Annotated in this window: 47 protein-coding genes and 1 tRNA gene (1 of these 48 cut by a window edge); 18 read left to right on the top strand and 30 right to left on the bottom strand. The window is 35.4% G+C overall.

Features of this window, described 5'->3' with window-relative positions; genetic code table 11:
- Positions 1-24: 24 nt before the first annotated feature.
- The 3 genes from rnc to ACIDC4_RS09390 all read right to left on the bottom strand — a co-directional run bounded on the left by rnc (position 25) and on the right by ACIDC4_RS09390 (position 2,504).
- Positions 25-765, bottom strand: a complete 741-nt coding sequence (rnc, locus tag ACIDC4_RS09400) for a ribonuclease III (protein ID WP_412042747.1) — start codon at positions 763-765, stop codon at positions 25-27.
- Positions 766-774: 9 nt separating this feature from the next.
- Positions 775-2,028, bottom strand: a complete 1,254-nt coding sequence (fabF, locus tag ACIDC4_RS09395; RefSeq protein ID WP_230034293.1) for a beta-ketoacyl-ACP synthase II — start codon at positions 2,026-2,028, stop codon at positions 775-777.
- Between the two features lie 239 nt (positions 2,029-2,267).
- Positions 2,268-2,504: an acyl carrier protein gene (locus tag ACIDC4_RS09390; protein ID WP_007137004.1), complete on the bottom strand. Its 237-nt coding sequence runs from the start codon at positions 2,502-2,504 to the stop codon at positions 2,268-2,270.
- A gap of 175 nt (positions 2,505-2,679) precedes the next feature.
- On the opposite strand from ACIDC4_RS09390, the gene purN reads away from it, so the two are divergent.
- Complete coding sequence (purN, locus tag ACIDC4_RS09385; RefSeq protein WP_230034291.1) at positions 2,680-3,243, top strand: phosphoribosylglycinamide formyltransferase; 564 nt, start codon at positions 2,680-2,682, stop codon at positions 3,241-3,243.
- 140 nt (positions 3,244-3,383) lie between these two features.
- Positions 3,384-3,860 (top strand): ribonuclease HI, encoded by a 477-nt coding sequence (gene rnhA / locus ACIDC4_RS09380; RefSeq protein WP_412042748.1) that lies wholly within the window; start codon positions 3,384-3,386, stop codon positions 3,858-3,860.
- 72 nt (positions 3,861-3,932) lie between these two features.
- Here rnhA and ACIDC4_RS09375 read toward each other — a convergent pair whose 3' ends face one another.
- Positions 3,933-4,280: a DUF6249 domain-containing protein gene (locus ACIDC4_RS09375; protein WP_072964728.1), complete on the bottom strand. Its 348-nt coding sequence runs from the start codon at positions 4,278-4,280 to the stop codon at positions 3,933-3,935.
- Between the two features lie 359 nt (positions 4,281-4,639).
- Between ACIDC4_RS09375 and ACIDC4_RS09370 the strand changes: the two genes are divergently transcribed.
- Positions 4,640-5,224, top strand: a complete 585-nt coding sequence (locus tag ACIDC4_RS09370; protein WP_412042749.1) for an RNA polymerase sigma factor — start codon at positions 4,640-4,642, stop codon at positions 5,222-5,224.
- On the top strand, positions 5,211-5,606 hold the full coding sequence (locus ACIDC4_RS09365) for a hypothetical protein (protein WP_412042750.1): 396 nt from the start codon (positions 5,211-5,213) through the stop codon (positions 5,604-5,606). Before ACIDC4_RS09370 ends, ACIDC4_RS09365 begins: the two co-directional genes overlap by 14 nt.
- 2 nt (positions 5,607-5,608) lie before the next feature.
- Here ACIDC4_RS09365 and ACIDC4_RS09360 read toward each other — a convergent pair whose 3' ends face one another.
- Positions 5,609-6,178 (bottom strand): hypothetical protein, encoded by a 570-nt coding sequence (locus ACIDC4_RS09360; RefSeq protein ID WP_412042751.1) that lies wholly within the window; start codon positions 6,176-6,178, stop codon positions 5,609-5,611.
- A 245-nt stretch (positions 6,179-6,423) separates the two neighbouring features.
- Between ACIDC4_RS09360 and ACIDC4_RS09355 the strand changes: the two genes are divergently transcribed.
- A complete protein-coding gene (locus ACIDC4_RS09355) occupies positions 6,424-7,347 on the top strand; it encodes a PfkB family carbohydrate kinase (protein ID WP_127338175.1) in 924 nt (307 codons plus the stop codon).
- Between the two features lie 82 nt (positions 7,348-7,429).
- The gene (locus ACIDC4_RS09350) at positions 7,430-9,328 is read left to right on the top strand and encodes an amidophosphoribosyltransferase (protein ID WP_412042752.1); all 1,899 of its coding nucleotides are present in this window, start codon (positions 7,430-7,432) and stop codon (positions 9,326-9,328) included.
- 893 nt (positions 9,329-10,221) lie between these two features.
- Here the strand turns inward: ACIDC4_RS09350 and ACIDC4_RS09345 are convergent.
- From ACIDC4_RS09345 to ACIDC4_RS09330, 4 genes are all read right to left on the bottom strand, one after another.
- On the bottom strand, positions 10,222-10,833 hold the full coding sequence (locus ACIDC4_RS09345) for a superoxide dismutase (RefSeq protein ID WP_230034280.1): 612 nt from the start codon (positions 10,831-10,833) through the stop codon (positions 10,222-10,224).
- A gap of 138 nt (positions 10,834-10,971) precedes the next feature.
- Positions 10,972-11,646, bottom strand: coding sequence for an aminoacyl-tRNA hydrolase (pth, locus tag ACIDC4_RS09340; RefSeq protein ID WP_230034279.1), 675 nt, complete (start codon positions 11,644-11,646; stop codon positions 10,972-10,974).
- Positions 11,647-12,290: 644 nt separating this feature from the next.
- On the bottom strand, positions 12,291-12,902 hold the full coding sequence (locus ACIDC4_RS09335; RefSeq protein ID WP_089350165.1) for a 50S ribosomal protein L25/general stress protein Ctc: 612 nt from the start codon (positions 12,900-12,902) through the stop codon (positions 12,291-12,293).
- Positions 12,903-13,018: 116 nt separating this feature from the next.
- Positions 13,019-13,960, bottom strand: a complete 942-nt coding sequence (locus ACIDC4_RS09330) for a ribose-phosphate pyrophosphokinase (RefSeq protein WP_065451678.1) — start codon at positions 13,958-13,960, stop codon at positions 13,019-13,021.
- 303 nt (positions 13,961-14,263) lie between these two features.
- On the opposite strand from ACIDC4_RS09330, the gene ACIDC4_RS09325 reads away from it, so the two are divergent.
- Positions 14,264-14,343 (top strand) — tRNA-Leu (locus ACIDC4_RS09325).
- A 53-nt stretch (positions 14,344-14,396) separates the two neighbouring features.
- Here ACIDC4_RS09325 and ACIDC4_RS09320 read toward each other — a convergent pair.
- The 16 genes from ACIDC4_RS09320 to ACIDC4_RS09245 all read right to left on the bottom strand — a co-directional run bounded on the left by ACIDC4_RS09320 (position 14,397) and on the right by ACIDC4_RS09245 (position 37,511).
- Positions 14,397-15,146, bottom strand: a complete 750-nt coding sequence (locus tag ACIDC4_RS09320; RefSeq protein WP_412042753.1) for a hypothetical protein — start codon at positions 15,144-15,146, stop codon at positions 14,397-14,399.
- A 44-nt stretch (positions 15,147-15,190) separates the two neighbouring features.
- Positions 15,191-15,361, bottom strand: a complete 171-nt coding sequence (locus tag ACIDC4_RS09315; protein ID WP_412042754.1) for a hypothetical protein — start codon at positions 15,359-15,361, stop codon at positions 15,191-15,193.
- A 16-nt stretch (positions 15,362-15,377) separates the two neighbouring features.
- Positions 15,378-15,848: an OsmC family protein gene (locus ACIDC4_RS09310; protein ID WP_412042755.1), complete on the bottom strand. Its 471-nt coding sequence runs from the start codon at positions 15,846-15,848 to the stop codon at positions 15,378-15,380.
- A 246-nt stretch (positions 15,849-16,094) separates the two neighbouring features.
- Positions 16,095-17,279, bottom strand: a complete 1,185-nt coding sequence (locus ACIDC4_RS09305) for an aldose epimerase family protein (protein WP_412042756.1) — start codon at positions 17,277-17,279, stop codon at positions 16,095-16,097.
- 281 nt (positions 17,280-17,560) lie between these two features.
- Positions 17,561-19,069: an L-arabinose isomerase gene (gene araA, locus ACIDC4_RS09300; RefSeq protein WP_412042757.1), complete on the bottom strand. Its 1,509-nt coding sequence runs from the start codon at positions 19,067-19,069 to the stop codon at positions 17,561-17,563.
- Between the two features lie 81 nt (positions 19,070-19,150).
- Positions 19,151-19,852, bottom strand: coding sequence for an L-ribulose-5-phosphate 4-epimerase (locus ACIDC4_RS09295; protein WP_412042758.1), 702 nt, complete (start codon positions 19,850-19,852; stop codon positions 19,151-19,153).
- Positions 19,836-21,527, bottom strand: coding sequence for a ribulokinase (locus ACIDC4_RS09290; RefSeq protein WP_412042759.1), 1,692 nt, complete (start codon positions 21,525-21,527; stop codon positions 19,836-19,838). The genes ACIDC4_RS09295 and ACIDC4_RS09290 overlap by 17 nt, the downstream gene beginning before the upstream one ends.
- Before the next feature lie 168 nt (positions 21,528-21,695).
- A complete protein-coding gene (locus tag ACIDC4_RS09285) occupies positions 21,696-23,681 on the bottom strand; it encodes an alpha-L-arabinofuranosidase C-terminal domain-containing protein (RefSeq protein WP_412042760.1) in 1,986 nt (661 codons plus the stop codon).
- 473 nt (positions 23,682-24,154) lie between these two features.
- Positions 24,155-26,140 carry a glycoside hydrolase family 127 protein gene (locus ACIDC4_RS09280; RefSeq protein WP_412042761.1) on the bottom strand — a complete coding sequence of 662 codons (1,986 nt, stop codon included), beginning with the start codon at positions 26,138-26,140 and terminating at the stop codon, positions 24,155-24,157.
- Positions 26,141-26,154: 14 nt separating this feature from the next.
- On the bottom strand, positions 26,155-27,138 hold the full coding sequence (locus ACIDC4_RS09275; RefSeq protein WP_412042762.1) for an arabinan endo-1,5-alpha-L-arabinosidase: 984 nt from the start codon (positions 27,136-27,138) through the stop codon (positions 26,155-26,157).
- Between the two features lie 134 nt (positions 27,139-27,272).
- Positions 27,273-28,223, bottom strand: coding sequence for a glycoside hydrolase family 43 protein (locus tag ACIDC4_RS09270; protein ID WP_412042763.1), 951 nt, complete (start codon positions 28,221-28,223; stop codon positions 27,273-27,275).
- 265 nt (positions 28,224-28,488) lie between these two features.
- Positions 28,489-30,114: an arabinan endo-1,5-alpha-L-arabinosidase gene (locus tag ACIDC4_RS09265; RefSeq protein ID WP_412042764.1), complete on the bottom strand. Its 1,626-nt coding sequence runs from the start codon at positions 30,112-30,114 to the stop codon at positions 28,489-28,491.
- Positions 30,115-30,126: 12 nt separating this feature from the next.
- A complete protein-coding gene (locus tag ACIDC4_RS09260; RefSeq protein ID WP_412042765.1) occupies positions 30,127-31,674 on the bottom strand; it encodes an alpha-N-arabinofuranosidase in 1,548 nt (515 codons plus the stop codon).
- A 61-nt stretch (positions 31,675-31,735) separates the two neighbouring features.
- Positions 31,736-32,746 carry an arabinan endo-1,5-alpha-L-arabinosidase gene (locus tag ACIDC4_RS09255; RefSeq protein WP_412042766.1) on the bottom strand — a complete coding sequence of 337 codons (1,011 nt, stop codon included), beginning with the start codon at positions 32,744-32,746 and terminating at the stop codon, positions 31,736-31,738.
- Positions 32,747-32,960: 214 nt separating this feature from the next.
- Positions 32,961-34,523 carry a RagB/SusD family nutrient uptake outer membrane protein gene (locus ACIDC4_RS09250; protein ID WP_412042767.1) on the bottom strand — a complete coding sequence of 521 codons (1,563 nt, stop codon included), beginning with the start codon at positions 34,521-34,523 and terminating at the stop codon, positions 32,961-32,963.
- Between the two features lie 30 nt (positions 34,524-34,553).
- A complete protein-coding gene (locus tag ACIDC4_RS09245) occupies positions 34,554-37,511 on the bottom strand; it encodes a SusC/RagA family TonB-linked outer membrane protein (protein WP_488381136.1) in 2,958 nt (985 codons plus the stop codon).
- 652 nt (positions 37,512-38,163) lie between these two features.
- On the opposite strand from ACIDC4_RS09245, the gene ACIDC4_RS09240 reads away from it, so the two are divergent.
- Complete coding sequence (locus tag ACIDC4_RS09240; RefSeq protein ID WP_230034243.1) at positions 38,164-38,853, top strand: NUDIX hydrolase; 690 nt, start codon at positions 38,164-38,166, stop codon at positions 38,851-38,853.
- Between the two features lie 503 nt (positions 38,854-39,356).
- Here ACIDC4_RS09240 and fsa read toward each other — a convergent pair.
- The 3 genes from fsa to ACIDC4_RS09225 all read right to left on the bottom strand — a co-directional run bounded on the left by fsa (position 39,357) and on the right by ACIDC4_RS09225 (position 43,688).
- A complete protein-coding gene (gene fsa, locus ACIDC4_RS09235; RefSeq protein WP_412042769.1) occupies positions 39,357-40,013 on the bottom strand; it encodes a fructose-6-phosphate aldolase in 657 nt (218 codons plus the stop codon).
- Positions 40,014-40,022: 9 nt separating this feature from the next.
- Entirely contained in the window at positions 40,023-42,077 is a 2,055-nt protein-coding gene (locus tag ACIDC4_RS09230) for a transketolase family protein (protein ID WP_412042770.1), read from the bottom strand.
- A gap of 612 nt (positions 42,078-42,689) precedes the next feature.
- A complete protein-coding gene (locus ACIDC4_RS09225) occupies positions 42,690-43,688 on the bottom strand; it encodes a GntR family transcriptional regulator (RefSeq protein WP_412042771.1) in 999 nt (332 codons plus the stop codon).
- A 102-nt stretch (positions 43,689-43,790) separates the two neighbouring features.
- Between ACIDC4_RS09225 and ACIDC4_RS09220 the strand changes: the two genes are divergently transcribed.
- The 5 genes from ACIDC4_RS09220 to ACIDC4_RS09200 all read left to right on the top strand — a co-directional run bounded on the left by ACIDC4_RS09220 (position 43,791) and on the right by ACIDC4_RS09200 (position 49,930).
- On the top strand, positions 43,791-44,846 hold the full coding sequence (locus ACIDC4_RS09220) for an aldose epimerase family protein (protein WP_412042772.1): 1,056 nt from the start codon (positions 43,791-43,793) through the stop codon (positions 44,844-44,846).
- 57 nt (positions 44,847-44,903) lie between these two features.
- Positions 44,904-46,064, top strand: a complete 1,161-nt coding sequence (galK, locus tag ACIDC4_RS09215) for a galactokinase (RefSeq protein WP_412042773.1) — start codon at positions 44,904-44,906, stop codon at positions 46,062-46,064.
- Positions 46,065-46,080: 16 nt separating this feature from the next.
- Entirely contained in the window at positions 46,081-47,136 is a 1,056-nt protein-coding gene (locus ACIDC4_RS09210) for a UDP-glucose--hexose-1-phosphate uridylyltransferase (protein WP_230034233.1), read from the top strand.
- A 222-nt stretch (positions 47,137-47,358) separates the two neighbouring features.
- Positions 47,359-49,044, top strand: a complete 1,686-nt coding sequence (locus ACIDC4_RS09205; protein WP_412042774.1) for a sodium/sugar symporter — start codon at positions 47,359-47,361, stop codon at positions 49,042-49,044.
- Between the two features lie 103 nt (positions 49,045-49,147).
- Entirely contained in the window at positions 49,148-49,930 is a 783-nt protein-coding gene (locus tag ACIDC4_RS09200) for an L-fucose dehydrogenase (RefSeq protein WP_230034229.1), read from the top strand.
- Positions 49,931-50,050: 120 nt separating this feature from the next.
- Here the strand turns inward: ACIDC4_RS09200 and ACIDC4_RS09195 are convergent, their stop codons facing one another.
- On the bottom strand, positions 50,051-50,917 hold the full coding sequence (locus ACIDC4_RS09195; RefSeq protein ID WP_412042775.1) for an AraC family transcriptional regulator: 867 nt from the start codon (positions 50,915-50,917) through the stop codon (positions 50,051-50,053).
- Between the two features lie 109 nt (positions 50,918-51,026).
- On the opposite strand from ACIDC4_RS09195, the gene fucP reads away from it, so the two are divergent.
- The 5 genes from fucP to ACIDC4_RS09170 are packed head-to-tail and all read left to right on the top strand — an operon-like array spanning position 51,027 to position 56,538.
- Positions 51,027-52,310 carry an L-fucose:H+ symporter permease gene (gene fucP / locus ACIDC4_RS09190; RefSeq protein WP_412042776.1) on the top strand — a complete coding sequence of 428 codons (1,284 nt, stop codon included), beginning with the start codon at positions 51,027-51,029 and terminating at the stop codon, positions 52,308-52,310.
- An 8-nt stretch (positions 52,311-52,318) separates the two neighbouring features.
- A complete protein-coding gene (locus ACIDC4_RS09185; RefSeq protein WP_412042777.1) occupies positions 52,319-53,974 on the top strand; it encodes a UxaA family hydrolase in 1,656 nt (551 codons plus the stop codon).
- Between the two features lie 36 nt (positions 53,975-54,010).
- Positions 54,011-54,775: an SDR family NAD(P)-dependent oxidoreductase gene (locus ACIDC4_RS09180; protein WP_412042778.1), complete on the top strand. Its 765-nt coding sequence runs from the start codon at positions 54,011-54,013 to the stop codon at positions 54,773-54,775.
- 50 nt (positions 54,776-54,825) lie between these two features.
- Positions 54,826-55,674: a fumarylacetoacetate hydrolase family protein gene (locus tag ACIDC4_RS09175; RefSeq protein ID WP_412042779.1), complete on the top strand. Its 849-nt coding sequence runs from the start codon at positions 54,826-54,828 to the stop codon at positions 55,672-55,674.
- 30 nt (positions 55,675-55,704) lie between these two features.
- Positions 55,705-56,538 (top strand): amidohydrolase family protein, encoded by an 834-nt coding sequence (locus tag ACIDC4_RS09170; protein ID WP_412042780.1) that lies wholly within the window; start codon positions 55,705-55,707, stop codon positions 56,536-56,538.
- A gap of 410 nt (positions 56,539-56,948) precedes the next feature.
- Here ACIDC4_RS09170 and ACIDC4_RS09165 read toward each other — a convergent pair whose 3' ends face one another.
- On the bottom strand, positions 56,949-57,671 hold the 3' portion of the coding sequence (locus tag ACIDC4_RS09165) for an NAD(P)/FAD-dependent oxidoreductase (protein ID WP_412042781.1). 528 nt of this gene lie beyond the right edge of the window; 723 of the gene's 1,251 nt are visible here — the last part of the coding sequence; the start codon falls outside the window, past its right edge — the gene reads right to left on this strand; the stop codon is at positions 56,949-56,951.

Raw genomic sequence — 57,671 nt, 5'->3', positions numbered from 1 at the left:
AAGATAGTTACACTAAAATTGTAGCTATTTCTTGTCTATTTTTTCCTGAAATGCAAAATAAGCTCTTTGTGATGCTTTCTCTTCTGCTTTCTTTTTTGAAGTTGCCCGCGCTCGTGCGATTACTTTATCGTCTATACTTAATTTAACGCCAAATAAGCGCTGACCGTCTATACCGTTATCCTCAAAAATGTCGTAATGAAAGACTCTCTTTTCTTTCTGACACCATTCGATAACCAAACTTTTATAACTAATTACTTTGCCTTCAAGTCGTGCAATATCAACATAAGGAGCAACAACTCGTTTTTGAATAAATTTTTCACAAAACGAATATCCTTTATCAAGATAAATTGCACCTACAAGTGATTCGAAAATATTACCATGAATATTTTCTCCAAAATGCTGAATTGGCACTTTGCTTTCTACAAAACGAACTAAATTTAAATCTTTACCCAGCTCATTCAAATGTTCGCGACTCACAATCTTAGATCGCATTTTGGTCAGATAACCTTCGTCGCCATTTGGTGCTTTATTAAATAAATGTGCTGCAATTACGGCACTTAACATAGCATCTCCTAAAAACTCCAATCGCTCATAATTTATTGGATGCCCAGATTCGTCTATTTTATTCGAAGACCTATGTGTGAATGCTTTCTTATAAAAATCGATCGTAGTAGGCTGAAAACCAAGTATTTTCTGAATAGTGTCAAAAAAAATCCCGTCTTCTAGAGAACGGGATTTAGAAAATATTTTTTTGATAAAATTCATATACAGAAATTAGTCAACTAATTTTTTAAACAATACGCAAGCATTGTGTCCACCAAAACCAAAAGTGTTACTCATAGCAACATTTACTTCTCTTTTTTGAGGTTTGTTTAAGGTAAGATTCAATGATGGATCAATGTTTTCATCCACTACCGTATGGTTGATAGTTGGAGGAACAATACCATATTTCATTGCCAGGATAGACGCAATAGCTTCAATAGCTCCTGCAGCACCAAGTAGGTGTCCTGTCATTGATTTCGTAGAGTTGATGTTGATGTTTTTTGCATGCTCACCAAATACAGCACTGATTGCTTTCAATTCGGCAACATCTCCTAGCGGAGTAGAAGTTCCGTGAGTATTGATATGATCAATATCTTCCGGTTTTAATCCAGCATCTCTTAATGTATTTTTCATTACCGCAATAACTCCAATCCCTTCCGGATGTGGTGCAGTTAAATGATAAGCATCAGATGACATTCCGCCTCCGCCAACTTCGCAATAAATTTTTGCACCTCTGGCTTTAGCATGTTCGTATTCTTCAAGAACCAAAGCTCCTGCTCCTTCTCCTAAAACAAAACCATCTCTGGTTGCATCAAAAGGTCTTGAAGCCGTTTCCGGGCTATCGTTTCTTGTAGATAAAGCGTGCATAGAGTTAAAACCTCCCATACCCGCAATAGTAATAGCAGCTTCTGAACCACCTGATACAATTACATCACACATTCCTAAACGAATGTAGTTGAAAGCATCGATTAATGCATTTGCAGAAGATGCACATGCAGAAACAGTAGTATAATTTGGTCCCATATAGCCGTTACGCATCGAAATGTGCGCCGGGGCAATATCGGCAATCATTTTAGGAATAAAAAACGGATTGAATTTTGGTGTTCCGTCTCCTTTTGCATAATAAATAACTTCATCCTGAAAAGTCTCTAAACCACCAATTCCAGCTCCCCAGATAACACCCACTCTTGTTTTGTCGATATTATCATCAGTAAGTCCGGCATCTTTGATAGCTTCATCACTTGCAGCGACAGCATATTGAGCGAATTTATCTAATCTACGAGATTCCTTGCGATCCATGTAATCTTCAATATTGAAGTTTTTTACTTCACAGGCAAATTTCGTTTTATGCTTCTCTGTATCATAATATGTGATAGGAGCGGCTCCGCTAACCCCATTCACAAGTGCCTCCCAATAATCCTGAATATTATTCCCGATCGGAGTAAGAGCACCTAATCCTGTTACAACAACTCGCTTTAACGTCATAAATATGTATTTTGTACTTTAAACAAATAAAACCCATGCTTTCTTAACTGTAATGTTTACTTAAGAGCCATGGGTATTACAATATAAATATATCTTTTTGATTGAAAACCAATCGAAATTTAAATTTTAAAAAAAATAATAACACCCGATCCTTAGAAATTACAAAAATCAAAAGTCAAATTCCAATTGGAATTTGGAATTTTAAAAATTGGTATTTTTAGAAACCGGGTGCAGTATTATTATTTTTTAGCTTCTTCGATATAAGAAATAGCTTGACCAACAGTAGCAATGTTTTCTGCTTGATCGTCTGGAATTTGAATATCAAATTCTTTTTCGAATTCCATAATAAGCTCAACAGTGTCTAATGAGTCAGCTCCCAAATCATTAGTGAAGCTTGCTTCTGTTACAACTTCGTTTTCGTCAACACCTAATTTGTCTACGATAATCGCTTTTACTCTTGATGCAATGTCTGACATAATCTTTAATTTTAGAATTTAATTTGTTGGCAAAAATAAAAAACTTTATTTTAAAACCACGATTTAGTTTATAAATGTAACACTAATTTATAAAATTAATTTCAAGAAAGCTTTTTTAATACTATTTATTTTCGATTTTTATTCCGTTTTTTGCATTCTCAAATTATATTCAATTATGAAAAAAATTATTGTTTTTGCCTCAGGATCAGGAACTAATGCTGAAAACATCATAAAGTATTTTGCGAAAACCAAAATTGCAAAAGTCGTTTCGGTTTTTACAAATAATGCTGCGGCAAAAGTCATCGAAAGAGCAAAAAATCATCAAATTCCGACCGAAATTTTCTCAAAAAGTGAATTATTAGAAAGTAACCTCTTACAAAAAATACAAGAAATCGACCCGGATATGATAGTTCTGGCAGGTTTCTTATTGAAATTCCCAGATCATATAATCGAGAAATATCCTAATAAAATAATCAACATACATCCAGCACTTTTACCAAATTACGGAGGTAAAGGAATGTACGGCATGCACATACACCGTGCGATAGTGAATAATAAAGAGAAAGAAACCGGAATTTCTATTCATTATGTAAACGAACATTATGATGAAGGCGGTATCATTTTCCAGAAAAACGTAGCCTTGACAGAGGACGATACGCCAGAAACTGTAGCCGAAAAGATCCACGAACTGGAACAAAAGTATTTTCCGGAAATTATTTCAAGATTATTGGAAGATTAAACTGTAAAAAATTAAACCATATAAGTCATATAAGAATATATAAGTTGAACTCTAATTGACTCTCTTAATCTTGACAAAGAAATATAAGCTCTATTATTTAAATGAACTTATATAACTTATATGGTGAAAAAAAAATAACAATGAATCACGAAGTACATATATATACTGATGGCGCTGCAAAAGGAAATCCCGGAAACGGAGGATATGGCGTAGTGATGGAATTGGTGGGAACGCCACATAAAAAAGAATTCTATGAAGGCTTCCGTTTGACTACTAATAACCGAATGGAACTTCTGGCTGTAATTGTAGGTCTCGAAAAACTAAAAAACCCAAATATGAAGGTTTTGGTGGTTTCAGATTCTAAATATGTGATTGATTCTGTAGTAAAAAAATGGGTTTTTGGCTGGGAGAAAAAAAACTACACCGGCAAAAAAAATCCTGATTTATGGAAACGGTTTCTACTTATTTACCGCAAACATCAGGTCGATTTTAAATGGATTAAAGGGCACAACAATCATCCACAAAACGAACGCTGCGACGAATTGGCCGTTATGGCCTCAATGCAAAAAAACCTTTCGGTAGATGTTTATTACGAAACCATCGGCTCAAAATCATAAAAAAATAACGCGTCAGAAAACAATTGTTTCCGACGCGTTTTCTCGTTATTGAAGGTACTAACTTAAACGATTTTATTGCTTATCTAAATCTTTGGCTCTGTGAAATCCTACCAGCAAACCTACTCCTGACATCGTGATGATTGTTGCCGGATACACCACATCTGAATTCATTGCTGTATAAGTAGAAAGAAATAAAGCAATAAAAAATCCAAGTCCGATACCTATTAAAAGAAAAGCTGTATTCAGAATAAGGATTTTCCAGGCCGGAACTCCATTGGTTCTTCCTTTTAAAAAGATACTGGCATCGACTCCTTTTTCTATAAGTGCTAAACGTTCTCTATTTCTTGTTGAATAAATAAGATAAACGATTCCGAAGATCATTAAGAAAAGACTGATTGGTACTAAAATTTGTGCTCCCATAATTTTTTATGTTTTTATAATTGATTGATACCCCATATGACGACATGTTTTGAATTGAGGTTACAAGATTTTTAAAATAAACTTCAATTTTTAAATTCCAAATTCCAAAACTTACTGATTATGAGTTAATTTTGAGTTTAAAATTGTTTTTTGAGAAACGATATTTTCGTCGGGATTGACAATATTGGGGTTAAACTTTGTCAAAGTTTAAAACTTTGACAAAGTTCTACAAACATATAGATTAGAATTTAAACTACATTTCCTATTCTGAAGTTGGAATTTGAAATTTAAAAATTGGAATTTATTTATTTTTTAAAAAATCTTGTAACCTAAACACAGAACGTGTCGTCTTACCTATTATGAGTACAATAAATGATCAACATTATATAGATAAAGTGCTGCAGGGCGATGCGAATGCGTTTGCCGTGCTGGTTGATCGTTATAAAGATATGATCTTTACATTGGCTTTAAAAATGATTAAAAACCGAGAAGAAGCGGAAGAGGTTGCTCAGGATACTTTTATTAAAGCGTATAATTCTTTAAGCAAGTTTAAAGGTGATTCCAAATTTTCGACCTGGATTTATAAGGTTGCTTATAATACGTGTTTAGATCGTTTGAAGAAAAATAAAAAAGAAGACAATAATATATCGATAGATGAATTTTCGGCTCACTTAATAAAAACTATGGACAATGCTTTGAGCGCTTTAGAAGATAAAGAACGAAAGCAAACCATTCAGAATTGTTTGAATTTATTACCGAGTGAAGAGAATTTCTTGCTAACTTTATTTTATTTTGAAGATCAGAGTTTAGAAGAAATTGGAAAAGTCATGAACATTAACGCTAATAATGTTAAGGTGAAATTATTTAGAAGCCGACAAAAATTAGCTGTAATTTTGAAAAAGCAATTAGAACCAGAAATAATAGAATGTTATGAAAGAAAATGATAAAGAAATAGAAAATCTGATTGAAAGAATGATGGCCGAAAATACTTTGGAGTCACCATCTATTGACTTTACTTCAAAAATAATGTCTCAGGTTTTAGTGGCTGAAAAAAGCAAAATCAAAGCTTACAAACCTTTGATTTCTAAATCTACATGGATTTTTATTGGTATCAGTTTAGTTGCTTTGACTGCTTATGCTGTTTACTCCAATAATGATGTTGCTAATTTTGAAATTGCCAAAACATATTCTGACAAAGCTTCTGCTCTATTTTCTGGAATTCATTTTTCTAAAAATGTACTTTACGCTTTATTAGTCGTTCCTTTTATGATTTTGGTTCAGATTGGGGTTTTGAAGAATTATTTTGATAAGAAGTATGAGTTGTAGAATTATTTGAAAGAATTTTCTCTTTTAATTATAGAATATCTTGCATGAATATCATCTACCTTAAGATCATATCTATTTAGATATAATAGGTATGATATTGTAAAAAACTCGTCTGGCTTTATAATTAAACTATTAAGTTCATCTTCATTTTCGCTCAATGACGGTTTCGAATATTTTTTCAGAAATTCATCAATCCCTAAACTCTCAAATTCTTTTTTTACTTTTGAATTTAATTTAAAATTTTGTAAAAGTATTATTTTTTGCTTCGATGCATCTAAAACAAAATCCTCACTCAAAACAATTTCTAAAAAATCTTTAAATGTTTTATATTTCTTTTGATGATAAAGCTTATACGATTGATATAAAGACTCTCCATTTGTAATAAAAATTTCATCTTCGTTTGTCCGAATGTATAAATCAATAAATGAATACTTATTTATTGTTACTACCTCGCCTTTCCCTTCGTCATGAATTGCCAATTTTTCTATCATTTCCTTAGAAAAATTAGGTTCTTTTCTTTCGCAAGAAATCAAAAAACAAAACAGCATTAATAAGATTATATTTTTCTTCATGAATGAAATTTGATATTTAAACAAATTTAACTAAAATCTTCAACGCTTTTTTCAAAAATAATTATTGTATTTTAAATCGAAAAAACATATTTTAAGCACTCAGATGAATCAAATTTAATTCATTCATTTACAATAGTTTTAGCCCCGAAAACGATATTCTTTTTTTATGAAAATTTTGAGAACTTAAACCGTTGCAATATTGCAACTTATGAAGTATCTTTGCACCCTAATTCGAAATTCATAAAATGAATAAATTATTGATTGTTGGAACGGTTGCTTTCGACGCGATTGAAACTCCTTTCGGAAAAACAGATAAAATATTAGGTGGTGCTGCAACGTACATTGGTTTATCAGCATCGTTTTTTAACTTACAATCGGCCATTGTTTCTGTAGTTGGCGACGATTTTCCTCAAGAACATTTAGATCTTTTAACTTCAAGAAATATTGATATCTCTGGTATCGAAATTGTAAAAGGCGGAAAAACCTTTTTCTGGAGCGGTTTATACCATAACGATCTAAACTCAAGAGACACTCTTGTAACTGAACTTAACGTTTTGGCTGATTTTCAACCAAAAGTTCCTCAAAACTATAAAGATGCCGATGTTGTGATGTTAGGAAACTTACATCCGTTAGTACAAAGTAGTGTTTTGGACCAAATGGAGAAAAAACCAAAATTAGTAGTTTTAGACACTATGAACTTTTGGATGGATTGCGCTTTACCGGAATTACTTGAAGTAATTAAACGTGTAGACGTGATCACAATCAATGACGAAGAAGCAAGACAACTTTCAGGCGAATATTCATTAGTAAAAGCGGCTAACAAAATCCAGGAATTGGGACCAAAATATGTGGTGATCAAAAAAGGAGAACACGGAGCGCTTTTATTCCACAATAGAGAAGTATTCTTTGCACCGGCATTACCGCTAGAAGATGTTTTTGATCCAACTGGAGCCGGAGACACTTTTGCAGGTGGTTTTTCAGGATTTATTGCGCAAAGCGAAAACATCTCATTTGGCAACATGAAAAACGCAATTATTTACGGATCTAATTTAGCTTCATTTTGTGTAGAGAAATTTGGAACCGAAAGGATGCAAACATTAAGCAAAGCAGAAGTAGCGATTCGATTACAACAATTTAAGTCGTTAACTCAGTTTGACATAGAAATATAATGCCCTGAAGCCTCGATAAAACGGGGCTTTTTTATTACGTTATTACGCACAACTTACAACAACAACACAAATACAAAAAACAATGAGCGACGCTTTAAAACACGAATGTGGTATAGCCTTAGTTAGACTTCTTAAACCGCTTGAATATTACAAAGAAAAATACGGTACTGCTTTTTACGGGATACAAAAAATGTACCTGATGATGGAGAAGCAACATAATCGTGGACAGGACGGAGCAGGTTTTGCCAGCATTAAATTAGATGTTGAACCAGGCGAGCGTTACATAAGCCGAGTTCGTTCAAACCACGCACAGCCTATTCAGGACGTTTTTAAACAAATTAATGAGCGTATCAACGAAGAGATGACTTCTCATCCTGAATATGCAAATGATGTTGCCAAACAAAAAGCAAACATACCTTATATAGGAGAATTATTTTTAGGTCACGTTCGTTACGGAACTTTCGGAAAAAACAGCATCGAAAGTGTACACCCATTTTTACGTCAGAGTAACTGGATGCACCGTAACTTAATTTTGGCAGGTAACTTTAACATGACGAATGTTAAAGAACTTTTCGAAAATTTAGTTGAGCTAGGACAACATCCTAAAGAAATGGCTGACACTGTTACCGTAATGGAAAAAATTGGTCACTTCTTAGATAAAGAAGTAATGCAATTGTACCAGGACTGTAAAGCCGAAGGTTACTCTAAAAGAGAAGCTTCTCCGGTAATTGCAGACCGATTGGACATTGCAAAAATATTAGGACGTTCTGCTAAAAATCTTGACGGAGGTTACGCAATGGCAGGGTTATTAGGTCATGGTGATGCTTTTGTTTTTAGAGATCCTGCAGGAATTCGTCCGGCTTACTTTTATCAGGATGATGAAGTAGTTGTTGTAGCTTCTGAAAGACCGGTTATTCAAACTGTATTCAATGTTCCGTTTGAAAGTGTTCAGGAAATTGAACCAGGAAATGCTTTGATCATCAAAAAAAGCGGAAAAGTTTCTATGGAACAAATCCTGGAGCCAACGGTTAAAAAAGCTTGTTCATTTGAAAGAATTTATTTCTCAAGAGGAAGTGATGCAGAAATTTATCAGGAACGTAAAAACTTAGGAAAATTAATTTTGCCTGCCGTTTTAGATTCAATAGACAGCGATACCGATAATACCGTTTTCTCTTATATCCCGAATACAGCAGAAACTTCATTTTATGGTTTAGTCGAAGCGGCTCAGGATTTCCTTAATCAAAGAAAAAACAATTATATCTTAGCTAATAGAAATACGCTAACAGCCGAAACTTTACAGGAATTATTGGCTGTAAAAATTCGTACTGAGAAAGTTGCGATTAAAGATGCCAAACTTAGAACCTTTATTACTGAGGACAGCAGCCGTGATGATCTTGTTGCTCACGTTTATGACGTGACGTACGGGGTGATTAAGCCAACGGACAACCTTGTTATCATCGATGACAGTATCGTTCGTGGTACAACGCTTAAAATGAGTATCATAAAAATGATGGATCGTTTAAATCCTAAACGTATTGTAATTGTTTCATCGGCACCACAAATTCGTTACCCTGATTGTTACGGAATTGACATGGCGAAGCTTGAAGGTCTTGTAGCTTTTAGAGCAGCTTTGGCTTTATTAAAAGAAAGAAACTTATACCATATAGTAGACGAAGTTTACGCAAAATGTAAAGCACAGGAAAACTATATTGATAGCGATGTTGTGAATTATGTTACTGCAATCTACGATCAGTTTACTCCTGAAGAAATTTCAGATAAAATTGCCGAAATGTTGAGCTCTCCTGAAATCAATGCCGAAGTAAAAATCATTTTCCAAAAAGTAGAAGATTTGCATATTGCATGTCCGAAAAATTTAGGTGATTGGTACTTTACGGGAGATTATCCTACACCAGGAGGTAATCGTGTCGTAAACAGGGCTTTTATGAATTTTTACGAAGGAAAAGACGCCAGAGCGTATTAAAAAAATACTAACAAAAGGTTAATTTGTGCATTTCATCGGTTTTTTTTGCCGTTCATCCCATATGTTTGGTAAAATTGAAAAGCTACAATACTTTTGAGATACCATAACATTAGTAGGTTAAGTTTATGGTAGATTTGGGGCAAAAAGGGTGGAAGCAATTCCACCTTTTTTATTGGAATAAACTCAAGTATTTCAATTTAAATGCATTATCTCCTTTTGGTCGGATATATTGGCCATTCATCTGAAAAGTTTTTTATATAAGAATAGCTATCATACATTTACTAAACCATAACATTAGTAGGTTAAGTTTATGGTAGATTTGGGGCAAAAAAGGTGGAAGAAATTCCGCCTTTTTTATTTTGCTTAAAAGAACAAAGAATATAGAATAAAGAAAATAGACTAAAAGCAAAAGCATAGCTTTTAAACAGAGAACTCCTCCTCTAATTTTTCCCTCTTTATTCTTTCCTCTTTATTCTTTCCTCTTTATTCTTTCCTCTTTATTCTTTCCTCTTTATTCTTTCCTCTTTACTCTTTCCTCTTTATTCTTTCTTCTATATTCTTTCTTCTATATTCTATTCTCTTTACTCTCAACTCCATATTCTAACTTTCTCTTACTTAGTCGGATATATTTACCATTCGTCTAAAAAGTTTTTTATATAAGAATAGCTATTATACATTTACTGAACCATAACATTAGTAGGTTAAGTTTATGGTAGATTTGGGGCAAAAAAGGTGGAAGAGATTCCACCTTTTTTATTTTACATATAGAAGAAAGAAAATAGAGTAAAGATTGCTGAGCATAGTTTTAATATTAAATAACAACAAAAAAAGACGGATAGCCATCAAGCCATCCGTCTTTTTTCTTTAATCTTTATTCTATTCTCTTTCTTAGACTATTTATCTAAAGCGAATCTTCTTGCAACTTCTGTCCAGTTAATTACACTGAAGAAAGCTTCAATATAATCTGGTCTTCTGTTTTGGTAGTTTAAGTAGTAAGCGTGCTCCCAAACATCCATTCCTAAGATTGGAGTTCCACCGTTACCAGCAACTTCCGGCATTAATGGATTATCTTGATTTGGAGTACCTACAACTTCTAGTTTACCACCTTTTTTTACTGTTAACCAAGCCCATCCTGAACCAAATTGAGTTGCTCCGGCTTTAGCAAATTTTGCTTTAAACTCTTCGAAAGTTCCAAAAGAATCTTCGATTGCAGCTAATAAATCACCTGTTGGTAATCCGCCACCGTTTGGAGACATTACAGTCCAGAACAAATTGTGGTTGTAAAAACCTCCGCCATTGTTACGAACTGCTGCGTTTGTTTTATCTAAATTGATTAAGATATTTTCGATTGTCTTACCTTCTAAATCTGTTCCTGCAATTGCAGCGTTTAGATTTGTTGTGTAAGCATTGTGGTGCTTTGTATGATGGATTTCCATTGTACGAGCATCAATATGTGGTTCTAATGCATCATATGCATAAGGTAATTGTGGTAATTCAAAAGCCATGATATTATGATTTTATGATTTATAATTATTTATCCCAAATTTAGACATTTAACTTTGGAATAGAAAATACTATTTCGTTATAATTCGATTTAATTAACTGATAATTTGATTATTTAACAGTTAAATAACTGAAATTCTTTACTTTCCGTTAAACGTAGTCATTGTATTTTCTAAACCGGCGGTTCCAAATGTTTTAATAATTTCTGAAGAAATTTCTAAACGTTCGGGTAATTTTGCTTTTTCTTCTTCATCCCATTCTCCTAAAACGTAATCGATTTGCTGTCCTTTTTTGAACTGATCGCTGATACCAAATCTAAAACGGGTGTAATTTTGAGTGTTTAAAACCAAGTTGATATTCTTTAAACCATTATGACCTCCGTCGCTTCCTTTTGGTTTGATACGAATGGTTCCGAATGACAGGTTTAAATCGTCTGTAATGACGAGAATATTCTCTAAAGGTATATTTTCTTTGTCCATCCAGTATTTTACCGCCTTGCCGCTTAAATTCATATAAGTGTTTGGCTTAAGCAAGAAGAAAGATCTTCCTTTGAATTTATATTCGGCCAAAGCGCCAAGTTTTACGGTTTCGAATGAAAGCCCTTCTTTTTTAGCTAAAAAGTCCAGGACTTTGAATCCTATATTATGTCGTGTATTTACGTATTCGGCTCCAATATTACCAAGTCCTACGATTAAATATTTTTTACTCACGTTTTTTATATTGTTTTTTGGGTGTTCGTGAACCTCCGGTTTCATATTGTCTATGTTCTCTTCTTTTTGTGTTGATGAAAACAGTTTGTTTATCCATTTTATCATGATGCAAAAGTAAGATTAATTAGAGAATGTGCCAATTGGTTGATTAGATAATTATTCTTAACTGCAAAGTTCGCAAGGGTTTTACGCAAAGTTTGCTAAGAAAAAGTTTCTCGCAGATTTTGCAGATGGAGCAGATTTTTTTTATTTGATTGTATGATGCTCATTTTTGTCAGCTGAGCGAAGTCGAAGCTCGCGCAAAATATTTCAATTTAGATCGTCGAGCCACTTGCGGTCCTTCGACTTCGCTCAGGATGACATATTGTAAAATCACTCTTCTTTGTTCCTTTGTTCCTTTTGTTTCTTTGCTTCTTTGTTTCTTTGAACCTTTGTTTCTTTGAACCTTTGAACCTCTCTTCTAATAAAAAACTAAACCTCTCGCTAGCCCTGACAGAAGCGGTATCCTTTTTCTTGCTTCTTTAGCAAGGAAAAGATACAAGTGGATGGCAGGAACGTTGGGTCTTGAAGAAACCGAAAATTTGTGCTTCAAAGAAAAATAAACACAAAACATCAGAAGGGGCTTCGACTCCGCTCAGCCTGACATATAAAAAAACTTAGAATCTCAGAATCTTAGCAACTTAGAATCTTAAAGCAAAAAAAAAGCACCAATCTTTCGATTGATGCTTTTGTATTGAATTTGAAAAAAATTATTTTTTCTTTCCTTTTGCAGGAGCTTTTGCAGCTTTTGCAGCTTCTTGAGCGGCTTTCATAGCAGCACGAGAGATTCTTACCTGAGCAACAACTGTGTTCTCTGGGTGCATCACTTTGTATTCTGGTTGACCAACTTTAGTAACGTATAATTTGTTACCCATTTCAAGTGGAGTAATGTCAGCTTCAACAAAATCAGGAAGATTTTTAGGTAAAGCTTTAACTTTTAATTTACGAGTGTTCAAACGTAAAACACCACCTGCAAGAACACCTTTTGATGTACCTACAACTTTTACAGGAACTTCCATAGTGATTTCTTTGTCATCAAATAATTGAAAGAAGTCAATGTGTAAGATTTTGTCAGATACCGGGTGAACCTGGATATCTTGTAAAATTGCATTGAATGATTTTCCTTTTCCAAGCTCAATCACAACTGTGTGTGCGTTTGGAGTGTAAACCAAGTTTTTGAACGCTGCAGCGTCTGCTGAGAAGTGTACTGCTTGATTTCCTCCGTATAACACGCAAGGAACCGCTCCAGCATTACGTAAGGCTTTAGTTGACACTTTGCCCACGCTTTCTCTTTCTGATCCTTTAATTGTAATCGATTTCATTGTAAAAAAAATATAGTTATTAAATAATATACATTGCTTTAAGCTTTAGGCACTAGGCTTTAGGCTTTTTTAACGAATCTATGAAAAGCTTACTGCTTAAAGCCTATTGCCATAAATTACATTATAAATTTTCCACTGATGGAATTGTTGTGGTGCACCATGTGCATTACTTCAGCAAAAAGAGGTGCACAACTCACTACTCTGATTTTCTTTGATTCTTTCTTTAACGGAATAGAATCGGTCACTATTAACTCGCTTAATTTTGAGTTTTCGATTTTTTCGTATGCGTCACCTGATAAAATGGCGTGTGTACAAATTGCTCTAACGCTTAATGCTCCTTTTTCGATCATTAAATCGGCCGCTTTCGCTAATGTTCCACCAGTATCGATCATGTCGTCTACTAATATTACGTTACGTCCTTTTACTTCACCAATTAGCTCCATAGTATCGATAACGTTGGCTGCTTTTCTTTGTTTGTAACAGATTACTACATCTGATTCCAAAAACTTAGAGTAAGCATATGCTCTTTTTGAACCTCCCATATCCGGAGATGCAATGGTTAAATTGTCTAAATTTAAACTTTTTACGTATGGTAAAAAGATTGTAGATGCAAATAAATGATCTACTGGTTTTTCGAAAAACCCCTGAATTTGATCTGCGTGCAAATCCATTGTCATTACTCTTGTCGCTCCGGCAGCATCTAATAAATTAGCTACTAGTTTCGCTCCAATCGGAACTCTTGGTTTGTCTTTTCTATCTTGTCTTGCCCAACCAAAATAAGGCATAACAGCTGTAATGTGTCTGGCTGATGCACGTTTTGCTGCATCAATCATTAGTAACAATTCCATCAAATTATCAGCAGTTGGAAATGTTGAGCACACGATAAAAACGCGTAATCCTCTTATTGATTCTTCGTATGATGGCTGAAATTCTCCATCGCTATACGTTGACATCGTTACTTTTCCTAACGGAATTCCGTATTGTTCTGCAATTTTTTCTGCAAGATAAACACTTTGTGAACAAGCAAAAATTTTAGCTTCTGGTTCTAGGTGCGACATTATAATTTGTTGTTTTTGCTCCGCTGCGCTTATTACAATTCGGCCTCACCATTTTCGGTAAAACAAAACCTATATAAATGCCTCGGGTGTAGTTAGTTGTGTGTACTTCGTTTTAACGAGGTGCAAATTTAGAAAATTTATTGGACACTGAAAGGAAAAATTTAAGTATTTTTAGTAGAACATTTAATTTTATTTTTTACATTTGCACCGTGTTAAAGAAATAAGCACAGTTATGACATCATAATTAACTTATTTTATTGCGTTGAAATGATCGATTTATTTGATTGTTTTTTCGTCTGCTAAGCCCGGATGGCGGAATTGGTAGACGCGCTGGTCTCAAACACCTGTGGGAAACCGTGCCGGTTCGACTCCGGCTCCGGGTACAAAAACCTCTTCGAAAGAAGAGGTTTTTTTGGTTTTATAAGGTTCTCTTCCTTCATAGATCAAAGAATTCTTTATGATCTATAATTAACTTATTTAATTGATTGTAATTATCCGAAACTCTATAATATAGTTCAATATTGTTTTTATTAAACAACAAACCTTTGTTCGCAAAGAAGAAATAGCATAACTCTTGTATCGTTAATTTCATTTCTCGATAATGAGTAATAAACTTTTTTACAGCTTCAAAATCGTGAAATAAAACACTTTCCTGGTTAATTATAATTGTCCAGCTTAAAGTTCGATAATATACTCCATAATGACCATTGTTTATTACTGGTAGAAATCTTTCGTCATTTAAAAAGTTCCAATTTTCTAACATCTCTACATCCAATATATATTCAGTAATTGGTACTCTTACCGATTTCAACTCGCTAAATTTTGCCTCGCAATTTCTATGATTTCCTTGTGTCACAAAAAATGCATCACCATATTTAGCGTAACTGTAGCCATTATAAAATTCAGGAGTTTTAGTAAATTCCAAAAAATTAATTTTATTCCAATCTGAATTAAATCTTTTCATATTCCCTAAAAGATCAATCCATCTTTTGCCAATATAATCAATATGATCCGTTCCAATAACTTTTCCTATCGGCACATCATATTCTTCATGGTAAATCTCTCTATTATAAAATTTATAATCTTTAAAATCTTCAATATAAATTGTTTTTTCAAAACACCATTCTTTGATTTTAAAACTACTATTAAATTGAATAAGAAATTTGTTTACTTCTTTTATATCCATAAACCCTCTATTTGCCCGTCATGCCACATGGTTCAACTCATTAATTATCTATTAAACAAATGATGAAAACGTTTTTTCGTTTCTTCCACAACATCTTTATGTGATTGCATTCTTCCATTTTCAACATCTTCTAAAGCTTCATCAATCGCTTTCTTTTCAGCATCATTTAATAAACACTTATTATATTTTTCTCTTGAATTAATTCCTTCTTTCATAATTTACTTATATAACTTATATGGTAAAAATTTCACAACTCGCCTCATGCAAAACAGTAAAATTACAAGAGTTCGCAATAAAGCATAACTGATTTGCTTTAAAATGTAAATTTAAAGCAAGTTCAATTTGGTCTGGATTTGAGATTTTTACTTTTGGTTTTAATCGCACTTCTGTAAAACGGCCGCTTCCGTTATCAGAGACTTCAAGCGTGGCTTCGGCATTGTCTGAATATTCGAGAACTTCTATTCCGTTTTGAGAGCATACATATAAATAGGACATCATGTGGCAGGAAACTAAACTGCTCAACAATAAATCTTCGGGATTGTATAATTCCGGATCACCTTTGAATGCTTTGGCTGCCGAGATATCTAAAACAGGTTTCCCTTCGATTTTTATTTGATGGCTTTTACTGTAAAACTTTGACGTTGTTTCTTCTTCCTTTTTGGTTGAAGTCCAATTTAATTCTGCTTTGAATAGATGTTTCATTTTGTTTTCGTTTGCTCTTGCTAAATTAAGAATTTTATAAGCTGTAAATGAATTAATCGCGCAAAGCCGCAGAGACGCAAAGAAAATTAAAAAAGCTCAAAAAACTTTGCGGCTTTGCGACTTTGCGACTTTGCGCGATTTTAAAAAACTTACTTTAATTACATTCAAGTTACAAATAAAAAAACCTCGAAAGCATAACTTCCGAGGTTTTTTAAAATTACTAAACTAATAAACAGATTTCTAAAACTATTTCTTCACTGAGAATTTAAAAGTAGTTTTAGTTTTATAATTTTCTCCCGGGTTTAAAACCGTTGTTGGGAAATTTTTCTGGTTTGGAGAATCTGGATAATGTTCTGTTTCTAAACAAAGTCCGGTTCTGTGAGCAAATGTTCCGCCCTTAGGTGTTGGCAAAGTTCCGTCAAGGAAATTTCCTGAGTAAAACTGAATTCCAGGTTCATCGGTTGTCATTTCCATCACTCTTCCGCTTGCTGCGTGGTATACTTTTGCAATGATTGTTTTTCCTTTTTCAGGATTGTTCAATACCCAGCAATGATCGTAACCTTTTCCTCTTTCTAATTGTTCGTTTTTCACTTCGATGTCTTTTCCAATTAGTTTTGGAGTTCTAAAATCGAAAGGTGTATTGGCAACATCTTCTAATTTTCCTGTTGGAATTAAAGTCGCATCAACCGGAACTAATTTATCAGCATTCAAAGTCAATTCATGATCCAAGATTGTTTTTGTAAAATCTCCAGATAAATTGAAATAAGAATGTTGCGTAAGATTTACAACTGTCTTTTTATCTGTAGTTGCTTCATACAATACTTCTAACTGATTATCATTTGTCAATGTATAAGTAACAAAAACTTGCAGGTTTCCTGGATAACCTTCTTCTAAATCCTTACTTAAATAAGATAATTTTAAAGAAGCTGTACTTCCTGATTTTACCTCATCGGCTTTCCAAACCACATTAAAAAATCCTTGCGGTCCTCCATGCAAAGCATTTGGCGCATTATTGATTGCTAATTGATATTCTTTTTCGTCTAACTTAAATTTTCCTTTCGCAATTCGGTTTCCGTATCTTCCAATCAAAGCTCCAAAAAATGGATTTTCTTTTTCATATTGTGCCAAAGAACTAAAACCGATCACTACATTTTCAGAAACACCATCTTTATTCGGTACTTTCAAATCTGTAATTCTTCCTCCAAAAGTGATGATGTCAACTTCCATCCCATTTTGGTTTTTCAGTTTATAACTGTCAACCTTTTCTCCTTTTGCAGTGGTTCCGTATTCTGATTTTTCGATAGTAACCGCAGCTTTTTCATCTGGAGAAACTGTTGTAGTATCTGTTTTTTTATCGCTTTTGCATTGAACTGAAACCAAAGCCAAACTCAAAAGGCTCATTCCGAAAACGCAACGTTTTAATACATTCATAAATGATAATTTTGTGGTTATTGTGAAATGTTAGATGTTAAAAGTAATCTGCTAGGCGTAATAAAAAACGCTATATTTTGACGCGGATTAAACAGATTCGTTTCACGAAGACGCCGATTTACACAGATTTTTAATATCTAAAATCCGTTTTCATCTGCGCTTTTGCGTTAGCAAATCCGTTTTATCAGTGTTCTATTTTCAAAAAGTGAATTTATTACCTTAACAAGTTAAAAGTAACAAAAACTTAGAACCTAAGCAACTTAGAATCTTAGTACCTCAGCCTACAATCCGTGTTGAAACAAATGATAATAAGCTTCGTTCGCATTGATCTTGTCTTTAAAGTCTCTTACGGTTGTTTTTTCGTCAATAACCAATAATTCGATTCCGGCGATATCTGCAAAATCTTCCATATATTCAGTTGTAATCGCTTGACTATATACGGTATGATGCGCTCCTCCGGCAAGAATCCAGGCTGTTGCTGCGATATCAAGGTTTGGTTTACAATCCCATAAAACTCTGGCAACTGGTAATTTTGGTAAATCTGCCAATGGTTTAATCGCTTCAACTTCGTTTACAATCAAACGGAAACGATTCCCCATATCAACCAACGAAACATTGATTGCGTCTCCCGCAGGTGAATTAAATACCAAACGTGCAGGATCTTCTTTACCTCCAATTCCTAACGGATGTACTTCGCAAGAAGGTTTTGCATCTGCAATTGATGGGCAAATTTCTAACATGTGAGAACCTAAAACGTATGATTTTTGCGGTGTAAAATGATAGGTGTAATCTTCCATGAAAGATGTTCCTCCTTCAAGACCTACGTTCATTACTTTTAAGGCACGAACCATTGCAGCCGTTTTCCAATCGCCTTCTCCACCAAAACCATAACCATCGGCCATTAATCTTTGTGTTGCAATTCCAGGCAATTGTTTCCAAACTCCAAGGTTTTCAAATGTATCTGTAAAAGCTCCAAAACCTCCTTCTTCAAGGAAAGCTCTTAAACCTAATTCTATTTTTGCTGCTTCTACTAATGAACTTCTTTGTGCTCCGCCTTCTTTTAATGAATCGGTTAGAGAATAAGAAGATTCGTAAACTGCCAATAAATCATTCAATTGTTTGTCTGTAACTTTCTCGATATGTTTGGTCACATCAGATGAATCATATCCGTTTACCGACATTCCGAAACGAATCTGAGCTTCTACTTTATCACCTTCTGTAACGGCAACTTCACGCATATTGTCTCCAATACGGGCCACTTTTAAGTTTTGAAGTTCATCCCAACCTAAAGCTACTCTTGTCCAAACTCCCAATTTGTTTAAAACGCGAGGATCCTCCCAATGTCCAACAACTACTTTACGTTTCTTGCGCATTCTTGACATGATAAAACCAAACTCACGATCTCCGTGTGCCGATTGATTTAAGTTCATGAAATCCATGTCGATAGTTCCCCACGGAATTTCAGCATTGTATTGTGTGTGTAAATGACATAATGGTTTCTTTAGAATGCTTAATCCGCCAATCCACATTTTGGCTGGCGAAAAAGTATGCATCCAGGCAATGATTCCGATACAGTTTTTAGCCGTGTTTGCCGCTAAACATACATCTAAAATTTGAGAAGGCGATTTTACCACATCTTTATAAACCACTTTTACAGGAATACTCGATGATGCGTCTAATCCTTTTGCAATTAATTGCGAATGTTCTGCTACTTTTCTTAGTGTTTCTTCACCATATAATTCCTGGCTTCCTACTACAAACCATACTTCTTTTTGAGAGATATCTATCATTATGTTTAATCGTTTATTTGTTGAACTGTTTAATCGTTTTTGCAGATTAATCTAAAATCTACATTCTAAAATCTAAAATCATTATTGCCCGTAATACGAATCTTTTCCGTGTTTGCGGTTGTAATGTTTCTTTATTAAGGAATCTTTTAATCTTGGTGCGTTTGGATTTATTTGTAAAGTCAGATACGCCATTTCGGCTACGACTTCTAAAACCTTGCTGTTATAAACCGCTTTTGCAGCGTTTTTTCCCCATGCAAATGGACCGTGATTTCCAATTAAAACCATTTCTACTTCTTCGTAAGAAAGATTTTTTTCTTTGAAACAATCCAAAATCTGAATTCCCGTATTGTGTTCGTAGTTTCCCTCGATAAGCGCATCTGCCATCGGTGGCGCACACGGAATATCAGCCGTTAAATGATCGGCATGCGTGGTCCCGAAAATTGGAATATCTCTTTGTGATTGCGCCCAGGCTACAGAATATGTTGCATGTGTATGCGCAACGCCTCCAATATTTAGCCAATTTTTATATAAATAAGCATGCGTTTTGGTGTCTGATGACGGACGCATTGTTCCTTCGATAATATTATTGTCAAAATCGACAATTACAATATCTTCCGGTTTTAAATCTTCATACGGAACGCCGCTTGGTTTAATGGCAAAAACACCATTTTTTCTGTCCACCGCACTTACATTCCCAAAAGTGTATACCACCAAATTCAATGCGTTCAATTGCATATTGGCTTCGTAACATTCCTGTTTTAAATCTTTATAAAGAGAACTCATGTTGAGAAATTTTAATAGTTGGATCTTCAAAAGCGCTTAATTGATCGTATGCAACAAGTAATTTATGATATGCTGCTACTTTATCTAATTGAGGGAAATATTCTCCGTCGAAATCGCTTCCTATTTTTTGACTTGCTTCGATTACATTCGGATAAATTCCGGCTGCAACTGCTGCATAAATCGCTGCTCCTAAAGCCGGAGTTTGGTCTGAGGCTGCAATTTTGATTGGTTTGTTTAAAACGTTTGCCAAAGTCTGCATGATAAAAGGTGATTTACGAGCAACACCGCCAATCCCGATTACGCTGTCAATTTTTACACCTTCTTCTTCAAAACGATCGACGATTTTTTTCGCTCCAAAACAAATAGCATTTACCAAAGCTTTAAAAATATGAGGTGCTTTTGTTCCTAATGATAAATTTGAAATCGCGCTTTTTAATTCCTGATTGGCATCTGGAGTTCTGCGTCCGTTGATCCAGTCCAAAGCAATTGGAAGACTATCTGAAACCGGAATTTTCTCTGCTTCTTTAGTCAATTCCACAATTAATTTATCGCTGAATTCTTCTCTTAATTGTTCTTTTTGAGTGTCATTTAAAACTGTTGAAGAAGTCAATAAATGATCTGTTGGCCAAAGCAATAATTCTTTGTACCAGGCCAATAAATCTCCAAAAGCAGATTGTCCGGCTTCAAGACCAATAAAGCCTGGAATTACTGAACCATCAACTTGTCCGCAAATTCCGCGCACCGTTTTTGTTCCTACTTCATCATAAGAACCTACTAAAATATCACAAGTCGAAGTTCCCATAACGCGAACCAAAGTATTTTCTCCAATCTTAGCTCCAACAGCTCCTGAATGTGCATCGAAAGTTCCTACGGCTACAACTGTATCTGTAGAAAGTCCTAAACGATCTGCCCATTCTTTGCTTAAATTTCCGGCAACCAGATCTGATGTATATGTTTCATCGTATAAATTACCACGAAGTGTTGCTAAATACGGATGCAATTTTTCTAAGAATTCAACTGGCGGAAGTCCGTTCCAGTCTTCGTGCCACATTGCTTTATGACCTGCTGCGCAACGACTTCTTTTAAAAGTTTTTAAATCTTTATCTTCAATCAATAAATAAGTCATTAAATCGCAGTGCTCCATCCAGGTATGCGCTGCATTTCGAACCGCTTCATCTTCTCTTGCAATGTGCAAAATTTTTGCCCAAAACCATTCCGATGAATAAATTCCGCCTACATATTTGGTTACGTTTTCTCCGCCCCAGCTTACAGCCAATTCGTTGATTTCATTTGCTTCATTTATAGAAGTATGATCTTTCCAAAGTACCATCATCGCATTCGGATTTTCCTCAAAACCTTTTGTCAGGGCCAACGGAATTCCTTCTTTCGTAACAGGAACCGGAGAAGATCCTGTAGTATCAATACAAATTCCGCGTACCAGCGAAGGATCGACTTTACTTTCTTTTATAACCGTTTGAATGGTGATTTCTAAACCTTCAATATGGTCTAATGGATGCTGACGAAACTGATTTGCAGCCGCATCACAATATTGCTTGTTTTTCCATCTTTTATAATGAGAAACATTGGATGCCAGCTCTTGCCCATTTTCAGTGTCTATTAGCATCGCTCGAACTGAATCTGTTCCGTAGTCCAATCCTATAACGTAATTTTTCATTCGAAATTCTTTTTATAATAATGACAAATATAAATATAAATATTTTATAAGTGTACAAAAAACACTTAATAAAAATAAGCCTTTTAATTTTTGCAAATAATGCATCAAAACAGTCGTTTAGAATCAAAACAGAAAACAAACGTTGATTTTACATTTATTATCTTGCGATTATTTCATCTTTATCTTCAAAACGGTAACTGAGTAAGCAGGAAAATCATATTGTACCTTATTTCCGTTTACTTTAAATTCGCTTTCTTTTGGGCTAATTTTAGTTGGGGATTCAAAAGAATTTTCATCATTTATTCCGTCGCCTTTTAAGATTATTGCTGTTCCTTTTGCCTCTAATTTTACTCCTTTTACATCTATTGAAGCATTTTGTGCCGATGCTGAAGCGTTGACAATTTTTAGGATTACTTCTTTAGAATTCACATCTTTTACTGCCGATGCAAACAAATCGTTTTGTCCTGTAACTGCTTTTCCTTCTTTTGTAATATTGATTAAATCGGTTCCTTTATTATTAGAAAATAATTTCTGAACATAATAATTTGGCGTTCCGTACGATTGTAAATTGTTGAACCAAATCATGTCCGGTGTCCATTGCCAGCCTTCTACGTGAGCCAACAACGGTGCGTAAGAAGTTAAATGAACAACCTCAGCATTACGTTCCATTCCGGTCATAAAAGCGGCTTCAGAGAAAGCACATTCCCAGTTGTTTTTATTATCCGGACTTGCAATTGCTACACTTTGTGCTGCATATTCCCCCGCAAAAATCTTTGGCCCTTTACGGTCGTAATTGTCGTAACGCGTTACATTTTTACGGAACCAAGCCGGATCTTTATAATAATGTTCGTCGACGATTTCTGCGTTTAGTTTTTTAAGTTCTTTCATTCCATAATCAAAATAATCTCCGTCAGGAAAAGGTCCTGTTCCCGAAACAATGATGATGTTTGGATATTTATCTTTAATGGCTTTTTGAAATACTTTGAAACGCTCGATATAATCCGCGCCCCATTGTTCATTTCCAACTCCGATATGTTTTAAATTGAATGGTTTTGGATGTCCCATATCGGCTCTCACTTTTCCCCAGGCAGTAGTCTGATCGCCATTTGCGAACTCAATTAAATCTAAAGCATCCTGAACATAAGGATCTAATTGATCCATAGGAACCAATTCTCCTGTATTGAACTGACACGCCATTCCGCAACTTAAAATGGGTAATGGTGAAGCGCCAATATCTTCTGAAAGCTGAAAATATTCAAAGAAACCTAAACCAAAACTCTGGAAATAATCCGGAGCCGGACGATGTGCAAATTCCATATTCCAGCGGTTTACGGCAGTTTCTCTGTCTTCCACTTTTCCAACCGATTTTTTCCATTGGTAACGTTCTGCCAAAGTTCTTCCTTCTACGATACAGCCGCCTGGAAAACGTAAAAATCCTGGTTTCAAATCATATAATAATTGTACTAAATCACTACGCATCCCATTTTTTCTTCCTTTCCAGGTATCTTCCGGAAACAACGAAATATTATCCAAATCGATAACTCCGTTTCCTTCAAAAGTAATTTTTAGTTTTGCCTTAGCTTCTGTTGCTGTAGAGATTAACTGAGCAGTATAATCTGTCCAGTCTTTTGCTGTTGGAACAATCGAAGTTTCGCCTAAAACTTTATTGTCTTTATCTATAAATTGAAACTTGATCTTAGTAATATTTCCTGATAATTTTGAAGCTTTTAAGGACAGATTGTATTTGAGGCCTTTCTTAATTCCCATTCCTCTAAAACCTTCATTGATCAATTCATAACCGCTGGCATCTTTAAGAGTAACCCTGCAATAATTATGATTGGTTCCTTGGTTTGAATACTGCACTACAGTGGCAATTCCGGATTGCTGATTTAATTTATGACGATCGCTGTTGGGTTCTTGCCAGCCCATCATTGGAAACAGAAATTCGAACGATCTGTTCTTGATCATTTCGGCATACAAACCTCCATCGGCAGCAAAATTGATGTCTTCAAAAAATACTCCGTACATCGTTGGCTGAATTTTCGTCACTGTTTTTGCAGCGTCTACCTGAAGATTGTTTTTTTGTGCTGAGGCATAAATGCCGTTAAGCAATAAACCACAAAGGGTAATTTTGGTAATTAAATTGGACTTCATTTTTATTGTATTTAAATGTGTTTTATGGCACGCGGATGACGCGGATAAAACGGATTTTTATTTTTTTGTTTCACGCAGATTTTTGCAGATCTGAGCAGATTTTATTTTCTATACTTTGACAGTTTAAACATATAGAAACATAGCTTTGATTTCTTATAAAAGGCATTTCATTTTACTAAAATTCATTCCGAAGCTTCGGGACTATGTGTGCAAATCTAGATTTGTATTAAACTATCTTTTATTCAATTTCTAAAATCTATGTTTCTATGTGTTTAAATATTTTTTCACGCAGATTTGGCAGATTGAGCAGATTTTTTTATGTTATGCGTCTGACGGATTGAAATCCGTCTCTACAATATGAATCGTTCCTCCGGAACTTTTTTAAATCTTTTTTATCCTATCATCTGCGACATTATCTTGATTCTTGCCTCTTGATTCTTTGTTCTATTCTCTTTTCTCTTTCTTCTATATTCTCAATTCTTATAATCCAACCAAACTTTCATTTTTCCAACGCCTCTGTTTGACCAACTGTAATATGGAATCGCTTTGAATTTTGAATTTTCAATCACATTTACACCTTGCAATAAATTAGGATCTTTTTGTACTTTGAAAGTATCTCCGGCGGCTACATTTATTTTGTCGAAATTGGTTTTATTATCAGCTTCTTCAACAGCATAAACGATTGGTCCGTATTCTAAAGAAACTTTGTCTTTATTGCTTGCCACTTTAGCATTGGTTTGAACTTCCTGAACTTCCATTGGGAAATTAAGATTGATTTTATCTCCTTTTTTCCAATTTCTTGTAATGGTGAAATAACCGTCTTGTGGCTGAATTGCTAAAACTTCTCCGTTTAAATTGATTGTTGCTTTTTGAGTTGAAGCTTTTTTATAAGAATATAAATCGCCTGGTAAAACTTCATTTCGTGCCCAACCCGGAACTCTCAGTTTGATCGTGAATTGGCTTTCTTTTTTCGGATTAACCGAGATTGCTACTTTTCCGTTCCAGGGATATCCGGTTTGTTGTGAGATTTGTAAATCGGTTTTCGCTAAAGCGAAAGAAGCGTTGTTTGATGCGTATAAATTCACATACAAAACATCTTTTGATTTTGAATAAATTAATCCCGGAATAGAAGGAATAAATCGAATTAAATTCGTCGGACAGCAAGAACAATCAAACCAGGCCTGACGTGTGCATGAACCTCTGTTTGATTTAAAAACACCATCAGATTCTAAGGCATTTGGATAGAAAAATTGTTTTCCGTCTAATGAAATTCCGGAGATTAATCCGTTGTACATCGTTCTTTCGATCACATCAAAATATTCTGATTTGCCATATAAATTATGTAATCTGTGATTCCAATATACATCTCCAATGGCAGCACAGGTTTCGTTGTATGCCGTTAAGTTTGGCAATTCATAATTGTCTCCAAAAGCTTCTCCGTCGTGTCTTGAACCAATTCCGCCAGTGATGTACATTTTCTTATTGACCATATTATTCCATAAATTATTTACAGCATCCGTATAGGCTTTGTCTTTTGTCATGGCAGCAATATCCGTCATTCCTGCGTACATGTAAACGGCTCTTACGGCATGACCCACTACTTCGTTTTGCTGCACAACCGGAATATGATCTTGTGCATATTCACCATATAATTTATGATTATTCGGGTTTCCGCGATTATCTAAATAATATTTTGCTAATTTTAGATAGTCTTCTTTTCCGGTAATTTGGTATAATTTAATCAAACCCGTTTCTACAATTTGATGTCCCGGAACACCTTTTACCTGACCTGGGCCATCGCCAAAAGTTTTCACTAATAAATCGGCATTTTTGATTGCGATTTCAAGGAAATTTGTTTTTCCTGTGGCTTCATAATGCACTACAGCAGCTTCGATCAAATGTCCTGCATTGTAGCATTCATGACTAATTTGTAATGATTCCCAACGTTTTCCTTCGATAACCGGAACCCAGGGCGCTGGCGGTTTTGCCGGATTTATAGTTCTCCACGTTGTAAGATATCCATCTTTTTCCTGACCAATTTTTACGATTGCAATCAACGAATCTAATACCTTTTCAAGTTTTGGATTTGGTGCGCTGATTAAAGTATTCGAAGCACCTTCGATTATCTTATAAACATCGGTATCGTCAAATGGCATTTCGCCTCTTACTGTTCCTGTTTTTTGTTTTCCGGCGATTAAGAAATTCTCAAATCGGCCTTCTTCATTACATTTCTGAATGGCGTATGCAATCGTAATTTCCTGCACTCTTTTAATAATAGGCAACCAAAAAGAATCGGTCAGTTTTACATTTTGAATGTTGACCGGTTCTATTTCATAACCTGCTTTTAAAGCAGAAGTTTTATCGCTAGTTTGTACCACATTATTTTTGGTTTCTTTACAGGAAATCAAAATTAAAAGCGACATACAAATCGTCAGAATATGGAAGGTATATTTTTTCATTATTTTTTTGTATTCTATTTTAAAACGGGCCATAAGTCATTGTCCCAAAGCATTTCTTTAACTACCAATCTTGGCGTTCCGTTGGTTTTCTTTTCATAGGCATGATAAAAAATATAATCTTTTCCGTCAAACGTATAAGCGCTGTTATGGCCTACGCCAAAGTAATTTTCATCGCCCTGAACTACGATACTTCCGCCGCCTTCATTTAAAGATTTTCCGTCTTTATCTACGTAAGGTCCGGTTACATTTTTAGATCTTCCAACAACGACTTTATAAGTGCTTTTTTCTCCGCGACAGCATAAATCCCAGGAAAGAAATTGATAGTAATAACCGTTTTTCTTAAAGATAAAAGGAGCTTCAAGCGCACCATCACCCGGGTCTGAATCTGGTAATTCGAAAGTTCTTTTACGTTTCGAAATCGTGTGCCATTCCTGAGGTTGCGCAATCGATTTTAAATCTGGATTTAGTTTAACCAGTTTCAATCCTTCCCAAAAAGAACCAAAAGACAACCACGGAGTATTGTTTTCATCGAAGATTAAATTCGGGTCAATGGCGTTCCACATATCGCGGTTAGGTTGCGATTGAATCACGATTCCCTGATCGACCCATTTGTATTTTTTGTCTTTTGGATCTAATGTCGTATTGGTCGCCACGCCAATCGCCGATGTATTTTTGGCGAAAGCCGAAACCGAATAATACAGATAATATACATTGTTATGCAATGAAATATCCGGCGCCCAAATGTGGTTTTTAAAATCGGCTGCAACGCCATCTGCCCATACTGGTTTTTCTGCAAAAACTTGTGGTTCTTTATTCCAGTTTTTTAAATCTTTCGAACTAAAAACACTGATTCCGTTTCCGGTACAATACAAATAATAGGTGTCTTTTTGTTTAATGACAACCGGATCGTGCACGACAATTTCCTGCGCAAATGAAACTGAAGCTGTCAGCATCATTAGTACAGAAAGTGCATATTTTATGTTATTGTAAAATTTCATGTTTTGATATTTTTTTTCACCATATAAGTGATATAAGAAAATTTAAGTTTTGGCTGAAAACTGTGACTTTTCTAGATCATATAAGAAAGTAACCCTTTGCCCTGAAAACTGTGACTGCGACTGAAAACTAAAAATTACTGAATTCCCTCAGATGTCATTACGACGCGTTTCATTGTTCCGTCTTTATTGTAATATAATTTGTCTACACAAACTGATCTTCTGAAACTTCCTCCGTTGGGTTGTGATGCTCCGTTGTGATAAATGAAATACGATTGCCCTTTAAAATCAATTATCGATTGATGGTTTGTGTTACTGTTTCCAGCTAATTCGTTTAAGATTCCTTTAAATTCCCACGGGCCTGTAATGGATTTACTCATGGCGTAGGCAATCTTCTCCGGAAACTCATAGGCGTATGATAAATAATACCAGTTTTTATGTTTGTGAATCCACGGTGCTTCTGTATAATGTGGCAAATCGATATGGTGAATTGGTCCGTCGATTTCAATCATATTTTCTTTTAATTTGGCATAATGACAAGCGGTATTTCCCCAAAACAAATAAGCTTGTCCATTCGTATCGATATAAACCGTTGGATCGATATCGTCCCAGCTTATATCGCTAAATTTGGTCATGTCATTTGTAATTATGGCTTTTCCTAAAGCATCTTTAAAAGGTCCTGTTGGACTGTCAGAAACAGCAACTCCAATTGATTTTCCGTGTACTGAACCATGCTCGACAGTTACATACCAATAAAATTTTCCGTTTCTCTCAATTACCTGCGAAGCCCATGCATCACCTTTCGCCCATGCAAAATCACTGGCTTTTAAGGGTACAGGATGTGATTCCCATTTTTTCATATCTGAAGAAGAATATACTACCCATTCGTTCATTTTATAAAAATTAAAATCGTTTGGAGCTTCGTCATGACCCGCATACAAATAGACTTTGTCTTTGTAAACCAATGCCGCAGGATCTCCTGTATATTGATCTTTTATAATGGGGTTGTTGAATTTTGTTGGATCAATTTGGCTTTGAACTGTTTGACAGAAGGCAAGCAAAACTAAAAGTGATACTATATTTTTCATTATGATTATTTTACACATTATATTTTCTCGCAGATTTTGCAGATCAGGCAGATTTTTAATCCTTTTAATCCTTTAATCTGTGGCTTTTATTTTAACACATAGAGACATAGAATTTTTTGTGTTGAAAAAGGCGTTTCACTTAGTTTTAATACACATAGCTATGCGATTTATTTGAAGTGAAACATCTTATACGATTTGTTAAGCTATGTTTCTATGTGTTTGAAAAAATTTAAGTTTGGAATTTGGAATTTAAAAAAATTGGGATTTAATTAATTTTCTTGCCCCAAACCGGTAATCCTGTTGACGTTAAACCGGAATAACTCAAAGTCACTTTTCTTGTAGCCGATTCCCAATCCCAAGCATCCGTTACATTGCATTTTACTCCATTTACAGTTAAGATTTTTTTTGCGCTGTCATAAGACCATGTTCCATTTGCATCTCCGCTTACTTTTTTATCGGCGGTTAAATAAAGTGTTACTGATTTTTGAATGGTTTTGTATTGATAATTCATCGTTATTTGTTCCCATGTTCCAATGAAACTAGCTTCAGAAATCGTTGTTGCCGGTACGCCTGCATAACGTTCTGCTTCTACAACCGGCCATCCGTCTTCTGTCCATTGAATACCTCGAACGTGTCCCATCATTACGGCATTCGAAACTGCAATTCCCGGAACTCCTTCGGGCAAACGTGCCTGCGATGCGTAATACCATTGTTTGGTTTCGGGATTTTGGAAAATTCCGCAATGTGAAATTCCAACCCAACCTGTATGATTTTTAAAAGAATAGGGATGAGTCAACATCGGGAAACAATCGGCTCCGTTTGTAATACTGGTTCCTGTGATGGTTTGGTAAGGTCCCAAGATATTTTTTGAACGCGCGACACGTGTATTATACGCAACTGATAATTCGTCATAAGCCAGGAACAAATAATAATATTGAGTGTCCGGATTATAAATAATTTCCGGTCCTTCGAGTGCTTGCCAACGGTTTGTATTTACGTTTCCGCGTCCTGCAATTCGTACTCCGTAATCGTCAATTGTTTTTAATTTATCCGGTTTTCCGGTTGTTGGATTCAGTTTTAAAGCGGCAATTCCGGAATGCCAGGATCCGTAAATTAAATACTGATCGCCTTCCGGTGTCTGAATAAAACTTGGATCAATGGCGTTGAATTTAAAATAGGCATCCCAATCGTTTCCTCCGTTTCGAACGTAGCTTTTTACGCCATCAGGTTCAGAGCAAACGACCATTCCTTTATCGACCCAATTGTTAGATGCTAAATCAGTTGTTTCGGCTAAGCCAATGAAAGCGCGTTCTGTCCAGGAAGTATTGGTATCTGTTCCTACAATAGGATTCGTTACCACAATACTGTAATACATTCTGTAAATATTGCCCACTTTTCTAACACAAGGCGCCCAATATCCATAATTTGGATTTGTAATAGGTGGCAAAGCAGGAGACATTCTGGCTCTTTTATTGTTTAAAGAATCTTTTACCCAAGCCGGAGCTTCGGTCATTGACGATCCCATAAATTCCCAGTTGATTAAATCTTTCGATCTTCTGTAAAAAAAATGTCCATGACCATCTGTTGCGTTCCCGTAAGAAGCATCTGTTTGGTACATATAATAATATTCTCCTGATTTTTCTACCGATGGATCGTGAACATTGGCAAGATTCCATTGTGCTCGGCTTCCCCAGCTGGATAATGCCGTATAATTATCTGCGTAAGTTGGTCCCGGAAAAGCGGGCGTCACTACCGGAGGATCAACAACCACTGGCGGATCAGGATTTTCATTTGTTGCAGGATCATCTTTTGAACAGCTCACTGCAGCAAAAACAAATAAAAGCAGCCCTAAGTACGAGGCTATTTTTATTATATGTTTTGATTTTTTCATTTTTTTAGCTTGTTATTTTCCTTCTAACACTACTACCGAGAAAGGAGGAATTGTGATTTCTAATTTTCCTTTTTTATTTTCGAAACCTTTAAAAACTGTTGGTACAATTTTGTTTGGAGTATCGAATGAATTATAATCCTGTAACTTAGCTGATGTTATAATAGTTCCCGTGAAATTTTTCACGCCCAGGTTATTGACATCTATTTCTATTTTATTTTTATTCTTAGCATCTACATTTACTAAAGAAATATGAACCAATCCGCTTTTGTCTTTTGATGCCGAAGCAGAAACTGCCGGAAGTGATTCTCCGTTGAAAGTATATAATGGTGATTGAAAACTTATTGGTAATAATTTAGCATCCTGATGAACACTGTACAATTTCATAACATGGTACGTTGGTGTTGTAATCATTTTTGCTTTATCAGTAAGGATTACCGCTTGCAAAACGTTTACACATTGCGCTAAGTTTGCCATACGAACCCTGTCAGCATGATTGTTGAAGATGTTAAGCGTTGCTCCGGCCAAAACTGCATCTCTCATGGTATTTTGTTGGTATAAAAACCCGGGATTTGATCCTTTTTCTACTTCGTACCAGGCTCCCCATTCGTCTACAATCATGGCTACTTTTTTCTCCGGATCGTATTTGTCCATTATCGCAGCATGTTTGGTCACCAATTCTTCCATTTTTAAAGCGGATTGCATGGTATGGAAATAGCCGTCTTCGGTAAAGTTTACACCGTCGCCTTTTTTACCCCAATCGATAACAGCATAGTGATGCACTCCAACTCCGCCCAACATATTGATCGGAATGTTTTTCATTAAAACTTCTGTCCAATTATAATCAGCACTGTTGGATCCTGATGCGATGCGGGTAATTCCGCCAGTGTTTTCCCAATCTGACATGAAAGTGGCGTATTTGCGGTATTCATTAGCATAATATTCTGCTGTCATATTTCCTCCGCATCCCCAGGCTTCATTTCCAATTCCCCAAAATTTTACTTTCCAAGGTTCTGTTCTTCCGTTCTTTTTACGCAAATCACTCATCGGACTTTTGCCGCTGAAGTTGGTGTATTGAACCCAATCAGACAATTCCTGAACGGTTCCGCTGCCCACATTCCCTGACAAATAAGGTTCTGCTCCAAGAAGTTCGCACATATTAAGGAAATCGTGTGTCCCGAAACTATTATCTTCGGTTACGCCACCCCACCATTTGTTTACAATTGTTGGTCTTTCCTGTTGTGGTCCAATTCCGTCTTTCCAATGGTAGGTATCGGCAAAACATCCGCCAGGCCATCTTAAATTTGGAATTTTTAATTCTTTTAAAGCTTTAACAATGTCATTTCTAACTCCTTTCGTATTTGGAATTTTTGATGTGTCTCCCACAAAAAAACCTCCATAAATAGAACGTCCTAAATGTTCTGCAAAATGCCCGTAAATGTTTTTATCGATTGTTGGAGCATCAGCGTTATTTTTTATAGTAACAACTGTCGTTTGATTTTGAGCAAAATTAACCTGACTGAAAAGAGTAAAAAGAAATGTGCTTAAAAGTATTTTTTTCATAATGTGTTTTTATAAGTTATAAAGAGGAAAGCTTCGTGAAACTTTCCTCTAAATAGTATTTTTAATAAGAAAGTGATGGCCATCCTGATGACCATGTAAAATATACAATTTCGAGTTTTGGATTTCCGCTGTCGGCTCCATCATAATAATGAACTGATCCTTTTTGAGTTCCAACAATTCTGGATAAATGACCTGGTCCGATATAATTTCCTTGTGTTGCTAAAACTGTTGTTCCGCCGCCATTCTTTAAATTGACTCCGTTTTTATCAACATAAGGTCCAAACGGACTTGTTGAACGGCCTACTACAATATAGTATGTACTGTTTACGCCGTTACAGCAGCTACCTCTGTTTACGAACATATAGTAATAACTTCCTTCTTTTATTAAACAAGGTGCTTCCCAACTCGCACTGCTTCCGCCGGCAACAATCGTTTTGCTTCCTGTCGTTTTTCCTGTTGAAGGATTAATCTGGATGACTCCAATTCCGGCATGCCAGGAACCATACGCCATATAAACGTTGCTTCCGTCTACTAAAATTGAAGGATCAATTGCATTCACATCTGAAGATGATGAAGATGAAACCACGACGCCTCTATCTGTCCAGGTTGTTCCTGCCGAAGCACTTATTGCCGGAGCAGTTACCAACCCAATTGCTGATGTTGCGGAACCAAAAGTGGAGCATGAATAATACATATTCCATCGATTATTGAACCAGGCAACATCTGGCGCCCAAAATGTTTTTACAAAACCGGGTACATATCCTGTGATCCAACCTGGAGTCGAAGTAAATACTGATGTTCCCCAAGTCCAGCTTGTTAAATTTGTTGAATATGTCATGGGTATATTATCTCCTGTTGTAAATACATAATAGTTTACGCCACTTTTTACAATAGTACTTGGATCGTGTGACGGAACTGTTCCTGTAACGGTTTTGGCTGTTAGGTTTTTTACTTGAGAATTCTGAGTGTCTACAACCGCGGCTGCGTCCTCATTTGAAGAATTTATAAGATCTTCATTTTGGCAACTTGCTAATAATACTGCTAATAAAACTAAACTTGTAATTGTTTTCATTGGTTATAATTTTAGTTAAGGTGTAATTATTATATCTCTGCAATCTCAATTTCTGTTTTTAAGATAATATCATGTAAAGATTTTTAGGCCCTTACATGATATTAGGTATTCTAACTAATTCAAAATAAAATCTTTTTTTAGTCTCAGTTCGCAGTCACAGTTTTCAGTTTAAACTGAGACTGTGAACTGCGACTGAAAACTTAAAACTTAAAACTTAATAACTGTCATTCTGTGTTGTTCCAGGATTATTATCCATTTCTAATTGCGGAATTGGATAAAATTCTCTTCCTGGTGTGTACGAATTAAACTCTGCATCTCTCGATTTTAACCATGCTAGTTTTGTTGCATCCTGCAACCATCCCCAACGACGAATATCATCAAAACGGTGTCCTTCAAGAGGAAACTCCAGGAATCTTTCGTGACCTATTTGTTCTCTCATTTGAGCTTGCGACATATTTGGTTTTACTGTTGCTAAATCCGGAAGACCCACTCTGTTTCTTACCATCTGAATGTATCCGTATGCTCCGGGAGTATCACCTGTTTCGTTTAAAGTTTCGGCATACATTAAAAGAATATCTGCATATCTTAATAAACGCTCATTGATTCCGGAACGCCAGTCGTATTCGTCTGCAAATTCTCCGTCAGAATTTTGGTATTTTCTACAAAAGATGTCATTTAAATCTCCAGGACTTTTAGCATAAAAAGTGGCAAAATCTTTTCCGTACAATTTCATTCCGCCTGGTTTATTATAAAATATAGTAGCATCTAAACGAGGATCAAGATCTCCTGTTGTTGTTTTCTCATCGTGAAATTCATTAAATAGTGCCCACGAAGGCTGAACGTCTGTCCATCCAAAAGCTCTTGGTGCATAAGTAATGGCGCGAGCCGAAGTTTTTCCCCAACCTGAAGCTGGAGCTCCGCCCCAACCTAAATCAACTCCTCCGGCTTCTCTGCTAAATTGTACTTCAAAAAGTGATTCAGAATTGTTTTCATTAGCAGTTGTAAAGTTATCGCGGTAGTTTGCTACTAAGGAGTACACTCCTAAATCGATAACTTGTCTGAAAGCCGTTTTAGCATTAGCAAAATCTTTATTAAATAAGTAGGCTTTTCCTAAATATCCTAAGGCAGCACCTTTTGTAGCACGTCCTTTTTGACCTCCGTCTATCCCTGAAATATTATCATAAGAAACTGGTAATAAATCGGCAGCCGCTTTAAAGTCAGCAATAACCTGAGCCCAGCCTTCTGCTTCTGTTTTTTGCGGATAATATACTGCCAGTTCTGTTGGTACCGGTACATTTTTGAACAAGTTCACGGCATGAAATAAAAATAATCCTCTTAAGAAATAAGCTTGTCCTAAGATTCTGTTTTTAAGCGCCTGATCCTGAAAACCAATTTCCGGTACATTTGTTAAAACCTGGTTGGCACGGTAAATTCCCTGATAATACGTTTCAAAAGCCCATCCGTAAATTGATGCATCGGCAACATTCGAGTTAAAGTGACCTGCATTGTACATAGAACCCCAAGGGCTATTGGTACGTGCATCATCTGATCTTGCGTCTAATAATAATGGCGTACTTCTCATGTACGTTCCATCTGTCAATAAACTTCCGTAAGCAGCATTTACACCTTCAATGGCATCCTGATCTGTTTTCCAAAATGAATCTACTGCATTATTATTTGGGTCAATTTGGGTCAAATCTTCATTTTCAACACAGCTTGTTGTTACAACAGCCAGTGAAAAGAAAATCGCTATATAGTTATATATTTTATATTTCATTTTAATACGTTTTTAATTGGTTAAACCGGTTTAGAAATTTACCTCTACTCCTAAAGAAATAGTTCTTGGATTTGGGAAAGATCCTGCATCATATCCTCTTGAAAGCAATCCGTCACTATTAAAGTCCGGATCATATCCTGTATATTTGGTAATAGTCCATAAATTTTGACCATTAACATATACTCTTGCTTTTTGGATAAATTTGTCTTTCAACGGAATATTGAAACCCAACTCCATTGTTTGCAATCTCACATAATCACCACTTTGAATGAATCTGTTAGAATCTCTGTTATTTCCATTTGGATCACCAATTACTGGTGCCGGAACATTTGTATTCGTATTAGTTGTTGTCCAATAATTTAGTTCATCTGTACTATGGTTTCCGTATTGTCCTGTCATTAAGTTACGGTACATTGCATTGAAAACTTTGTTACCTCCGCTACCTTGCCAAAACATCGAGAAATCGAAATTTTCATATGATGCGCTAAAATTCAATCCAAAACCATATTTAGGAATCGATACTCCCTGAAAAGTTCTGTCAGCATCTGTAATAATTCCGTCTCCGTTTACATCTCTAAATTTCACATCTCCGGGAGCTGCACCTGTTTGTGTTGGAGAAGCGGCAACTTCGGCTGCGTTTTGAAAAATACCAACAGCTTCCCAAGCATAAAGTTCTCCTACAGATCTTCCTAATTCTGTTTTTGAAACTGCTCCGTAAAGAGGGTTTCCGTTTACTCCAATTTTAGTTACTACATTCTTTAAAGTTCCAAAATTGGCTGAGATATCGTATTTAAATTTACGATGATGATTACTGTATGATGCTGCAAACTCAAAACCTTTATTTTGCATATCACCTGCATTAGTAAAAATACTCGCCGGGAAAGCACCATTAGAATAAGGTAAAGGAACATTAACCAACATGTCTGTAACTTTTTTTATAAAGTACTCTCCTGTAAATTGCAAGTCATTATCAAAAAATCCTAATTCTAATGCTATGTTTTTACTGGTTGTTTTTTCCCAGTGTACATTAGGGTCAAGTGCTGCAACCACAGTTGTTCCAGGAGCAAGCTCGTTGTTGAAATCATAACTCGCAAAACTGTTTACTGTAGAAGCAAAGAAGTATTGCGGAATTGTATTATTTCCTATTGTACCGTAACCTCCTCTAAGTTTAATATTGCTCACCCATGTTGGTAAATGCAAAAACTTTTCGTTACTAATTTTCCAGCCTCCTGAAAAAGAGTAGAAGTTTGCAGAATTGTTGATCTCGCTAAAAAGAGATGTCTTGTCTTGTCTGAAATTAGCCTGTAGCAAATACCTGTCATCATAAGAATAATTTAATCTGCTGATGTATGATATTCCTGTAATGGTAAATTTATATTCGCTCGCATTTCTTGCATCTGCAAACTGAAGCATTGGAATTTCTCCCGGGGTATAACCAACACCTCTTGAATTATATCTGTGATAATCTCTTTTTTCCTGAATCAATCCTGCAAGAGCATCAATTTTGTGTTTTCCTAGTGTAATTTCGTAAGTCAGTAAATTATTCCAGAACGTTCTTAGCTCATTACCCGTTTCTGTATCTAAAGAAGCTTCATCGTTTGTAGTAATGTAGTACCATCCTAAATCACTTGGCGGTATAAATTTTCTGTTTTCCCAATCTGTTCTGTCATAACTTACATCCAATTTGTATTTAAGACCTTTAACAATTTCAATTTCTCCCCAGATATCTCCAACAAAACGGTTTCTTTTACCATTGTTAGTGATCAAATTATTATATCCAATAGGGTTCATTGAGATCGCTCTTTGTGTCAGGTTATCTGTTCCACCGTAACCACCTAATCTGTTGGCATCGTAAACAGGCATTGTTGGTACAGCACCCAACATATCACTGATAAAGGTTTGTCCGGCATTATATTCGTTAAAAATTTCCTTATCAGATTGTGTGTAGGCAATTTTTGCCCCGTATTTGAATTTTCCTTTTTTACCATTCAAATTCAAATTCGTTGACAGCCTTTCGTAATCTTGTGGCGTTTTTAAGTAGCTTGTGTTTTTGAAATAATCAACATTAAAGCTGTACGCAATATTTTCTGCACCGCCTGAAAATGTTAGCGCCTGATTTTGTACTACACCCGTTTTCATCGATTCTTTTTGCCAGTCTGTATCGACATTTGAAATGTAGGATGAACTTGCCGGATTATTTCCGGGAGCAATATTTACAGGAACTCCTGCTCTAATGTCTCTGTTTCTTTCGGCTTCACTGGTAATTTGTTGGTAACCCAAACGATCTGTTACATCCCATCTTTTAGAAACATTCTGAAGTCCTACGATAGATTTGAATTTAACGTCTGTTTTACCTGCTTTACCTTTTTTAGTTGTAATAATCACTACTCCATTTGCTCCACGAACACCATAAATAGCTGCAGATGATGCATCTTTAAGCACCTGCATAGATTCAATTTCTCCCGGTGCAAAATCATTTGGAGCATCAACCATAATACCATCAATAACAAAAAGAGGATTGTTGTTGGTAAACGAAGTTATACCTCTAATTTTTACATTTACAAAACCGCCCGGCTCACCAGATGATTGTACTGTAACTCCCGGAACCTGCCCCTGAAGCATTTTTGCAGCATCATATGTTACGGTTTTTTTAGCCGATTCCATATTTACAACACTTACAGATCCTGTTAAGTCAGATTTCTTTTGTGTTCCGTAACCAATTACGACTACTTCATTTAATTTGTTGGTGTCTTCACCTAATACAGCATTTACTTTAGTTTGATTTCCTACCGTTAATTCCTGATTTTGAAATCCAATAAATGAAAAGACCAAAACATCGTTTGGAGATGCTTTAATCGAGTATTCTCCATCAAAACCTGTTGTCGAAACTGTTTTGGTTCCTTTTATCAAAATGTTTACTCCCGGCAATGGCAATTTGTCCTGCGCCGAAGTAACAACTCCGGTAATCACTTTGTCTTGAGCCGACATTTGATTAACGGAAAATAATAGCATAAGTAATGCTAAAAGCCATTCTTTTTTTGGCAATAAAAAATTGCAATAAAAAAATAATTTTTGGTTTGTTATCATACTGGTTAGTTTAAGTTGGTTAGCGTATAATTATAAGTGTTAATTTTACATTTGTAAATTTAACTAAAAAAAAAGCTTAAAAACAAATTAATATGGCAAAAAAAGGAGGTAAAAAAAACGCATATGATAAATTAAGTGTGAAATCAACATTTAAAAATTGACATTATTTCAAAAAAAGAGCGTTTTTGAACTGTAATTTGTGTAAAATCAACACTTTTTATAAAAAAGCAACTTTTTACTCAAAAAAAGGAGATACCGCAAAATTTCATAAATGAGTTATTTAATAGCGATTTAAAGCCTAAAATTTTGTTATTTTTGTAAATAAAATCCTGTTTAGGCTCTTTTAAAATTCGACAGACAGATAGTTTTTTGATAAAATCAAACCTTTTTTGTTCCGAAAACGATTGAAAAAGATAAATTGTGATCTAAATTTGACTGTAAAAAACTCATTATTGAACTTCTTTAAAAGATGAATTTATTAAGTGTAAAAACTACATTAATAAATTATGAAACGTATTAGGAAGTTTATATATTTACCAATAAAAAATTGAATATGCTAAACAGTTATAGTTCTGCAGATAAAGTCTTATTAGCAGTAGATTGTATCATTTTTGGATTCGACAGTGAAGGGTTGAAAATCCTTTTGATCAAGAGAGACTTTGAACCTGAAAAGGGAAAATGGTCTTTGATTGGAGGTTTTTTAAAACGAGATGAAGTACTTGATGATGCTGCAATCAGAATCTTAAATACGTATACAGGTTTAAACGATATTTATATGGAGCAACTATATGCTTACAGCGAAATCGATCGTGATCCTGTCGAAAGAACTATCTCTGTATCTTATTATGCCTTGATTAATATCGAAAATCATAATGCTGAGCTTATTAAAAATTATCATGCACAATGGTTTAGTATTACCGATGCGCCTCATTTAATCTTTGACCATAACGAAATGGTACAAAACGCCATTAAAAGACTTCGTTACAGAACTTCGATCAAACCAATTGGTTTTGAATTGTTGCCTGAAAAGTTTACCATGCGTCAGTTGTTAGAATTATACGAAGCTATTTTGAGTAAAGAATTAGACAAACGTAATTTTATCAGCAAGATTAATTCTTTAGAAATCCTGAATAAACTGGATGAAAAAGATATGCAGTCTTCCCGAAAAGGATCTTACTTGTATACTTTCAACAAAGAAAAATACGAAGAGAAATTACTGAATGATTTTGTATTGAATTTGTAAAAAGTGGTTGGGCCACGGGTTTTAACGGATTAAACTGATTTTCACTGATTTTTTTTATGGAAAGCTCTAAAAAATTCTCTCGCAGATAAAGCAGATCGGGCAGATTAAAAATTAGAAAAAAAAATCTGCTAAATCTGCTAAATCTGCGAGAGAAAAAAGATCAAAGTATTACGTAGTTTCGTTCAGAAATAAGGCGAATTAAAAATTAAAAAATCTGTGTCAACCCGTATCATCCGCACAATCCGTGGGCTTATAATATTATAAAAAACAAAACCCTGAAAGCCACAAACTTTCAGGGTTTTTTCTTCAAAAAAACTACTATTAAAAACTAACAAAATTATTATTTTAAGTTTTGGTCACGGATTTTAGACAAACAGATCTTTGCAGTTATTTTATTTATCAATTGAACTGGTATGATAAATTTTAATTGAGCTATCCATTAAATTTAAATCTGCTTTGATTTATTTCATCCGTTAAATCCGTGGCCCAAAAAAGTCTTCTAATTAACTATTCCCTTTTTGGTAATCCGCCAAAAAAGTAGCCAGACCAATATCTGTTAAAGGATGTTTTAATAAACCTTCAATGGCGCTTAATGGCCCCGTAATAACATCTGATCCTATTTTTGCACAATTGATAATGTGCATTACATTACGAACAGAAGCGGCTAAAATCTGGGTTTCGTAACCGAAATTATCATAAATCAGTCTGATATCTTCAATCAGTACCATTCCGTCAGTCGATACATCATCTAAGCGGCCAATAAATGGCGACACATAAGTTGCTCCGGCTTTTGCAGCTAATAAAGCCTGACCTGCTGAAAATACCAAAGTACAATTGGTTCTGATTCCTTTATTCGAAAAATACCTGATTGCTTTTACACCATCTTTTATCATCGGGATTTTTACCACAATCTGCGGATGCAAAGCGGCCAGTTTTTCACCTTCGGCAATCATACCTTCAAAATCTGTCGAGATTACTTCGGCACTTACATCCCCATCAACCAATTCGCAAATTTTTATATAATGATCTAAAATATTCTGAGCTCCGGTAATACCTTCTTTTGCCATCAACGAAGGGTTTGTGGTTACTCCATCTAAAACACCTAAATCATTGGCTTCTTTAATATCTTTTAAGTTTGCTGTATCTATAAAAAATTTCATGTCTTTCTATTATTTTAATAAGTTGTAATTGTTATTTTCTAAATATTTCAGGATTTCTTTACGGGCATTTTCGCTGGTAAATCCAAATTTCTGATCTAAAACGGATGCCGGAGCCGAATATCCAAAATGGTCTAAACCAAATACTTGACCTTTAGTACCAACAAGGTTTTCTAAATTAACCGGAAGTCCGGCGGTAAGTCCGAAAACCAAAGCATCTTTTGGAATAACACTTTCCTGATATTCCGCAGACTGAGATCTGAAAAGTCCTTCTGAAATAATAGAAGCTACATTTATTTTTAATTTAAAATTTTGTTCCAGTTCATTTGCAGCTTCGATAAGCGTTGCTACTTCAGATCCGTTTGCTATTAAAGTGATATTAGGATTTGGATTTGATCGTACCAGATAACCTCCTTTTTTTGCCTGAGAAGCTTCATCAAATCTTGAATTTCCGTTTGTTGGAAGATCTTTGATATCTTGTCTCGAAAGAATTAATCCTGTTGGTGTTTTTTTATTTTCTAACGCCATTTGCCAGGCTACAGAAGTTTCTACAGCATCTGCAGGACGTAACGCCAGTAAACTCTGATCTCCGGAATGGTTTTTAATTTTCTCTAATAATCGAATCTGAGCTTCCTGCTCGATGGGCTGGTGCGTTGGTCCATCTTCGCCTACGCGGAAAGAATCATGCGTCCAGACATATTTTACCGGTAATTCCTGAATCGCCGCCAAACGAATTGCCGGTTTCATATAATCTGAAAACACAAAAAATGTTGCCACAACCGGAATTACACCACCATGAAGCGCGATTCCGTTGGCGATTGCTGCCATCGTTAACTCGGCAACACCGGCTTGAAGAAATCCTCCGCTAAAATTATTCTTTTGTAAAACCGATGATTTTTTAAGGAAACCATCTGTTTTATCACTGTTCGATAAATCGGCAGAAGACACAATCATGTTCTCTACATTTTCGGCCAGATATCCTAAAACTGCCGCCGATGCATCGCGGGTTGCAGCATTTGCTTTTTGAGCAATTGTGCTAAAATCTAATGCAGGTAAATCTCCGTTAAAAAACTGTTTTATCTTTTCGGCCAATATTGGGTTTTGTTTTTCCCAGGCCGAAATTTGTATTTTTCGATTCGCAGCTTCTTCTGTTTTATTTTTTAAAATTGCTGCATAATGTGATTCAACTTCTTTATAAACAGCAAATGAATCTTCAGGATTTGCGCCTAAATTCAGTAATGTTTTTTCGAAATTGGCTTTTGTTGCTCCAATAGGTTTTCCGTGCAATTCGCATTGTCCTTCGTACATCGTTCCATCAGCTGTTACACATCCTTTTCCCATTATGGTGCGGCCAATAATTAGCGTTGGTCTTTCTAATTCGGCGTGAGCGGCATTTAATGCTGAACGAATATGAGTATGATTATGACCATCAATAGTAATTACTTTCCAACCCCATGATTCGTATTTCATGGCCGTATTTTCGGTTGTAACCTCATCTGTCATTGACGAAAGCTGTACATCATTCGAATCATAAAACATGATAAAATTATTCAGTCCTAAATGTCCTGCAATTCTTCCGGCTCCTTGCGAAATTTCTTCCTGAACGCCGCCATCAGTAATAAAACCATAAATTTTATGATCGAATAAATTTTCGAATCTTGCTGATAAAAACTTAGCTGCAATGGCAGCTCCAACGCCCATGGCATGTCCTTGGCCTAATGGTCCGGACGTATTTTCGATTCCTCTTTTTACATCAATTTCAGGATGACCGGGAGTTACCGAACCCCATTGCCTGAAATTTTCAAGATCTGTTTTTTCGTAATTGCCAAGCAAATGATATTGTGCATACATCAAAGCCGAAAGATGTCCGGCATCCATAAAAAAACGATCTCTGAAAATCCAGTTCATATCACTAGGATCGTATTTTAAATATTCAGAATAGAGAATGTGCATGAAATCTGCGCCTCCCATAGATCCTCCGGGATGACCGGAATTTGCTTTTTCGACCATCGAAATAGCCAAAGCTCTTATATTATCTGCCGATAATTGGTCTATTTTGTTATTCATTTCTAAGTTAATTTCAAGTTGGTTGGTTTATTTAATAGCAGATTTGTATTGGTTTTTACTAAATTTCAAAATAGAACATATCCTATTTTTATAAAGCAAAATCAAAACAAATAATAAGTGTAAAATTTACATTTACAAATGTATGTAAAATAATTCCACAAAAGCAAAAAAATTGTTTCGTTATTTTTTTAATTAAAAAATTAGGGATTTGATAGATTATTGGTTTTTATTGTGAGATATTGGTTTTTTAAATAAAATAAACCTTAACGGGAGATTGAAAATTAAATAGCGTATGTCTTTGTCATGGCACGCAGATGACACGGATTTGCTTCGCAAAAACGCGGATTAAAACGGATTTTTTATTCTTTTTTATTTGTTCGTAACCGCAATCTTTGTCGAGCTTCTTGCGAGGATTTCTCCTTCGTCGAAATTGACAAACTCGACGGAAATATTATTATGAAAACGAGTGCCCTAGCCCCGATAGAAGTGGAAATCCTTTTTCTGGCTTCTTTAGCCAGGAAAAGATTGAAACGTATTGCTTCGCCAATTCGCACTTTCAGGCTCGGGTGCGGGATTAGCTCCCAAAAAAAATTACTTTTATCATAAAAGCCTTTACAAAGAATTACGCATGGTAAGAGAGGATTTGTTTTCTATTTGTTCTTTTTTTCCTTTAAGGACCATATCGGCTAAAATTTTTCCCATTGTTTCAAAATGGGTCGAAATTGTGGTGATTCCGTTGGCGACAATCTTTTTTAGCGGCGTTTCGTTATAGGATATAATGCCAAGATCGATTCCTAATTTCAGGTTTTGGTCTCTTGCTTTTTCGATTACGCGTACCAGATCACGATCATTTGGGATAATGTATAAATCGCCCAAAGTAATTTCGCGGTTGGTAAATTCAGTGATGATTTCGTATTCAAAATCATATTGGGTACAAAAAGCTTCAAACCCTATTTTCATTCCGAGTGGTTCTCTGAAACCGGGGAAAATCAAAATCAACTTTTCGTATTTACCCAGTCTGGACTTTCCTTTGAGCAATCCTTCAAAAATATCTTTTTCATGATTTTGATAAATTGCGGGATACAATTTCAGATCCGGATTGGTCTGATCCAGTATGATAACTTCGCCTACTGGTAGGGTTTTTATCAATTTGGCTACATCGTTTAAGTTGGTGGGCATAATGATGTATTTTGTATAATTTCCGTTACTGTCATTTATGAGTTTCTGAAAAACGGGAACATTAAAATGATGAAAGAAAATATCGACCTGAGCATTTTTTCCAATATGCTGCAAAAACGAATTATAGATGTCTTCCTTAAAACTATTTAATTCATCAAATAATAAGAAAACCTTTTGTTTTATAGTAGTTTCAACGCTTTTTACGTAATATCCTTTGCCTGGAATGGCGTAAATAATACCTCTTTTTTTGAGTTCATCGTATCCTAATAAAACGGTATCACGGGATAATGAAAAAGCCAGACAAACTTTATTTACAGACGGAAGCCGGTCACCTTTTACCAGTTTTTCTTCTTCGATTGCTTTTTCTATTGACAGAATTATCTGCTTATATTTTGGCAAACCAATGTTGTTTTGAATCGAAATAATATTCATAAAAAAGGAAATTTTGGTGCAATATACAAAAAACTGGTAGGTACTGGTATGCAAAAGTAAATAATGTTTCTATTTTTGGATTTCACTTTTGGCAAAAATAGTATGGAAATAAAACATATATCGCATTTTCAAAACGGATCTGTATCTAAATCATTTGGTTTAATGCCCGATAAGGAAGAAATTCTTTCTTTTGAATTAAGTAATAAAAACGGAATGAAAGTTCAGGTCATTAATTATGGTGCTACTGTAACTTCATTACAAATTCCGGTTTCGAACGGTAAGCTTGTTGATGTTGTTTTGGGTTTTGATACTTTAGAATCGTATCTGGCTTCGTATAATTTAGCAGGCGCTCCTTATTTCGGGACTACTGTTGGCCGTTACGCAGGACGAATTAGTAAAGGTATTTTTAAGTTAAATGATAAAACCTACCAGCTCAACATTAACAACAACGGAAATACATTGCATGGCGGAATTGTTGGTTTTGGACAAAAAGTCTGGAATGTTACCAATATTACTTCAGGCGATAATCCGTCGATTACGTTGAGTCTTTTGAGTGAAGATTTAGATGAAAATTTTCCGGGAGAATTACACGTTGATTTAACGTATACTTTAACGGAAGACAACGAACTGAAGCTGGAATACAAAGCAACCACTACAGAAGATACGATTATCAACTTAACGCATCATAGTTATTTTAACCTTGACGGTCATGACGGGAACGTTCTGGATCAGACTATGTTTATTGATGCCGAAAAAATGTTAGAAACAGATTCAGATAATATTCCTAGTGGAAATTTTACGGCTCTTGCTGATCATGATTTCGATTTTAGAACCACAAAAAAATGTCCTGCCATTATTGACAATTCGTTTGTGGTTGAGCCTACAAATAATGCTGTAGCAAAATTATACAGTGCTAAAAACAACTTGCAAATGAGTGTTTACACGGATCAGCCAAGTGTACATGTATATGTGGGCGGTAAATGTTCTGATGCATTAACAGGGAAAGAAAATATAAAATATCATACAACAAGTGGAATTTGTTTTGAAACTCAAAATTTTCCGGATGCACCAAATCAGCCACATTTTCCAAATTCGGTTTTAAGAAAAGGCGAAGAATACCATCAAAAAACGGTTTATAAATTCGAAACTATAAACTAATATTATTTAAAGAAAAGTTCAAAAATTACAAGATAATACTATTTCAATTACATCATAATGAATGACATTTTAGTACAGAACACCACTGCTTTTTTTGAGAAATCTTTTGGATCAGCTCCTCAAAAAGTAGTACTTTCTCCAGGAAGAATCAACATCATTGGGGAACATATTGATTATAATGACGGTTATGTTTTACCGGCTGCAATCGACAAGGTAATTTGTTTTGCTTTTGCGAAAAACGATACCAAAAAATCACGAATAGTTGCCATCGATTTAAACGAGGATTTTGAAATTGATCTGACTCAGGAAATCACATTAAGCGATGTGGTCTGGACGAATTACATTCGCGGCGTAATCAAACAATTGCAGGATAACGGATTTGTGTTTGAAGGTTTCAACTGTGTTTTTAGCAGTAATATTCCGGTTGGTTCCGGTTTATCTTCTTCTGCGGCTTTAGAATGCGGAACGATTTTCGGAATCAAGGCACTTTTCGATCTAAAAATTGAAAAAGTTGACATTTCTTTATTAGGACAAAAAGCAGAACACTGGGTAGGTATCAATTGTGGTATCATGGATCAGTTTTCGAGCGTTCATGGTCTTGAAAATAAAGTAATTAAACTAGATTGTAATACGCTTGATTTTGAATATCACAACGCTGATTTTAAAGATTACTCTTTAGTGTTATTTGATAGTAATGTAAAACACTCGCTTTTTACATCGGAATACAATACCCGAAGAATTGAGTGCGAACAGGGATTAGCAATTATTAAAGAAAATTTTCCTGCAATAAAAAGTTTCAGGGATTGTACCGAAGAACAGCTTTTAAGCATTGAGAACAAAATAAGTCCAACTGTTTTTAAAAGAGTGCACTTTGTTGTAAAGGAAATTAACCGCGTAATAAAGGCTTGTGAGGCTCTGGATAACGGAAATATAGAACTTTTAGGACAATTGCTTTTTGAAACTCATTATGGTTTATCGCAAGAATATGAAGTAAGTTGTGCCGAGCTGGATATGCTTGTAGATACTGCAAAAGCTGACGATGCAATTATTGGTTCGCGATTAATGGGAGGCGGTTTTGGAGGCTGTACCATCAATTTGATTAAAAAAGGTCATGAAAATGAGGTGAAAAGTAAGTTTTCAAATCTTTATTTAGATACATTTGGGATTGAATTAAAATTTTATGATGTAAAAATCTCAAACGGAACAACACTACTTTAATACCACAAGAATTACAATGAAAAATTTCGACATTAACGAAGATCCACACAGACGTTTTAATCCCTTAATTAATGAATGGGTTTTAGTATCACCTCATCGTGCAAAACGCCCGTGGCAAGGACAAAATGAAACTATTGCAACTGAAGCATTACCTAAATACGACCCAACTTGTTATTTGTGTCCGGGAAATGTTCGCGCTAACGGATTAAATAACCCGAATTACGAAAGCAGTTTTGTATTCGAAAATGATTTTGCTGCCATGAAGCAGGACGAAATTATTTTTGAAGAAGATATCAAACACACTTTCTTTAAAGCAAAACCGGAACAGGGAATTTCGAGAGTGGTTTGTTTTTCGCCACGACACGATCTTACTTTACCTGAAATGGAAATTGACGGGATCGAAAATATCATCAGAACCTGGCAAAAAGAATACACTGATTTAGGAAATATAAAATACATCAACCACGTTCAGATTTTCGAAAATAAAGGAAGCGTGATGGGCTGTAGTAACCCACACCCGCACGGGCAAATATGGGCGCAGTCATCATTGCCAACTCAGGTCGAAAAAACACAAAACAGCCTGAAATCTTATTTCGATAAAAATAACAGAACTCTTCTTGAAGATTACCTGCAAGCCGAATTGAAAAGCGGAGAACGTATCGTAATCGAAAATGATCACTTTGTAGCATTGGTTCCGTTTTGGGCAATCTGGCCTTACGAAACTATGATCGTCAGCAAAAGAGCTCTTAATAAAATTACTGATTTTACAGCTGAGGAAGTAAATGCGTTTGCTACCATTTTAAAGCAATTAACGATCAAGTACGATAATTTATTTAGCACTTCATTCCCGTATTCATCAGGAATTCACCAGGCACCAACAGACGGTTTAGACCATCCTGAATGGCATTTCCACATGCATTTTTATCCGCCATTATTGCGTTCGGCAACGGTTAAAAAATTCATGGTAGGATATGAAATGTTAGGCGAATCGCAGCGTGATATTACACCTGAAAAAAGTGCCGAAATTTTAAGACAACAACCTGATGTGCATTATAAATCGGCTGGTAAATAAGCTGTAAAAGTCCATTTATAATAAGGTCATTTTAAAATTTAACACAATAATTTATTTATAAATGTAAAAAATACATTTGTAATAGTATATTTGTAATTATTTATTTTACTTTTGGCTTTCGTTCTTATTTCGTAAAAAAATAACAGAATAAAAACACATATCACATTTTAAACCAAATTAAACAAACAATCACCTATACTAATTTTTAAAATACTACTAACAATGAACCAGAACCTCGCTGTCGCAGATTATGCGGTTTTTATTATTTATTTTATCGTAGTTTCTGCCTACGGTTACACGGTTTACCGCAAGCGTAAACAAGACGAACAAGATGCTAAGGCTTACTTTTTGGCCGAAGGAAATTTGACATGGTGGGCTATTGGAGCATCTTTGATTGCCTCAAATATTTCAGCTGAACAATTCATCGGGATGAGCGGTGAAGGTTTCTTTTTAGGAATTGCTGTTGCAGCTTACGAGTGGCTTGCTGCTATTGCTTTGATTATTGTAGCAGTTTGGTTCATTCCTGTATATCTTAAAAATAAGATTTACACGATGCCTCAATTCTTAAAAACACGTTACAACGAATCTACGGCATTGATTATGGCGGTTTTCTGGTTGTTTTTATATGTATTTGTAAACTTAACTTCTATCCTTTATTTAGGAGCTGTTGCCATTAATGGTTTAGCCGGTGGAGAATATCTGCACGTGATCATGATAGGTTTAGCAGTATTCGCATTATTCATCTCTTTAGGAGGTATGAAAGTGGTAGCTTATACAGATGTTATTCAGGTTGCTGTATTAATTATTGGTGGTTTGGTAACTTCTTATATCGCACTAACAACTGTTGGACAATATTTTGGAGTAGGTGAAAATGCTATTGCCGGTTTCAAGGTTTTAATGAGAGAGGCTCCTGAGCATTTCAAAATGATTATCCCAAAACCAACTGCAAATTCTTCTCAACTTGATATTGATAAATATTTAACTTTCCCTGGTTTGATGTCTTACCTTGCCGGTATCTGGATCATTAACTTAAACTACTGGGGTTGTAACCAATACATCACACAAAGAGCTCTTGGTGCTGATTTGCAAACGGCTCGTACAGGTATTTTGTTTGCGGGTATGCTAAAATTATTAATGCCATTAATCGTAATGTTACCCGGTATTGCTGCTTACGTTTTATACACAAACGGACATTTACCTCAATTAGTTGGAGGAAAAGACGGAGCTTATTCTGCTGTATTGACTTTCTTACCAACAGGATTAAAAGGACTTTCTGTAGCGGCTTTAACTGCTGCAATCGTAGCTTCATTAGCTGGAAAAGTAAACAGTATCTCGACTATTTATACTTTAGATATTCATAAAAAATACATCCAGAAAGATGCTGGCGAAAAACAACAAGTAAACATTGGTAGAATTGCCGTTTTTGCTGCAATGCTTTTAGCTGTTTTATTTACATGGAATGACATCTTAGGAATTGGCGGAGTTGGTGGATTTACCTACATACAAAAATATACAGGATTCATTAGCCCTGGAGTTTTTGCTATGTTCTTCCTTGGTATGTTTTGGAAAAGAACTACTGGAACTGCAGCAATTGTAGGTGTAATTTTAGGATTTGTTTTATCTGTATTATTCAACGAATATGCTCCTGCTTTATTCGGAAACGAAACTTTATTATACACAGCATATAACAACGGAAAAGGTGCTTTTGAAATTCCTTTCCACATTTGTATGGGATTATCATTCTTCTTTACAATGTTAGCGATGATTGCAATCAGTTTTGCAGGACCAAAAGTAAATCCTAAAGCATTTGAAATCGATGCTGAAATGTTTAAAGTAAAACCACAAACTACAGTTTTAATCGTAATTACATTATTAGTAATTGTAGCTTTATACGTTAAGTTCTGGTAAAATAGAACGTTTTAATTCTCTCTATTTTTATAGCTGTTGTCGTAAAGGCAACAGCTATAAAATTATAAACTAGTTTGTATTTTTCATCTTTAATAAAAATATCATGCAACTATCCCTTACCAATAAAATTATCATAGTAACAGGCGGTGCAAAAGGAATTGGACTTGGCATTTGTAATGTATTAGCCAGCGAAGGTGCCATCCCTTTTATTGTTGGCCGAAATGAAGAGGACAACAATAAAGCTGTAAATGAAATTAAAGCTTCCGGAAAAGAAGCGTTTCAGGTTGTTGCCGATTTAACAAAACCAGAAGACTGTAAAAAAGCAATTGAAGCTGTTATCAAACAATGCGGAAGAATTGACGGATTAGTAAACAATGCGGGAGTAAATGACGGAGTTGGTTTGGAAAAAGGAAACTATGAAGACTTTGTTGCCTCTTTGCATAAAAATTTAATTCATTATTATCTAATGGCGCAGCATGCGTTGCCTTATTTAATTGAATCGAAAGGAGCGATAGTTAATATTGGTTCAAAAACTGCCGAAACCGGACAAGGAGGAACTTCTGCTTATGCGGCTTCAAACGGAGGCAGAAATGCCTTAACCAGAGAATGGGCTGTCGAATTATTAAAATACAGTATTCGTGTCAATGCGGTTGTAGTGGCAGAATGCTTTACGCCTCTTTATGAAACCTGGATTAATACTTTCGAAAATAAAGAAGAAAAACTGGCCGCTATCACAAAAAATATTCCTTTCGAAAACAGAATGACCACGGTAGATGAAATTGCCAATATGGTGGTTTTTCTTTTATCCGAAAGATCAAGTCACACTACAGGACAAATTATTTATGTTGATGGAGGTTACACTCATTTAGACCGCTCGATTTCTTAAAAATAATAAACACGAATTTCACTAATTAATTGATTTGTGAAATTGATTTAACGAACTAAGCTAGTTATTACTATTGGTGCAAATTCGTGAAATTCGTGTTTAAAATTAAACTACAATTCATTAAACTGCAGCACTCTTTTTAAATTCACTGGGCGTCATTCCCATAAATTTTTTAAAAAGTTTATTAAAGTTGGATGCTGTTTTATAACCGCATTCGTAGGCAATCTCAGACATACTCAAATCGGTTTCTAATAAAAATTTACAGGCTTTAGAAACCCTGATTTCGTTTAAATATTCTACAAAACTTTTCTTTGTTTTTAGTTTGAACATTCTGCAGAAAGAAGTGGGCGTCATATTCGCAATTGCGGCAATTTCAATCAGGACAATATCTTTTTTATAATTTTCATTTACATATTGAAAAACTTCCGAAAGCCTGTCTTTCTTAGAATCTTTATGTGCGGTAGAATAAGCTTCATTATTGATATAAACCCGATCTTGACTTTCTGAAAGCAGTGATAAAATTTCGAAAAGGCCAATAATTACTTCAAAATCTTTTTTCAGGATAAGCTTTTCTAATTTTTTAGCGATCTGTTTGTTTGTTTTTCCAATGATCGAAATTCCCTTTCCTGCCTGAAAAAACAACTCGTTTATTTTTTGTGTTTCTTTTAATTCGTAAAAAGCAGGTCCAAAAATATCTTTGCTAAAATAGACCACAATTGCATTTGCTTTTAAAGTCGAAATTCCCTGATAATACATTTCATCATTCAGCCAAACGTGCGGAAGATCTGAACCCAGAAAAACCATATCGCCAGGCTCAAAAGGCATAACCGAATTACCAATGATTCGCTTTCCAAAACTCTCTTTTACATACACCAATTCCAGTTCCGGATGGGAATGAAACGGCGATTGAAAAAACGATTCCTCACGATTAAGAACCGAAACGGTCGAATTGGTGTAAGATGTTATTTTAGTTTGCTCTAATTTCATGAAGACAAAGATAATTAAAGATTAAACAAGGATAATATCGGATTATTAAATAAGCTTTAAAAATTATAATTTTAAATTTTATTAAACACAAAAATAATCCCAAAAAATTATGAAAGAAGCCGTTTTTACAGAGTCTGATTCTAATGTAAAGGTCAAAACTTCAAAAAAATGGTTATTGCCCTATATTTTAGTGACCAGCTTGTTTTTCTTTTGGGGATTTGTTCATAATCTGGATCCTATTTTAATTCCGCATTTGCGAAAAGCATTTAATCTAACCGACTTCGAATCTTCGCTTGTAGACTCCTCTGTTTTTATCGCTTATTTTGCCATGGCATTGCCCGCAGGATATATCATGAGAAAATACGGCTACAAATCAGGCATTCTTGTTGGGCTGCTTTTTTTCGGGATTGGTTCTGTTTTATTTGTTCCCGCAGCAAATTCGCTCGAATACAGTTATTTTCTGGGAGCTTTGTTTATCATTGCCTGCGGATTGACGTTTTTAGAAACCGCAGCAAATCCGTATGTTACCATTTTGGGACCTCCGGAAACCGCTACACAACGACTTAATTTCGCACAATCCTTTAATGGTCTTGCCGCTTATATTGCGCCCGCCTATATTGGTCCGCTAATTTTATCTAATAAAACCTTATCTCCTGAAGAAGCAAATGCAATGTCAGAGGCTCAAATGCATGCTTATGTAGTAGCCGAAGCCGCCAGTGTAAAAATGCCTTACTTAACTTTAGGATTAATCATTTTAGTCATAACCGTAATTTTCTATTTTACACCCATGCCCGATGTAAAAGAAAAATCAACAACCGAAGTCAGTAGTTTTAAAGAAGCTTTTAAATCTATAAAATTAAAATGGGGAATTTTAGCGCAGTTTTTCTATGTTGGCGCTCAGGTTTGCGTGGGTAGTTTTTTTATAAAAATGGCCACAACATCGGCAGGTTTATCAGAATCATCCGCAGCCAAATATCTAGGTCTTTTTGGATTGTTTTTCATGATTGGACGTTTTGCAGGAACCTATTTCATGAAGTTTGTCGAACCCAAAAAACTATTATTACTGTATTCTTTTATCAATGTGATACTTTGCATCATAGCCATTTTAGGCAGCGGAATGTTAGTGGTTTATACTCTAATCGCTATCGCATTTTTTATGAGTATCATGTTCCCTACTATTTTCTCTATGGGAATCGACGGACTTGCCCATAACACCAAAATAGGATCTTCCTTAATCGTAATGTCTATTGTGGGCGGCGCAATCTTGCCTCCAATTTTAGGCGCCATCTCAGATCATACCGGAAGTATTCAGAACGGATACATTGTTCCTTTAATTTCATTTTTAATAATCGCCCTTTTTGCTTACAAAGGACAACAACAAACCAGACAATAAACAATATCATGCCCGAGAATAAAACAAAAAAACAAGTCGTAAAATTGCATCCAGACGATAATGTTTTGGTAGCATTATCTGACTTGCAAAAAGGAGAAAACATCACTTTTGAAGCTGAAACATTCGTTCTGCAAGACCTCATCAAGGCAAAACATAAATTCTATACCCAGGATATGATCAAGGGGCAGGAAGTAATTATGTATGGAGTTTTGGTAGGAAAAGTACAAAACGACATCAGCAAAGGAAGCCTGATGACCACCGAAAATTTAAAACACGCTGCCGATCCTTACGCTTACAGAAATGCTTCGTACGAATGGCAGGCTCCAGATGTTTCTAAATACAAGAACAAAACATTTAAAGGTTATAAACGAAATGACGGTCGGGTTGGTACTGCCAATTACTGGCTTTTTGTTCCAACGGTTTTTTGTGAAAACAGAAATTTAGATGTTATTAAAGAAGCACTTCACAATCAGCTAGGTTATGCCGTGAGTGATAAATACAATCAATTTACACACGAACTACTGCAAGGTTACCTCAACGGAGATGCTATCGAAAGCATCAATATTGAACTCAATCCAACGCCAAAAAACAATCGTGTTTTTGAAAATGTAGACGGAATAAAATTTTTAAATCATCAGGGAGGCTGTGGCGGAACACGTCAGGATGCCGCAACTTTAAGTGCTTTACTGGCTTCGTACGCCAACCATCCAAACGTAGGCGGAATAACGTTATTGAGTTTAGGATGTCAGCATTTGCAAGTGCAGGATTTTGTAAATGATGTAAAAAAACAAAATCCACAATTCGACAAACCTTTACTGATTTTTGAACAACAGCAAACCGAAAGCGAAGAAGCTTTAATTACAACTGCCATCAAAAAAACATTCGAAGGTCTAATCGAAATCAATCAATACGAAAGAACCGATGCGTCTTTAAGCGAATTATGCATTGGTGTAAAATGCGGAGGAAGTGACGGTTTCAGCGGAGTATCGGCAAATCCGGCTGTTGGTTATACTTCTGATTTGGTTGTCGCTTTGGGCGGAAAAATTCTTTTAGCCGAATTTCCGGAACTATGTGGTGCCGAACAAAATTTAATTGACCGTTGCATTACCAAAGAAACTGCCGAAAAATTTATTGATTTAATGGAATCTTATGATGCTTTGGCGCATAAAGTAGGTTCCGGTTTTCACATGAATCCTTCTCCGGGAAATATAAAAGATGGTTTAATAACAGACGCTATAAAAAGTGCCGGTGCAGCCAAAAAAGGAGGAACATCGCCAGTTGTTGATGTTTTAGATTATACTGAATTAGTAACCAAATCAGGATTAAGTCTGGTTTGCACTCCAGGAAATGATGTAGAAGCCACAACCGGAAAAGCAGCTTCAGGCGCTACCTTGATTTTATTTACCACAGGATTGGGAACGCCAACAGGAAACCCGGTTTGTCCTGTAATAAAAGTAGCAACGAACTCCGTTCTGGCAACAAAAATGAGCGACATTATCGATATTGATTGCGGCCCGATTATCAGCGGCGAAAAATCGATAGAAGAAATGGGCGAAGAAATTCTGGACTATTGCATCAAAGCAGCCAGTGGAGAAATTATTCCGAAAGCGGTACAATTGAATCAGGATGATTTTATTCCGTGGAAACGAGGCGTATCTTTATAAAATCCAATCAAAAAAATAACTATTAATTTAAGTAAAATGTTTTCATTAAAAAATAAAAAAGCAATTATAACCGGAGGCGGAAGCGGAATTGGAAGAGCCATTTCTGTTTTGTTTGCCAAACAAGGAGCCGAAGTTCATGTTTTAGAACTGACTCTGGAAAGTGCAAAAAATACCATCGAAGAAATAGAATCAAACGGCGGAGTTGTTTTTGCCCATGCCTGCGATGTTGCCAATCATCAGGAAGTAAAAGCTACTTTCGAAAAAATAGGATCAATTCATATTTTAGTAAATAATGCCGGAATTGCTCACGTTGGCAAAGTAGATACCACTTCTGAATCTGATTTTGACCGCATCATGAATGTCAATGTAAAAGGCGTTTACAATTGTCTGCACGCTTCAATCCCTGCACTAAAAAATGCTGGAGGAGGAGTTATTTTAAACCTGGCTTCTATTGCCTGCTGGGTCGGAATTCCGGATAGATTTGCCTATTCTACAGCAAAAGGCGCGGTTATGGCCATGACATTATCTGTAGCAAAAGATTATTTGAAAGAAAACATCAGATGCAACTCAATATCTCCCGCAAGAGTACACACACCATTTGTTGATGGATTTATTTCGAAAAATTATCCGGGACAGGAAGCTGAAATATTCGAAAAATTATCCCAGTCACAACCTATTGGCCGCATGGGAAAACCGGAAGAAATAGCCACTCTTGCTTTGTTTCTTTGCAGCGATGAATCTTCCTTTATTACCGGTTCTGATTACCCTATTGATGGAGGTTTTATCAAACTGAACAATTAAAAAACGACTTTTATAGTTATAAAAATATAATACGATTAAAAAAAGAGAACATGAAATTAATACGATTTGGAGAAGCTGGTCAGGAAAAACCAGGAGTCTTAATAAATGACAAACGAATAGATGTTTCGTCTATAGTAACTGATTATAACGAAGCTTTTTTTGAAAATGACGGTCTTGCAAAATTACAAGAAGCCTTAAAAAACAATACTTCATTTCCTGAAGTAAGCAACGATATCCGATTGGGTTCGCCAGTAGCGCGCCCTTCAAAAATTATATGTATTGGATTAAATTATGTAGATCATTGCGAAGAAACTGGCGCTGCAATTCCGGAAGAACCAATTATTTTCTTTAAATCGACCACTTCGCTATGTGGACCAAACGATAACTTAATCATTCCTAAAAATAGCGACAAAACCGACTGGGAAGTGGAACTTGCTTTTGTGGTAGGTAAAAAAGCCAGTTATGTTGCCGAAGAAGATGCACTGGATTATCTGGCCGGTTATTGCTTATTGAATGATTATAGCGAAAGAGCTTTTCAGATCGAGCGTGGCGGACAATGGGCGAAAGGAAAAGGATGTGATACATTTGCTCCCCTTGGACCAATTTTGGCAACTGCGGATGAAATTGAAGATGTCAACAATTTATCGATGTGGCTTACTGTAAACGGTAAAAAATTCCAGAACAGCAACACCTCTAATTTGATTTTTAAAATTCCGTTTTTGATTCATTATTTAAGTCAGTTTATGACGCTTTTACCAGGCGATGTTGTCAGTACAGGAACACCTCCGGGAGTTGGTCTGGGTATAAAACCAAATCCTGTTTACATCAAAGCGGGAGACGTAATCGAATTAAGTATTGAAGGTTTAGGCACAAGTAAACAAGTTGCCGTAGCTTATTAAAGCATTATATTTTACACTTAATAGGTAAAAATGAAAATCGACAGCCATCAGCATTTTTGGAAATATGACCCTGTAAAAGAAGCCTGGATTACTCCGGAAATGGCGGCTATCCAAAAGAATTTCCTGCCTCAGGATGTGGAACCTCTTTTGAGCCAAAACAACTTTGACGGTTGTATTGCGGTTCAGGCAGATCAAAGCGAAAATGAAACTCATTTTTTACTGCAATTGGCCAGTGAAAATGATTTTATAAAAGCTGTTGTGGGCTGGGTAGATTTTAAAGATCCTAATATCGAAGAACGATTAGACTATTTTTCAGGTTTTAAAAAACTAAAAGGATTCAGGCATATTTTTCAGGCAGAAACAAATCCTGAATTTATGCTGCAAAAAGACTTTTGTAACGGAATCGGCAAATTAGCAAAGTATAATTTTACGTATGATATTCTAATTGGTTCCCAGCAATGGCCATTTGTTGCGGAATTTATACAAAAGTTTCCCAAACAACGTTTTGTAATTGATCATTTAGCAAAACCGGATTTTAAGGAAAATGATTTCACCGCATTTGAAAAAATGGTTTGCGCTATTGCGAAAAACCCAAACGTATTTTGCAAAGTTTCAGGCTTAGTCACAGAGGCGCATTGGCACAACTGGAAACCCGAAGATTTTAAAACCGCGCTGGATATTGTTACCAAAAACTTCTCGATAAACCGTTTAATGTTTGGAAGCGATTGGCCCGTTTGCTTATTGTCTTCAACTTATCCTGAAGTAATTGCGTTAATGGAACACTATTTTTCGTCATTTTCTGTTACGGATCAAAATGCTTTTTGGGGAAATAACGCCGTGAGTTTTTATAATTTAGAAGTATAGTTTTTTACTTAATATTTATTTTTTGAAGAATGAAAGACCGTCTGTAAAGGATGGTCTTTTTTTTTATATCGTGTCCTGTAGGGATTTTTTAGAAAAACAATACATGTAAACCATTAACCAAACGTTCCTACGGAACGTATAACCGCAATTCAAATCTAATTCTACCAATGAAACATTCCTACGGAATGAATTATTGAAAAAGCATTCAAAAATATTCCGTAGGAATATCTCATCGGTAGAAAAAAAAAGAATATTGTTGCGCGTTGTGTCCTGTAGGGACACTTGTTTTTACGGAAATAAACATCTGCGTCATCAATCAAACGTTCCTACGGAACATATAAACGCAATTCAAATCTTATTCTACCGCTGAGATATTCCTACAGAATATTTTTTATAAAAAAAAGCCCTGATTATTCAGGGCTTTGTTCTTTTTGCATATTCAGTAAATACGCCATATTGGCTATTACATGATCATGTTTCTTCACAAACGGATTTTCTTCGTTCCAGACATACCCGGCTAAAACTGAGCATATTTTTTCTTTTACATCCGGATTTTCCGGTTGGTGAAAGAATAAAGTCTGAAGGTTTCCGGTGTACCATTCTTTCACGTAAGTGGTAAAAACAGCAATCCCTTTTTTCATGTATTCTGTAAATTCAACTTCCCAGTCTACTTCAATTCCCTGCGATTCTTTAAGGTATAATTTTGCGGCCAGCATTCCTGATTCTGTCGCAAAAGCAACTCCTGATGAAAATACAGGATCCAGGAATTCAGAACTATTTCCTGTTAAGGCAAAACCGTCACCGTACATTCTTTTTACGGCTCTTGAATAATTTTCTAATTTAACTGGTTCGAATAAAAACTCCGTTCCTTTAAACCTTTTGATATAATAATCCGATTTTTGAATTGCATTGCGCAAAGCCTCGGCATTGTCTTTATTTTCAGATAATGAATTGATGAAATCTGTTGGCCCAACAACTCCTAAACTTGTATTTCCGTTCGAGAAAGGAATTACCCACAGCCAAACTTCGGTTTCCAGAATATCAAATGAAATCTGAGTTCCTTCTTCTCCTTCTTCTCTATTAATATCTTTTACGTGTGTAAATATCGAAGAGTGAGGATCTAATTGCGATGG

This window comes from Flavobacterium sp. C3NV (genome assembly GCF_046825355.2).
Lineage (GTDB): Bacteria > Bacteroidota > Bacteroidia > Flavobacteriales > Flavobacteriaceae > Flavobacterium.
Note: the sequence above shows the minus strand (reverse complement) of the source record. Positions and strands in the feature narration are given on the sequence as shown.

Coding starts and splice junctions, on each gene's coding strand:
- rnc (WP_412042747.1), bottom strand. CDS start 765: ATGAATTTTATCAAAAAAATATTTTCTAAATCCCGTTCTCTAGAAGAC.
- fabF (WP_230034293.1), bottom strand. CDS start 2,028: ATGACGTTAAAGCGAGTTGTTGTAACAGGATTAGGTGCTCTTACTCCG.
- ACIDC4_RS09390 (WP_007137004.1), bottom strand. CDS start 2,504: ATGTCAGACATTGCATCAAGAGTAAAAGCGATTATCGTAGACAAATTA.
- purN (WP_230034291.1), top strand. CDS start 2,680: ATGAAAAAAATTATTGTTTTTGCCTCAGGATCAGGAACTAATGCTGAA.
- rnhA (WP_412042748.1), top strand. CDS start 3,384: ATGAATCACGAAGTACATATATATACTGATGGCGCTGCAAAAGGAAAT.
- ACIDC4_RS09375 (WP_072964728.1), bottom strand. CDS start 4,280: ATGGGAGCACAAATTTTAGTACCAATCAGTCTTTTCTTAATGATCTTC.
- ACIDC4_RS09370 (WP_412042749.1), top strand. CDS start 4,640: ATGAGTACAATAAATGATCAACATTATATAGATAAAGTGCTGCAGGGC.
- ACIDC4_RS09365 (WP_412042750.1), top strand. CDS start 5,211: ATGAAAGAAAATGATAAAGAAATAGAAAATCTGATTGAAAGAATGATG.
- ACIDC4_RS09360 (WP_412042751.1), bottom strand. CDS start 6,178: ATGAAGAAAAATATAATCTTATTAATGCTGTTTTGTTTTTTGATTTCT.
- ACIDC4_RS09355 (WP_127338175.1), top strand. CDS start 6,424: ATGAATAAATTATTGATTGTTGGAACGGTTGCTTTCGACGCGATTGAA.
- ACIDC4_RS09350 (WP_412042752.1), top strand. CDS start 7,430: ATGAGCGACGCTTTAAAACACGAATGTGGTATAGCCTTAGTTAGACTT.
- ACIDC4_RS09345 (WP_230034280.1), bottom strand. CDS start 10,833: ATGGCTTTTGAATTACCACAATTACCTTATGCATATGATGCATTAGAA.
- pth (WP_230034279.1), bottom strand. CDS start 11,646: ATGATAAAATGGATAAACAAACTGTTTTCATCAACACAAAAAGAAGAG.
- ACIDC4_RS09335 (WP_089350165.1), bottom strand. CDS start 12,902: ATGAAATCGATTACAATTAAAGGATCAGAAAGAGAAAGCGTGGGCAAA.
- ACIDC4_RS09330 (WP_065451678.1), bottom strand. CDS start 13,960: ATGTCGCACCTAGAACCAGAAGCTAAAATTTTTGCTTGTTCACAAAGT.
- ACIDC4_RS09320 (WP_412042753.1), bottom strand. CDS start 15,146: ATGGATATAAAAGAAGTAAACAAATTTCTTATTCAATTTAATAGTAGT.
- ACIDC4_RS09315 (WP_412042754.1), bottom strand. CDS start 15,361: ATGAAAGAAGGAATTAATTCAAGAGAAAAATATAATAAGTGTTTATTA.
- ACIDC4_RS09310 (WP_412042755.1), bottom strand. CDS start 15,848: ATGAAACATCTATTCAAAGCAGAATTAAATTGGACTTCAACCAAAAAG.
- ACIDC4_RS09305 (WP_412042756.1), bottom strand. CDS start 17,279: ATGAATGTATTAAAACGTTGCGTTTTCGGAATGAGCCTTTTGAGTTTG.
- araA (WP_412042757.1), bottom strand. CDS start 19,069: ATGATAGATATCTCTCAAAAAGAAGTATGGTTTGTAGTAGGAAGCCAG.
- ACIDC4_RS09295 (WP_412042758.1), bottom strand. CDS start 19,852: ATGAGTTCTCTTTATAAAGATTTAAAACAGGAATGTTACGAAGCCAAT.
- ACIDC4_RS09290 (WP_412042759.1), bottom strand. CDS start 21,527: ATGAAAAATTACGTTATAGGATTGGACTACGGAACAGATTCAGTTCGA.
- ACIDC4_RS09285 (WP_412042760.1), bottom strand. CDS start 23,681: ATGAAGTCCAATTTAATTACCAAAATTACCCTTTGTGGTTTATTGCTT.
- ACIDC4_RS09280 (WP_412042761.1), bottom strand. CDS start 26,140: ATGAAAAAATATACCTTCCATATTCTGACGATTTGTATGTCGCTTTTA.
- ACIDC4_RS09275 (WP_412042762.1), bottom strand. CDS start 27,138: ATGAAATTTTACAATAACATAAAATATGCACTTTCTGTACTAATGATG.
- ACIDC4_RS09270 (WP_412042763.1), bottom strand. CDS start 28,223: ATGAAAAATATAGTATCACTTTTAGTTTTGCTTGCCTTCTGTCAAACA.
- ACIDC4_RS09265 (WP_412042764.1), bottom strand. CDS start 30,114: ATGAAAAAATCAAAACATATAATAAAAATAGCCTCGTACTTAGGGCTG.
- ACIDC4_RS09260 (WP_412042765.1), bottom strand. CDS start 31,674: ATGAAAAAAATACTTTTAAGCACATTTCTTTTTACTCTTTTCAGTCAG.
- ACIDC4_RS09255 (WP_412042766.1), bottom strand. CDS start 32,746: ATGAAAACAATTACAAGTTTAGTTTTATTAGCAGTATTATTAGCAAGT.
- ACIDC4_RS09250 (WP_412042767.1), bottom strand. CDS start 34,523: ATGAAATATAAAATATATAACTATATAGCGATTTTCTTTTCACTGGCT.
- ACIDC4_RS09245 (WP_488381136.1), bottom strand. CDS start 37,511: ATGTCGGCTCAAGACAAAGTGATTACCGGAGTTGTTACTTCGGCGCAG.
- ACIDC4_RS09240 (WP_230034243.1), top strand. CDS start 38,164: ATGCTAAACAGTTATAGTTCTGCAGATAAAGTCTTATTAGCAGTAGAT.
- fsa (WP_412042769.1), bottom strand. CDS start 40,013: ATGAAATTTTTTATAGATACAGCAAACTTAAAAGATATTAAAGAAGCC.
- ACIDC4_RS09230 (WP_412042770.1), bottom strand. CDS start 42,077: ATGAATAACAAAATAGACCAATTATCGGCAGATAATATAAGAGCTTTG.
- ACIDC4_RS09225 (WP_412042771.1), bottom strand. CDS start 43,688: ATGAATATTATTTCGATTCAAAACAACATTGGTTTGCCAAAATATAAG.
- ACIDC4_RS09220 (WP_412042772.1), top strand. CDS start 43,791: ATGGAAATAAAACATATATCGCATTTTCAAAACGGATCTGTATCTAAA.
- galK (WP_412042773.1), top strand. CDS start 44,904: ATGAATGACATTTTAGTACAGAACACCACTGCTTTTTTTGAGAAATCT.
- ACIDC4_RS09210 (WP_230034233.1), top strand. CDS start 46,081: ATGAAAAATTTCGACATTAACGAAGATCCACACAGACGTTTTAATCCC.
- ACIDC4_RS09205 (WP_412042774.1), top strand. CDS start 47,359: ATGAACCAGAACCTCGCTGTCGCAGATTATGCGGTTTTTATTATTTAT.
- ACIDC4_RS09200 (WP_230034229.1), top strand. CDS start 49,148: ATGCAACTATCCCTTACCAATAAAATTATCATAGTAACAGGCGGTGCA.
- ACIDC4_RS09195 (WP_412042775.1), bottom strand. CDS start 50,917: ATGAAATTAGAGCAAACTAAAATAACATCTTACACCAATTCGACCGTT.
- fucP (WP_412042776.1), top strand. CDS start 51,027: ATGAAAGAAGCCGTTTTTACAGAGTCTGATTCTAATGTAAAGGTCAAA.
- ACIDC4_RS09185 (WP_412042777.1), top strand. CDS start 52,319: ATGCCCGAGAATAAAACAAAAAAACAAGTCGTAAAATTGCATCCAGAC.
- ACIDC4_RS09180 (WP_412042778.1), top strand. CDS start 54,011: ATGTTTTCATTAAAAAATAAAAAAGCAATTATAACCGGAGGCGGAAGC.
- ACIDC4_RS09175 (WP_412042779.1), top strand. CDS start 54,826: ATGAAATTAATACGATTTGGAGAAGCTGGTCAGGAAAAACCAGGAGTC.
- ACIDC4_RS09170 (WP_412042780.1), top strand. CDS start 55,705: ATGAAAATCGACAGCCATCAGCATTTTTGGAAATATGACCCTGTAAAA.